Below are 57,671 nucleotides of genomic sequence, written 5' to 3' on the forward strand. Positions count from 1 at the left end.
ACTGGCCGCCATCAGCAGCCCGTCCGCGGACACCAGCACCGCGTGGGTGACACCCTGCACGTCGCGGGCGAAATTCGAGACCAGCCAGTCGAGCGAGCTGCGGCCCGCGGATCCCTGATCCAGGTTGAGCTCGGATCCCTGATCCATGTTCATCTGTCTCCTTAGATGCTGTTGCGTTCGGCCTGGCCGGCGGCGCGGCCCTCGCGGATGCCCTGTTGGTGCCTGCTGAGCTTCTCGCGGATCGCATCCGGGTCGCGCAGCCTCGGCGGCGTGTTGATCTKGTCAGCCCCSTCGACSCSGCCGGGCACCAGTCGSTGKCCGGGYYGACGYTGYGGSAGCCCCGAAGCGGTACGCGACTCGCCGCGTGGCCCGGTGGCCCGGTTSGCGGCGTCCCAGCCTACGTCCGCGGCGGACTTCCAGGCCCGGTTTCCCTCTGCCGAGATGGGGTCTGTCAGCCAATCGGAGACCATGCCCATGAAGATCGGTGTCGTCTCGGTGGAGAGCAGCGCCGGCGGCTCCTCGACCCGCGGTCGGGCCATGAAGAACGACGCCGTCTTCTCGGAGTTCAGGCGGTAGCGGTGTCGCCTCGCCCGGGCCGGGTCGTCGTTGTCCGGGCCGGTGACGGGTGACGGGCCGACGACCGGATCCGGGGTGGGGGCCGGCGTGACCGGCCCAGCCACCAGGTCGCTCCGCGGCGGCAGGCCGGGTGTGGCACCGGGGGTCCGCCGCGGCAGCGCCACCGTGGGCTCGGGGACACGCTGCAGAGGCGCCGCCGTGGGCTCGGGGGCACGCTGCGGAGGCGCCGCCGGGCGGTCGGGTGTGCGCTCCGGGGGCCCGTCCGGACGCTCGGGGGCGCCCTCGGTGAACCCGGCCGCGACGCCCGGGGTGCGCTGCGGCAGACCGGGCTGCTCGGCGGCAGGAGGCTGGGCGGCAGAAGGCTGGGCGGCAGAAGGCTGGGCGCTGGGTACCTCGGTGCCGGGCGCCAGCGTCAGTGGGCCGGGACCCACCGTGACGGATACCGGGACCACGGGCCCCGACCGCGTCTCGGGCACCTGAGACTCGGGCACCTGAGACTGAGGCGCCTGCGTCTTCGGCTGAGGCTGAGGCACCTGGGCCATGGGCGCTGCGGGCCGCGGCCGAGCAGCCGGCTCCTCTCCGTAGGCATCCACGGACGCCTGCGGCCCGGTCATCGCCAGCGCCAGCGGCGACACCATCACGGTGTGTGGGATGTGCACGCTCGTCGTGACGCCCTGGTTCCGCATCGTGTCGAAGGTCGGACGCATCCGGACGGTCAGTCCGTGCTGCGCGGCGAGCTCGCTGATCACGTACAGGCCCATGTGGCGGGCCGTCTCGGCGCTCACCTCGCCGCCGGACGCGAGCCGCTCGTTGATCTTTGCCAGCTCCGCCGGCTGGATGCCGATGCCGCGGTCGGAGATCTCGAGCAGCAGCCCGCCGTCGACGGCGCGGGCGAAGTTGAACGTCACCTTGGACTCGGGCGGGGAGGCGCGCAGCGAGTTGTCCAGCAGTTCGGCCAGCATGTGCACGATGTCCGTGGCGACGGCGCCGGCGATCGCGCCCTGCGGCGTGTTGCCGACCTCCACCCGCTGGTAGTCCTCCACCTCGGACATCGCGGCGCGCAGCACGTCGCCGACCTGGACGGGTTCGGAGTGGCCGCGGCGGGTGCGGGTACCGGAGAGGATCAGCAGGTTCTCGCCGTTTCGGCGCATGCGGGCCGCGAGGTGGTCGAGCCGGAAGAGGCTCTCGAGCCGCCGGGGATCCTTCTCCTCGAACTCGAGGTTCTCGATCAGGCCGAGCTGCTGGTCGACCAGCGACTTGCTGCGCCGGGCGAGGGTCTCGAACATGTCGCCGATCTGCAGGCGCAGCTGCGCCTGCTCCCCGGCGAGCTTGAGTGCCTGACCGTGCATGTCGTCGACGGCGCGGGCGAGCGTGCCGATCTCCTCGGTGGTGTACACCGGGATCGGCTCGAAGTCGGTGACCGCGGAGGTGTCGCCGACCTTGATCCGCTCGAGCGCGTTGGGGAGGTCCTCGTCGGCGACCTTGATCGCCCCGCGCCGGAGCCGGTTGATCGGGCGGATCAGTGACCGCGCGACAACCAGGCCCAGCAGGATCGTGGCGAGCAGCGTGGCGAGCACCACGACGGCGGCCTGTACCGCCGCGGAACGGGTCTCGCTGGCCTTCGCGGCCACCAGGTCGATGATCTTGGCGGTCGAGCTCTTGATCAGCGGGGTGTAGATCGACTGGCTGTCGAGCATCGTCTGATGCATCTCGAGCTTCGGCGGCGTACCGGCCGGCGTGTTCAGCATCAGGTCGCTGCGGGTGTTGACCGCCTGCCGCAGAGCGGCCAGGTTGGGGTCGTCCTCCGGGAAGTAGCGGGCCAGGATGTCGATCATGGCCAGCTCGGCGCCGATGCCGGCAGCCAGCTCGCCGTCGGTGATGTTCGGATCCTGATAGCGCTTGATGATCGCGAGCGTCTGGTCGAAGAGGCGGCGCTGCGCGGCCCAGGCGTCGATCAGCCGGGTTCCCTCGTTGAGGATCGTCTCGTCACCGATGGGCGCGATGGCCGCGATGACGGTCTTCGCCGCGTCCGACTGGATCGCCGCCGTCCGGGCACCGAGGTCGTCGAGCGACAGTTTCGTCATGTCGCCGCGGAGCGCCTCGGTGTCGCCGATCACCCGGTCCACGGCGGCCACCAGGTCGGGATCCATCTCGGGGTCCGCGACCGCCTCGCGCATCGCCTCGATCGTCTTGCTGACCTGCGCGGCGTCGTCGGTCGGCGACCCCTGCCGGGAGAGGTAGTTGGCGATGAGGAAGCCGGTCGCGACGTCCATGTCCAGCAGCGGCGCGACGATGGAGGTTCGCGTCGCGGCCTCGCTGAAGTGGGCGGCGGTGCTGAGCTGGTCCTGCACGCGGAGCCCACCGAGCACCATTGCCGCGGTGATCGGCAGCGCGACCACCGCGGCGACCTTCCATCGCAGACCCCAGCCCTCGAGGTTCCACGGCCTGTTGACAGGCGGCGACTGCGTCTTCATCTTCCAAACTCACTTTCCACCCAGGTCCGGCACAAGTTCCCGTACTCGTGCCGCCCCCCCGGACCACAGAACGACTGTTCGGTGGAGGGAGTCGAGGACTGACTCCTCAGCGGCTCCGGAGTCTAGAGGCTCCGAGACCCCGGCGAGTGCCTTATTGTTCTCGAGTCGTTATGACGCCGTGATCGAACGGCCCGGCGAATCCCGCAGGCGTCAGGACAATCCCGGCACAACGGTCGCAATTGCGCCATATCAGCCCCACTGGTGCCGTCGTACCCCAACAGCTTCTCCGGATTGCGCCGAGCCGGGCGCCAAAGTGATTCACTTCACACGCGCCCGGCTCGGTTCCCTGGGTCTCTCAGACGTCGAGGAAGCGGACATCCTTCGCGTTACGGGTGATGAAGCTGCGACGGGCCTCGACGTCCTCACCCATCAGGATGCTGAACAGCTCGTCGGCCGCCGCCGCGTCGTCGAGGGTCACCAGGCGCAGCACCCGCACCGACGGATCCATGGTGGTCTCCCACAGTTCCTTGGCGTTCATCTCGCCGAGACCCTTGTAGCGCTGGATGCCGTCGTCCTTGTTGATCTTCTTGCCGCTCTTGAGGCCGGCGTCGAGCAGCGCGTCGCGCTCGCGGTCCGAGTACGCGAAGTCCGGGTCCGACCGCTGCCACTTGAGCTTGTACAGCGGCGGCTGCGCGAGGTAGACGTGGCCGTGCTCGACCAGCGGACGCATGAACCGGAACAGCAGCGTCAGCAGCAGGGTGGCGATGTGCTGGCCGTCGACGTCGGCGTCGGCCATCAGCACGATCTTGTGGTACCGCAGCTTGGCGATGTCGAACTCGTCGTGGATGCCGGTACCGAACGCGGTGATGATCGACTGGACCTCGGTGTTCTTGAGGACGCGGTCGATGCGGGCCTTCTCGACGTTGATGATCTTGCCGCGCAGCGGGAGGATCGCCTGGTACATCGAGTCGCGACCGGACTTGGCCGAGCCGCCTGCGGAGTCGCCCTCCACGATGTAGATCTCGGACTTGGCCGGGTCGTTGGAGCGGCAGTCGGCAAGCTTGCCGGGCAGGCCGCCGAGGTCGGTGGCGCTCTTGCGCCGGACCAGTTCGCGCGCCTTGCGGGCGGCGACGCGGGCCTGCGCGGAGGACACCGCCTTGCCGACGATCGTCTTGGCGTCGGCCGGGTTGGACTCGAACCAGTGCCCGAGGTGCTCGTTGCACGCCTTCTGCACGAACGACTTGACCTCGGTGTTGCCGAGCTTGGTCTTGGTCTGGCCCTCGAACTGCGGCTCGCTGACCTTGACGCTGACGATGGCCGCGAGTCCTTCGCGGATGTCGTCGCCGGTGAGCTTCGGGTCCTTGTCCTTGAGCAGCTTCTTGTCCAGCGCGTACTTGTTGACGGTGGCCGTCAACGCGGCGCGGAAACCCTCTTCGTGGGTGCCGCCCTCGTGGGTGTTGATGGTGTTCGCGAAGGTGTGCACGGACTCCGAGTACCCGGAGTTCCACTGCATCGCGACCTCGAGCTCGTGGCCGGGGCCCTTGCCGGTGAAGCCCACCACCGAGTTGTGGATCGGGGTCTTGCTCTTGTTGATGTGCCGGACGTAGTCCTCGAGTCCACCGGGGTAGTGGTAGATGCGGGACTTCGTCTTCACCTTCCCCGACTTCTCCTCCTCCTCCACCTCGGCGGCCGACCTCGGCGCCTCGGCGACTTCGGCGGCCTCGTCGTCGATGACCTCTGCGCGCTCGTCGGTCAGCGTGATGGTCAGGCCCTTGTTCAGGAAGGCCATCTCCTGCAGGCGACGGGCGACGGTCTCGAAGTTGTATCGAGTCGTCTCGAAGATCTCCGGGTCCGCCCAGAAACTGACGGTGGTTCCCGTCGCCTTGGTGGCGTCACCCTTCATCAGCTCACCGGGCTTGGAATCGGTGTACGTCTGGTGCCACTCGAAGCCGTCGACGTTGATGTCCACGTCGAGGCGGGTGGACAGCGCGTTGACCACGGAGATGCCGACACCGTGCAGGCCACCGGAGACCGCGTACGAGTCCGAGTCGAACTTGCCGCCGGCATGGAGCTGGGTCAGGACGACCTCGACGGTCGGAACTCCGGACGCGTGCATCCCGACGGGAATGCCTCGACCGTCGTCGACGACCCGGATGCCGCCGTCCTCGAGCAGCGTCACCTCGACCTTGCTCGCGTGCCCGGCCATCGCCTCGTCGACCGAGTTGTCGACGACCTCCCAGATCAGGTGGTGCAGGCCGCGCTCACCGGTGGAACCGATGTACATGCCGGGGCGCTTGCGAACCGCCTCGAGTCCCTCGAGGATCGTGATGGACGATGCGTCGTAGTCTTTGCTCGGAGTGCTCTTGTCTGACTTCTGGGCAGCCACGGGCGGGGTGCTCTCCTTCTCATCTGCATGCCGAGCGCGGCCAGTGGAGCCGGCGGCCGCGAGGTACCACGCCATCTTACTTGCACGGGCATGGCCGGGAGTGCCTACGACACCCCTGACGTCCCCGTCAGCGCATTTTCGGCGACCCCGGTAGGTGCAAACCTGGGTGGGATCGGGTCAGGACGGGACCGTGTCGGCGTCCGTCACGACGTCACGGTCGAGCACGTCCTCGACGAACTCCGCGGTCAGCCGGGCCACCTCGGCGGCATGCGAGATCGGCGACCAGTGCCCGGCCGGGATCACCCGACGCCGCAGGTCGGGGGCCCACTTCTCGGTGTCCTGGTAACCCACCGGACGGACCGCGCGGTCGTTGGCGTTGAGGATCAACTGCACCGGCACGTCGGTGCGGCGCGCCCGCGGCGCACCGAGACGCGGCCTGATGTTCGCCCGGTAGAGCTTGAGGCCGTTGACCATGTCCGCGCGCAACGTCGGCGCGGTCGGGACCAGGGCGGGGTCGAGTCCGTCGAAGAACCGCAGGAACGTCGGCCACAGCCGGTCCAGACCGAGCCGGAACGGCAGCGGGCCCAGCACGGGAATCTGGAAGAGCACGGTGTACGCCGAGGCGACGGCCTGGGTGAGCCGGTCCCGGATCCGGCGGGGGCTCGGGTCGGCGAACCCCTCGCGGACCCAGGTGCCGAGGTGGTCGAGGTTCGGGCCGGAGATCGAGGTGAACGACGCGATGCGGCGGCCCGCGTCGGGCTCGCACGCCGCCTCCCAGGTCTCGACCGAACCCCAGTCGTGGGCGAGCACGTGCACCGGTTCGGTCGGGCTGACCGCGTCGATCACCGCGAACAGGTCCTGGGCGATCAACTCGAGCCGGTAGGCGGACACGGCGGCCGGCACGGTGCTGCGGCCGGCGCCGCGACTGTCGTAGCTGACCACCCGGAACTTCTCCGCCAGTCGCGGCACCACGTGTTCCCACAACTGGTGGGTGTCCGGCCAGCCGTGCACCAGCACGAGCGTGGGACCGTTCGGGTTTCCCTGCTCGAAGACGGCCAGTTCGACGTCACCGTTTCCGACGGTCGATGCGACGGCCGGACGCACCGAGTGGGATCCCTTGCTGCTGTTGCTCATTCGCTGTTCCTCACGTCTGGAGATCCAGGACGAGGCGCTCGCCGGCGGATCGGGACACACAGATCAACATCTCGTTCTCCTGCTCGGCCGCGCTCAACCGCGTCTCCCTGTGCTCGGGGGTGCCGCCGAGCACCCGCACCCGGCAGGTGCCGCAGAACCCCTGCTGACAGGAGTAGCCGACGCCGGGCAGTCGCTCCCTGATCACGTCGAGCGCGGACCGGTCCGCGGGCACCGTGAGCACCTCGCCGCTGCCCGCGAGTTCGACCTCGAAGGCGGTCCCGTCGAGCACCGGCGGCGCACCGAACCGCTCGAAGTGCAGTGCGGTCGCCGGGGTGTCGGGGAACGCGGTGCGCACCAGTTCGAGCATCGGCGTCGGACCGCAGCAGTAGACGGCGCCGCCGGCCGGCGCCCGGCCCAGCAGGTCGTGGGCGGTCGGGATCCCGAACTCGTCGTCGGGACGAACGAAAACCCTTGCCGGATCCCATGACTCGATCTCGTCGAGGAACGGCATCGACTCGCGGGAGCGCCCCGAGTACACGAACTGCCAGTCCATCCCGGCGGCCCGCGCCGCGCGCACCATCGCCAGGATCGGTGTGATCCCGATGCCGCCGGCGACGAACAGGGCCCGCCCGTGCCCGACGAACGGGAAGCCGTTGCGGGGGCCGCGGACGGTCACCGTGGTGCCGGGTCGCAGGCCGTGCATCTCGACGGACCCGCCGCCGCCGTCCGGAATCGCCCGGACCGCAATGCGGTAGTGCGAGCGGTCCGCGGGGTCCCCGCACAGCGAGTACTGACGGCGCCGCCCGGAGGGCAGGTGGAAGTCGAGGTGACAGCCCGGCTGCCAGGCCGGCAGGTGGCCGCCACCGGGGGCGGCGAAGGTGAGCGCGGCGACGTTCTCGTCGCGCGCGACGACCTCGCGCGCGGTCACCGTCAGCGTCATCGCGGAGTCCGGGTTGTGCCCGGCGTGGCCGGGGTTGTAGTCATGCCGCTCGATGAAACGAAAGTAATTGTCCACCAACACTTTCGCAAAGGACATCACGCGGTCGCGGCGAGCCCGGCCGCGCAGGTCCGGCGGCGGCGCGACGTTCTCGTCGGGCACGTTCGTCATGGTTGTCATCGGGGGCGGCGCTACCGGGTCGCGGCCTGCGCGGCCGGGGAGGCGGCGAGGTACGCGACCGCCTGGGCCGTCGAGCCCTCGTGCGAGGGGTGGTAGTTGCGGCCGAAGTAGCGGCCCATCCGCACCACCACCTCCTTGGTGCCCGGCAGCACGCCGCGCCTGCCCGCCGCCCGGAAGTCGGACCAGTGCGGCTTGCGGCGGTGCGGCGCCCAGCTCGCGAGCTCGGGATCGTTCGCCATGAGGAACCGGGTGCCGCGCACCCACAGGTAGACGATGGCGGGGGTGGCGATGAGCTGGGTGCGCAGGCGCCGGGACTCCCGCTTGTCGAAGTACCGCATCACGTCGTAGGCGACGGCGCGGTGCTCGACCTCCTCGCTGCCGTGCCAGCGCAGCAGGTCCAGCATCGTCGGGTGCGGGTTGGCCCGGTCGAGGCCCTTGGCGTTGAGCACCCAGTCGCCGAGGAACGCGGTCAGGTGCTCGATCGCGGCGATCAGCGCGAGCCGCTCGATCAGGTAGTTCTCCCTGCGCCCCGCGGTGACCGGTCGCGGCCCGAGGAGCTTGCCGAACACCCACTCCATCTGGTCGGTGAACGGCGTCGGGTCCAGGCCCCTGTCCTTGAGGTGGGCGAGCACGCCGGTGTGGGCGTGCGCGTGCATCGCCTCCTGGCCGATGAAGCCGGCGACGTCGGCGCGCAGCTCCTCGTCCTCGATCAGCGGGAGCGCCTCCTTGAACGTCTCGACGAACCAGTCCTCGCCGGCGGGCAGCAGCAGGTGCAGCACGTTGAACACGTGGGTGGCGAAGGGGTCGCCCGGGATCCAGTGCATCGGCAGGTCCGACCAGTCGAACACGACGTTCCGCGCCTGCAGCAGGAGGTGGTCGGGTTCCGCCACGGTCGGCGCGGGCGCGGTCTCGACGGACATCGGGCTCCCCTTTCGACGTCGCGCGGCGACGCCTGTGACACAGTTCACTCGTTAATTCGAGTAACTGTAACATGGGGTAATAGACAAATACAGGGGTCCCGACGGGTCCCGCCCGGTCCTATCCGTAGGTGTCCCGCGGGCCCCGGCCGCGGATGTGTCGTTCGCCCTTGCGCCAGCTGGGGGCGCTGGGCCCGGTGATCCGCAGCGTCGTCACCACGCCGTTCCCGACGGCCGCGGCGATCTTCGCCAGGATCTGCGCCTGCATCATCCGCAGCTGGGTGGCCCAGGCCGTGGACTCGGCCGAGATGCTCAGCACGCCGTCACGCAGACTCAACGGCACGGCGTGCACCGCGATGTCCTCCCCCACCACCTCCGGCCACCGGCCCAGCACCGTTCCCTCGGAGACCCTCGGCGACCAGCCCCGCTTCTTGGCTACGGAACTGGTCAGCGCGCCGAAGGCCTGCGGGTCCCGGGTGTCCGGCCCCGGGCCCGACCAGCCTCGACGGCCGGTGCGTCGGGTCCCCGGCGACGACCGGCCCTGCCCGACCGACTGCCCCTTCGCCTTCGCCGCCGCACGGGCCTCCTCCAGCGCACGGCGCGCCAGGTCGATGCCGCGGAGTTCGGGATCTTTGTCCGGGCCGCCGGCGGCCGGTGTCTCGTCGGGCATGGGTGTCCTTTCCTGCTCTGGGTCAGCCGAGGGTGGAGGTGCGGCCGTCGGGCCGCTCCACGGCCGCGACCGCGAACCGGGCCGCGTCGAGTTCGGCCGGCACGTCCTCCGCGACGGCCGCGGTGATGAGCACCTGCTCGGCGTCGGCCGCGACCGCCGCCAGGGCGCTGCGACGCTTGCGGTCCAACTCGGCGAACACGTCGTCGAGCATCAGCACCGGGTCGGTGCCGTCGGTGCGCAGCAGCGCGAAGGCCGCGAGCCGCAGCGACAGCGCGAACGACCACGACTCGCCGTGACTGGCGAAGCCCTTGGCCGGCTGGTCCCCGAGCACCAGGTCGAGGTCGTCGCGGTGCGGGCCCACCAGACACACCCCGCGATCGATCTCGCGCTGCCGGGCGACGGCGAGTTCGCTGAGGAAGCTGGCCTCGAGCACCTCGACGTCCTCGCGCACCCACTCGCGCCGCGGGTCGGCGAGCTCGGGCGGCATCGACGCGCCCAGGCTACTGCGGTAGCGGATGCTCGCCGGCCGGGACTCCGGCGCGATGTCCCGGTAGGCCTGGGTCACGTGGTCGGTGAGCTCGCCGACCAGCCGCAACCGGCCGGCCAGCAGTTCGGCACCGTGCGCGGCCAGGTGCCCATCCCAGACATCAAGTGTCGCAAGGGCACTCGCACCGTCCGTGGACCGCCCGCCGCGGCGCAGCGCCCCTCCCGCGGTCTTGAGCAGGGCCGAGCGCTGCCGCAGCACCTTCTCGTAGTCCGCCTTGACCGCGGCCATCCGCGGTATCCGCGAACACAGCAGTTCGTCGAGGAACCGGCGCCGGTCCCCCGGGTCGCCCCGCACCAGCGAGAGGTCCTCGGGGGCGAACAACACGCTGCGGAGCACGCCGAGGATCTCGCGGGGCCGACGCAGCGGCGAACCGTTCATCCGGGCCCGGTTCGCCCGGCCGTCGTTGATCTCAAGGTCGACGGCCAGTTCCCGGCCGTCGTTGACCACGACCGCACCGACCTGGGCCTGGGCCGCGCCCGCCCGGATCAGCGGCGCGTCCGTCGAGACCCGGTGCGAGGAGAGGGTCGCGAGGTAGCCGAGCGCCTCGAGCAGGTTGGTCTTGCCGTGTCCGTTCGGGCCGAGGAACAAGGTGATGCCCGGGCCGGGCTCGAGGGTGACTCCGTCCCAGGACCGGAAGTCGCGGAGCGTGAACTTGCGAACGAACACTTAGCCGGATTCCGAGACCCGTTGGACGGCGTGACCACCGAACTGGTTGCGCAGGGCCGAGACGGCCTTCATCGCCGGCGAGTCGGACTGCCGGGAGGCGAACCGGGCGAACAGTGCCGCGGAGATCACCGGCGCCGGCACGGCATGGTTGATCGCCTCCTCCACGGTCCACCGTCCTTCTCCGGAATCCTGTGTGTAGCCAGAGATTTCGGCAAACTCGGGGTCCTCGGCGAGCGCCTTGACCAACAGTTCCAACAGCCAGGACCGCACGACGGTGCCCTTGGTCCAGGCCCGCAGCACGCCATGCACGTCGGTGACGAGGTCCTCCGCCTCGAGCAGCTCGTACCCCTCGGCGTACGCCTGCATCAGCCCGTACTCGATGCCGTTGTGCACCATCTTGGCGAAGTGCCCGGCGCCGACCGGTCCGGCGTGCACGTAGCCGTCGGCCCGCTCGCCCTCCGGACGCAGCGAGTCGAAGATCGGCAGGGCGCGTGCGACGTCGGACTCGCCGCCGCCGACCATCAGCCCGTAACCGTTCTCGAGCCCCCACACGCCGCCGGAGACGCCGCAGTCGAGGAACCCGATGCCGGCCGCGCCGAGCAGGTCCGCGTGCGGCCGGTCCTCGGTGAACCGGGAGTTCCCGCCGTCGATCACCAGGTCACCGGCGTCGAGCACCTGGGCGAGTTCGGCAATGGTGTCCCGGGTGATCTGCCCGGACGGCACCATCACCCACACCACCCGGGGCGCCGTGAGGCCGGCGGCGAGGTCCGCGAGCGAGGCCACGTCGGTGACCTCCGGTCGCGGGTCGTACCCGAGCACCTCGTGGCCGTGCGCGCGGAGACGTTCGCGCATGTTGAAGCCCATCTTCCCGAGTCCGACCAGTCCCAGTTGCATCCTGTGATGTCCCTTCACTCGGATAGACGGTGCGTGACGACTCGGTGTTCCGACGGCGGTGACCGCCCGGGTGTCAGCCCGGCAGCCGGACCGGCATGAGCAGGTACGTGTAGTCGCTCTCGGGGGCGGCGAAGGCGCCGTTCTCGCCGGGCACCGGCTCCTCCTCCGGGGCGGGGCGGAGCACGGCCGGCCGGCTCGGGGTGGTGAATCCGAACGACACCCGCTCGCTGTGCAGCGAACCGAGACCGTCGATCAGGTAGCCGGGGTTGAACGCGATGGTCAGCGCCTCGCCCTGGAACTGAGCCTCGAGTGCCTCCTCGGCGCGGCCGGCGTCGTCGCCACCCGCCGCGAGCAGCAGACCGTCGGCCGAGAACTGCATCCGCACCTGCGCACCGCGCTCGGCGACCAGCGCGACACGCTTGATGGCCTCGACCAGCGGGAGCACCTCGACGGTCGCGATCGCGGTGTGCTCCGGCGGAAGCAGCTGACGGAACTTGGGGAATTCCGCGTCGAGCAGTCGGGTGGTGGTGCGACGACCCTCCCCGACGATGCCGAGCAGACCTTCCGAGCCCACCGTGGAACCGGCGCCGAATGCCAGCTGGACCGGCGAATTCGACGGCCCACCAAGGGTTTTCGCTGCCTCGGACAGGGTCTTCGCCGGGATGAGCACCGCGGCGCTGGTGTCGGCGGCGGTGGGAGTCCACTCGATCTGACGGACCGCGAGGCGGAACCGGTCGGTGGCCGCGAGGACGACATTGGTGCCCTCGATCTCGACCCGGATGCCGGTCAGCATCGGCAGCGTGTCGTCCTTGCCGGCGGCGACCGCGACCTGGCCGATGGCCTCGGAGAAGACGTCGACGGGCAGGGTTCCGGTCTGCTGCGGCAGTTCGGGAAGCTGCGGGTAGTCCTCGACCGGCATGGTGGGCAGGGAGAACTTGGCACTACCGCAGGCGATGAGCACCCGGGTGCCGTCGACGGTGACGTCCACCGGCTTGGCGGGCAGCGACCGGGTGATGTCGGCGAGGAGCTTGCCGGAGACCAGCGACTGGCCCGGACCGGAGACCTCTGCGGAGATCCTGACCTGTGCGGACGTCTCGTAGTCGAACCCGGAGATCGTCAGGCCCTGCTCGTCCGCGGAGATCAGGACGCCGCCGAGGACCGGAACGGGCGGACGGGAAGGCAGGCTGCGAGCCACCCACGCGACGGAATCCGCAAAGTCTTCCCGGGCGACCCGAAACTTCATACTCCCGAGCTCCATCGGTGGGTTGGTCCTCTCCGTAGACGTGGCCTTACGCGTCCATGCCGAATCCCAAGAATCCGGCACTGACGACAGAAGCACACCGTATGCCCTCCAGCTCGAAGTTGAAAGCTGAAACCGGCGTGAGCCGCGCTTTCGGCTCAGTGCCGGCCACGGTTGCTCACAGGACCTGTTTTCAACTGATCTCTCCGGAGATAGAACAGCAGTAGTAATAGGTCCTGTGGAATCTGTGGACAGCACGGTCAACGTGCTGGTGTATCGGCGTGGCGTGCTGTGCAGTACTCGAGGATGCACTCGAGGACAGATCGGGCGTGCTGTGGACAGAGGAAATGTTGTTCGAAACAATCCTCGAGTACTCCACAGGTACTCCTCGAGTCATCCTCGAGTCATCCTCGAGTACTCCTCGAGTCATCCTCGAGTACTCCTCGAGTCATCCTCGAGTACTCCACAGACTCATGGAGTTGCACACAGGGTTATCCACAGGTGTGACACACATAATTACCCACAGGTGTGAATAGATTCTCAGGCTGGTTCGGGCGCGTCGGGACTCACACCCGAGGAGATCGGCACGGGGACCGGACGGGGCTTGCGGCTCACGGGGCACGCCAGACGGGATGCGCGGACGGATGGGTGGGGCCGACCTGGTGATGTCTCAGGACTCGCGGACAGTGCGGTCAATGGTCGAAACCGGACCGACGGGTCGAGAGTGCGCTGCCGGGCGACGACGTCGCCGCCTCGCAGTGACCAACGCCGCTTGGTCCTTCGCTGCTCTGTCCAGGGAGATCGAATGCCCGTCGAACCGGGACCGTGCCGGTGGGCGAGACCGGCCGAGCGGCCGGATCGTCGCTCGACCCCGTCCCCGATCGTCGCGGGTGTGCCGTTCGGAGTTCACGTTGTCCTGGGACATCCACCTGTCCTGAACGCAGACATGGGGGGCGTGCGACCCCCTGTCACGCACGCCCCCCACGCCTGTACCAAGAATGAACCCCAGCGATCCGCGCGTCGTGCGTAGTGCACTACCTGTTTCTTCCGCCGGGGCCGCACAGGCGACCGGCCGACACGCTGATCCGCATGCCGGCCGGTTGATCAGCGCTTCGAGCGCTGCTTGATTCGCGCGGTGAGCTCCTGCACCTGGTCGTAGACCTTGCGTCGCTCGGTCATCTCCTTGCGGATCTTCTTGTCGGCGTACATCACAGTGGTGTGGTCGCGACCGAAGGTCTGACCGATCTTCGGCAACGAGAGATCGGTCAGTTCGCGGCAGAGGTACATCGAGATCTGTCGGGCCTGTGCGATCGGCCGGGTCTTCCCGGGGCTGCACAGCTCCTCGATGCTGGTGTTGAAGTACTCGGCGGTGACGGCCATGATCGTCGCGGCGTTGATCTCGATCGTCGCGGAGTCCGGCATCAGGTCGCGCAGCACCACCTCCGCGAGGGTCAGGTCCAGGGCCTGCCGGTTCAGCGAGGCGAACGCGGTGACCCGGATCAGTGCGCCCTCGAGCTCGCGGATGTTGCGCTCGATCCGGCTCGCGATCAGTTCGAGCACGTCATCCGGGACATCGAGCCGGTCCATCCGGGCCTTCTTGCTCAGGATGGCGATCCGGGTTTCGAGTTCGGGCGGCTGGACGTCGGTGATCAGGCCCCACTCGAAGCGGGTCCGGAGCCGTTCCTCGAGGGTCGCGAGCTGCTTCGGCGGCCGGTCGGAGGCGATGACGATCTGCTTGTTGGCATTGTGCAGGGCCTCGAAGGTGTAGAAGAACTCCTCCTGGATGGCTTCCTTGCCCTCGATGAACTGGATGTCGTCGACCAGCAGGACATCCGTCTCGCGGTAGCGGCGCTTGAAGGCGACCTTGCGGTCGTCGCGCAGGCTGTTGATGAAGTCGTTGGTGAATTCCTCGGTGGAGACGTACTTCACCCGAATTCCGGGGAACAGTCGCTGCGAGTAGTGCCCGGCCGCATGCAGCAGGTGTGTCTTGCCCAGCCCCGAGGAACCCCACACGAACAGGGGGTTGTACGCCCGTGCGGGGGCCTCCGCGATCGCGACCGCGGCGGCGTGGGCGAACCGATTCGACGAACCGATGACATAGGTGTCGAAGGTGTACTTCGCGTTGAGACTGTTGCCGCCGGATTCGGAGGGTGCCGAGACCGGCGGCTTGGTGAAGTACGACGGCCAGGACTCGTGAACGCTGGCGATCGCCTCCCGGTCCTCGTCGATCTCTTCCGGATCGGTGTCGTCGGGTTCGGGCGCCGCGGCGTCCGTGGTCTCGTCGGGGCCGGGCCGACGGCGTCGGTACGTCGGCATGCTGAGCGCGGAAGGTTCGACGGAGATCGCGGGGTAGTCGGGCCGGCTGAACAGATCGGGTTCCGATTCTGCCTCCGCGGCCTCCTCGGGCGGCGCGACCCGGACGCCGAGGCCCTCGACGCCGGAGCTGACGTACCGGTTGAGTGCCTGCATGATCGGTTCCCGCAGATCGCGCTCGATCGACTCCTGCACGAATGCCGACGGGACGGAGAGCAGGGCGAAGCCCTGAGTGAGGGTGAGCGGCCGAACCAGCGCGAGCATCGCCTTCTGGGCCCTCGACAGCGGTGTGTGGGAGTCGTCGGCCGTCAGTTCAGCGAGGACCTCCACCCAGACCTGCTCCAGGGTGTGTGCTTCCTCGTTCAACTTCAGTCCTCCCAGGTCAGTGCGGTGAGGCGGAGTCTTTCTCGACTGGAGTACCGGCAACTGGCAACGCTTCCACCTGGGGATAACTATCCCCGCTCAAGGCACCGAATATGCCACCTGGACTGTAATTCCACACAATTATCCACATCTGTGGATAAGCCACGGGGGTGTGAGCGGATCCGTCACTCGACGGCAACGCCCGGGCTCCGGCGCGGGCTTACCTGCGGAGACGAGGTCGAGGCAGGTCGGATCGGTGCCGCGCGGCCGTGTGCGACCGGGCGAGGTCGGTGTTAGTTGCCTTACATGCATCGCCGACGGGCCGACGCCATGGCACAGTCGGGGTGCAGAGGCAAGGACCCCGGGATTGCAGCGTGTCCGTGCGAATCTTGGTTTGACCTCGAGGATTGTCCTGCGTACCCTCGTACAGTCACCTGAATTCGAGGTGACGGTTTCGTGCTGGCTGCATCTCGCCGGGCGCGAGTCCGTCACGGCCTCGGCTGCGGGAGACCACCAATTTTCAGTTTGAGAGGCGTCGACTGGCGCCGATGATCTATAGGAGTTGACCGTGGCCAAGGGCAAGCGGACGTTCCAGCCGAACAACCGACGCCGCGCGCGCGTCCACGGCTTCCGTCTTCGTATGCGTACCCGTGCAGGGCGCGCCATCGTTTCTGCGCGTCGCCAAAAGGGCCGCGCTTCTCTCACCGCCTGATTCTGACTTCGGGAGCTCGGGATGCTTCCTGAGCCGCACCGGTTGCGTCGACGGTCGGACTTCGCGTCCACCGTTCGGCGTGGTCAGCGGGCTGCCCGGCGGGACGTGGTCATCCACGCCCTGGCCGGCAACCCGACTGAGGTTTTGGTGAGTGACACCGGTCCGCGTTTCGGGCTGGTGGTAAGCAAGGCTGTCGGGCCGGCGGTGATTCGACATCGAGTCGCGCGCCGGCTTCGTCATATCTGCGTGGGCCTCGTCGCGGAGGTGCCGGAGGGCACCAACGTGGTGATCCGGGCGCTGCCCGGGTCCGCGACGGCCTCATCGAAGGAGCTCGACCGGCAACTCCGGTCCGGCCTTCGCAAACTCAACCTTCTTGTCAGTGTGGGAAATTCGGTATGACCGACAGTCGAAGTACGGGCACGTCCCGGTGGACCTCGCTGCGTCGTGTCCCCGCTCGAGCTCTGATCTTCGTCATCGAGCTGTACCGCAGCTACGTCTCTCCGTTGCGGTTGCCCACCTGTCGTTTCACGCCCACCTGCAGCGAGTACGCCGTCGACGCCCTGCGCGACCGCGGCGTCGTGATCGGCCTCGGGTTGACCGTTGTGCGCCTGCTCAAGTGCGCACCCTGGCACCCTGGAGGCTGGGATCCGGTCCCGCCGCGCAGGTCCCGCCGTCCGTGCGGCCATGCTGCCGCGGATTCCGAGCCGTCCGGTAGGGATACTGGCAAGCAAACCCACCGTCTGGTGGACGCGCACGAACAGAGGAGTACCTAGAGCCGTGCTCGACGTCATTTATTATCCGGTGTCTGGGATCCTCTGGGTCTGGCACAAGATCTTCGGCGCCATCCCGTTCCTGGGGCCCAACAGCGGCATCACCTGGGCCCTGTCGGTGATGTTCCTGGTGTTCACGCTGCGTGCGATCCTGTACAAGCCGTTCGTCAAGCAGGTGCGTACCACCCGGCAGATGCAGGAACTGCAGCCTCAGATCAAGGCGCTGCAGAAGAAGTACAGCAAGGACCGCCAGCGGATGGCGCTGGAGATGCAGAAGCTCCAGAAGGAGCACGGCTTCAACCCGATCATGGGTTGCCTTCCGGTGCTGCTGCAGGCGCCCGTGTTCATCGGCCTGTTCCACGTGCTGCGGTCCTTCAACCGGACCGGCGAGGGCTTCGGCCAGCTCGGCATGTCCATCGAGGACAACGCCAACACCCCGAACTACTTCTTCAGCGCGGCCGACGTCCAGTCCTTCCTGGATGCCCGCCTGTTCGGTGCCCCGATCTCCGCGGCCATGACCACCCCGCCCGCACAGCTCGAGGCCTACGGCGTGCCGATCCCGAGCGTGTGGAGCATCGCGGCCGTCGCGGTCCCGCTGATGATCATCGCGTCCATCGCCACGCACTTCAACTCGCGCGCCTCGGTGGCCCGGCAGAGCGAGGCCGCCGCCGCGAACCCGCAGTCCGCGATCATGAACAAGCTCGCGTTGTACGTGTTCCCGCTGGGTGTGCTCGTCGGTGGCCCGTTCCTGATGATCGCCATCCTGCTGTACTGGGTGTCGAACAACATCTGGACCTATGCGCAGCAGCACCTCGTGTTCCGTCGCATCGACGCGGAGGAAGAGGAGAAGCGGCTGGCCGCCATCGAGCGCCGCTCGGACAACGCCCCCAAGCCGGGGGTGCGTCCGGACATGACGAAGAAGCGCAAGGCCGCCTCGACGTCGAGCGACTCCTCCCCCGCTGCCGAGGTCGAGGAGGGTGGCGACGAGCCGGACGTGCAGGCCAAGGCGCCGAAGCCCGGTGCCCGGCCGGCCGCGAACCGAGGAAAGACTTCCAAGCGCAACAAGCGGCGCTGACYCGAGAAAAGGGAACGACGATGGCGAATGATCCGGTAACCGCGCGCGACGGAGACGACGAGGTCGTGGCGGATGTGGCGGATGTGTCTGGTGAGACCGAGGCTGACGACTTGGATCCCGAGGACGCGCTGATCGAAGAGGGCGAGATCGCCGGCGACTACCTCGAGCAGTTGCTCGACGTGCTGGACTTCGACGGCGACATCGACCTCGATGTCGAGGGCGACCGCGCGGTCGTCAGCATCGACGGCGGCGAGGACCTGGCGAAGCTCGTCGGCCGCAAGGGCGAGGTGCTCGACGCGCTCCAGGAACTGACCCGGCTGGCGGTGCAGCAGGCGACCGGCGAGCGCAGTCGGCTGATGCTCGACGTGGCCGGCTGGCGTGCGGGTCGGCGTGCCGAGCTCACCGAGATCGGCGTGGCCGCGGCGAAGCGGGTGCTCGAGTCCGGCGAGCCGGAGTCGCTCACCCCGATGACGCCGTTCGAGCGCAAGATCGTGCACGACGCGGTCGCGAAGATCGACGGCGTCTCCAGCGAGAGCGAGGGCGCGGAGCCGTCGCGCCGCGTGGTGGTCCTGAAGGACTGACCCGAGTGCCGCACCTCCCGTGCGGAGTCGTGAGAAGGCCCCCAACCTTTCGGTTGGGGGCCTTCTCGTTTCCAGGTCCGCCCCGCCGTTCCGGCTGGGCGCCCTCGGCTCACCGGACCGGCGTGCCACCTCCCCTCCCCCGCCGTCGACCGGACCCCGTCGACCCGACCCGACCCGAGACGGGTCACCGCGCCGGTCGCCGATTGGTACACACCTCGCCGCGGCCGGCGCCGGCCATCCGGAGGGTGCAAATTGGATCGGACGCGCATCGCGCGCCACCCCGGTCGTGCCCGGTGTTCGAACCCGGCCGCCCGCGACGTGACGGTCGAACCGTGCCGGGTGTTCGAGCCCGGCCGCCCGGGACGTGACCGTCGAGCCGTGCGCCCAGATCCGACTGCCGTGTCACCGCCGCCGCGCCATGCGTCGGTTCCGGGATCCGGGCGCCGCCGGGAGGCGGACCCCGGCCGCACCGCCGGCGGGGCTCCGGACACCGATGGGCCTACTCGCTCGCGTCGGCCCCATTTCGTCACCCGTCACCGTGACGAAACTCCCGGGGGTGGCGGGGTGCATGAAATTCGCCGTCGAAATTCGGCTTTGGCGCCGAATTTGGTCCGGCTCGCCGGATTCGGCCCCCCGTCTCGCGGCTGAGCTGTTTCACGTGGAACCGGGGTGCCGCCGGTCCCGTCGGGCGGTGCCCCCGGCCCGAACGACGCGCCGGGGTGGGATCCCGCGGGGGTGGGGTCGCGCGGGGGCGAGGCGATGCCGTTCCCCCGGTTCGCGTAGGGGTGTCGCCGTCTGCCGTGCGATCCGTCCGCCCGGCGAACGTCGGCGGGGCCGCCCCGGCGTCGGCTGTCTGCCGGGTGTCGGGTTCCAGTCGGATCTCGGGATGCCGGGCTCCGCACGCCGTCCGCGGTCGTTGGGTTGGTCGCCCGCATTGCGGGCGGCAAGCGCGGTGTCCCGGATTCGTGGTGCACGGATCTGATGGCATCGGCGCCACCGGGTTGGCGGCGGCTGTTCTCCGGTGACGAGTCGGGAGGCCTGAGGGCAAGCGGATCCTCGCGCCGCCCTCCCGGAGGTGTCGCACTCGAATGCGCCTCGCCGTGCGGGGTGTTCGCGACGGCGTGCCGCGCCGCTCCGAGCATTCGAGGCCCGTGCGGTTGGTCGGAACTGCCGCTGCTGGCGCGCGCGATTCGGTCGAGGTTCGTCGGCGGGTTCGGACACCCGCGGGGTTCGGCTCTGACCGGTCGGGAGGTCGGAACCCTGATTGATGGACGGTTCTGCGGCATGTTTCACGTGAAGCACCGACTCCGGGTGCCACCAGGCAGTCGAAGCGTTCGCGACCCTCTGTCGAACCCGCCGACCACGGGAGTCGGCCGGCACCCGCATGCCAATGGATCGAGGTCGCGTCTGCTGGTGAGGCATGGTGGCTGTCGATGTGATGTTTCACGTGAATCGGCTCCGCGCGGATCGCCCCCGCCGTGTGACCGAATGCGACATTCGTTCGGTTCAGGTGAACGAATGTCGCATTCGGTCAGTCGGGTGGAGGTCTGGCGGCGGTGCGTGGGCTACGGCTGCTGACGGCCAGACGGGCAACGCCACCGGGTCGGCTTGGTCATCTTCGGTGGACCTGAGCGGAACCGATGCTGCAACGGGCCCACGCCGAGGCATGCCCGCGCACGCGATCTGAGGGACGTGCTCGGGGCGGCCCTCGACGCGGGTTCTGAGATGTTCGAACCTCCGGGTCGGCGTCCCGGACTACCCGAGTCACCCGCGGATTCGGGGCGCTGCCCGAGGCCGTGCCGTCGACCTGGCGCGGGACACCGGGCCTTCACACGGGTCTTGTTTCACGTGAAGCAGCGGTCCGGGCGCGATCGGGGAACGTCCGAGATTCCCCTGGCCCGCACCGGCGGTGACATCGCGACCGGCCGGGCCGACGACCATCGACATGGGCACTCGCCGCCCTCCCCGGTCCCGATCGTGGGACACGTCGCCTGAGGTGAGCCCGCCGGACCGGCGTGCCACTCCCCTCCCCCGCCGACGGGCACCCGCTGCCGACGGAGCTCGCCGACCGTCCCGGCACAGTCGCCGCTCCGAAGCCGGTGGATCCCTGTCGGCCAGACGAGGGCGAGGTGTCGAATCCGCGGCGGTCCGCCCTGCTGGAGTCCCATTCGAGTGATCGGGGCCCGCCCGAGGCCCGGCAGCGGCGGCGGGGCGCATGCGAGGAGTGGTCGTCGCCGGAATTGAGCCAGGCGCATCTGGTTCCCGGGCCATCCGTCCGGCACCCGCCTGCCGTCGTGGGTATCGCGTTGGGCGGGGCTGGGGGTTGGTCGCGCCCACTGGAGCAGGCCCTCCGCGGAAACCGCCCGGCACCCGTCTGGGCGTTTTCGCGGCGCCTTCCTCGGCGCGTTTTCGCGGCGCCTTCCTCGGCGGCCGTCGGGTCGTGCTCTGGTCGGCGCCGACTTCAGAAAACGCGATCGACGCGCACCGGCTCCCTGGTATCGACCGGCGCGAGGAAGCCCGGGCGCACCTGACCCAGTCCGGCGGAGCGTACGGATCCGTCGACGACGGCGACCGCTGTCGGAGCGGCCCAATCGGCACCGTGTTCCCCGCCCTTGCCGGGCGATGCTGCCGGGCCGGTTCCACGTGAAACACGCCCCGCCGGGTCGCACCCACACGCGGGTGCACCACGTGCCGCCTGGCGTCGTCACGCCTTCATCTCGCGCCGGTGGAAGCCCCTGACGCGGTGAGGCACCCATCCGTGAGGTGGGCGGCTCGGACTCGCTCAGTCCGGCCCCCGGCAGCGACGAACTGCTGGGCGGAGTCCCGCCTGCTGCTGCATCCGGCGAGCTTGCAGCGCTCGTCCACGCCGCGGCGCGCGGCAGCGGACGTCAGGTGCGGTGCCCCCACCCGCGGGTTGGTCCTCCGGCCGCGATCGGGCGACCGGTCGTCCGACCTTCGCGGCCGGCCCGGCCGCCGTGAACCGGCACGGTGGACGCTCCCGCCGACGGGGCGGCGAGGCTGTGCCATCGGCGGGACTGGATCCATCCCGCGGGCGGGTCGTCTCTCGGGCCGGCGCCCGGCCTCCGAGTCGGGTCCGTTCGCGACGACGGACGGCGCTGGATGTGTGGGGTTCGGCCCATCCCATTTCGGCGGGTGCCGCGCGGTGGCCGGGATGGGCGGACGCTCGGCGGGTGCCGCGCGTTCGCCGGGGGCGGGCGGACGTGGGTGGCTCGCGTTGTCGTGGCCGCACTGATGCTCGACCCGCGTGTGACGCCACTTTCGCTCCGGCGGCTCCGAACCCTCGCGGGCCCTCGTGCCGTGGACTTCGTGCGTGCTGTGGACCTCGTGTTCGAGAGGCGTCGCAGTCGTGCACCGCTCGGCGTGCGCTCCTCCAAAGGCCTCGGCGTCCGATGTGGGGGCTCCCGCGTGCGGCACCTCACCTGCCTCCGCCTCGATCCCGCGACGGCGCCTTGTGTGTGGGCGGCCCCCGGCCGACCGGGCCTGCCGGCGTCGGTGACTGGCTGGCGGCCGTGCGCTTGGCGGCAGCATCCCGGCCGTGCGCGCAGCACCGAGCCTGCGGCAGTGGTGGGCCGGCGGCTGTACCGACTCGGCTTTGGAAACCCGCGTGCACGCAAGGCCCACCCGCAAGGCCCCACTGGCGGAGCCGCGCCGGCGACCCGCCGCCGCACGGGTTTCCGCAACGGCGGTTGCGTGTCGACCGGGGTGCCGGCGTCGGCCCGAGGCCCGGCAACGAACCGGCGGTCGCGGCCGGTGTCCGCTCGCACGGGACGACGCCTCTGCGAGTCGGCCACCCCCTCCCCTCCCCCACCGCCCGACGCCCCCTGCTGTCCACCTCCCGGCCCCGGCCCGCGAGCCCCTCCCCCCCTGGATCGGCGCTGGCCGGGAACGCGGCGGTTCGGTCAGGTTGATCGGACCGAACCGGGCCCGGATTCATCGGGATCCGAATATTCCGCGCGTCTGGTTTGTGGAATGTATCGGCGTCACGGGAAGATGTTTCACGTGGAACACATCGAGTCCGACGACATGCCCGAGGCCGCTCAGACCGTCTTTGGGGACCGCCTCGACCTCGCGGTGAAGTACCGCGACTCGCTCGCCACGGCGGGTGTGGAGCGGGGCCTGATCGGACCGCGTGAGGTCCCCCGACTCTGGGACCGGCACCTGCTCAACTGCGCCGTGATCGGTGAGCTGATCGCCGAGGGCGAGTCCGTCGTCGACGTGGGCAGCGGGGCCGGCCTGCCCGGCATCCCGCTCGCGATCGCCCGCCCGGACCTCCGGATCACGTTGGTCGAGCCGCTGCTGCGCCGCTCGGTGTACCTGGCCGAGTTCATCGAAGAGGTCGGTCTCGATGTCCGCGTGGTCCGCGGGCGCGCGGAACAGCCCGGCGTCCTGCACGAGGCCGGTGGCGCCGACGTCGTGACCTCCCGGGCCGTCGCGCCGCTGGAGAAGCTTGCCCGCTGGTCCATCCCGCTGGTGCACGAGGGCGGCCGGATGCTGGCGATGAAGGGGTCGAGTGCGGCGGAAGAGATCTCCCGCGATCAGGCTTCCCTGACTCGCCTGGGGGCCGGCAAGTTGGAGATCGTCGAGTGCGGCGCCGCGATTCTGCCGACACCGACGATCGTGGTTCGCGCGGAACGCGTCCCCCGGCGAGGTCATCGCCGATAATGGACCCGTCGAACCGATGAATTCACGCCGTGGTGATCGAGCAAGATCTGTGAAGGAGCAACACATGTCGGGTGGACCCGCGGTTTCACGTGAAACCGGACACGACCCTTCGAAACCCACCAACGGCGATGGCGTGAATCCCTATCCGGCGTCCGCGTATTCGGGCATCTCGCTGGAGGAGACGCCGATCGGTGCGGCCGCGCAGCGGGCGAGTCAGGTCCTGCACCCGCATGGGGTGTCGATGCCCAGGCCGAACCGCCGCCGCGTCCTCACCATCGCGAACCAGAAGGGCGGCGTCGGCAAGACGACCACCGCGGTGAACCTCGCGTCCTCGCTCGCGGTTCTCGGGCTGACCGTCCTGGTGGTCGATTTGGACCCGCAGGGCAACGCCAGCACCGCGCTGGGCGTCCCCCATCACTCGGGTACCCCCTCGAGCTACGAGCTGCTCATAGGCGAAGTCACGGCCGCCGAGGCCATCCAGCAGAGCCCGCACAGCGACCGGCTGTACTGCATCCCCGCGACCATCGACCTGGCCGGCGCCGAGATCGAGCTGGTTTCCATGGTCGCCCGTGAGGGCCGGCTCAAGACCGCCCTCGCCCCCGCCGCGCTCGCCGGCATCGACGTCGACTTCATCCTCATCGACTGCCCGCCGTCGCTGGGTCTGCTCACGGTCAACGCGATGGTCGCCGCGCAGGAGGTGCTGATCCCCATCCAGTGCGAGTACTACGCACTCGAGGGCGTCGGGCAGCTGCTGCGCAACATCGAGCTGGTCCAGTCCCACCTCAACCCCGACCTGCATGTCTCGACGGTCCTGCTGACCATGTACGACGGCCGGACCAAGCTGGCCGACCAGGTCGCCGAGGAGGTGCGCAAGCACTTCGGTGACCGGGTGCTGCGCGCCGTGATCCCCCGCAGCGTGAAGGTCTCGGAGGCGCCCGGATACGGGATGACCGTCCTCGACTACGACCCGGGCTCGCGCGGTGCCATGAGTTACCTCGACGCCGGCCGCGAACTCGCAGCCCGCACCGCCACGATGAACGCGCAGGAGACGTAGTGAGCACGAGAAGCAAGGGTGGCCTGGGACGCGGCCTCGCGGCACTGATCCCGACCGGCCCCGAGGCCGGACCGCGGCTCGGCAGCGCCGCCGCCGACGTGATCATCGGCAACGCGCCCGCCCCGGCGGCCGCGGCGACCAAGACCGGCAAGGCGCCGGCACCCGCGCCGGTCGACGGTGCGGCGCCGAAGGCCCCGGCGACCAAGGCCGCCACCGCCAAGACGGCGGCGGCGAAGACCACGAAGACGGCGAAGGCCGCCGCCCCGCCGTCCGACGGGGAGTCGGCACCCGACCTCTCCCCCGTCGGCGCCATCTACCGGGAGATCCCGGCCGCGCAGATCGAGCCGAACCCGAAGCAGCCGCGCCAGGTGTTCGACGAGGAGGCGCTCGCCGAACTGGTCTTCTCGATCCGCGAGTTCGGCCTGATGCAGCCGATCGTGGTGCGCCGCGTCGCAGACGACCGCTACCAGCTGGTGATGGGTGAGCGACGGTGGCGGGCCAGCCAGCAGGCCGGGCTCGAGACCATCCCGGCGATCGTCCGCGAGACGAACGACGGCTCGATGTTGCGCGACGCACTGCTCGAGAACATCCACCGGGTGCAGCTGAACCCGCTCGAGGAGGCGGCGGCGTACCAGCAGCTGCTCGAGGAGTTCAACGTCACCCACGAGGAGCTGGCCGCCCGGATCGGGCGTTCGCGGCCCGTGGTGACCAACATGATCCGGCTCCTCCGGCTGCCGATCCCGGTGCAGCGGCGGGTCGCGGCGGGCGTGCTCTCCGCCGGCCACGCCCGGGCCCTGCTCTCGCTCGAGGCGGGCGCCGAGGCACAGGAACTGCTGGCCGCGCGGATCGTCGCCGAGGGCATGTCGGTGCGTGCCACCGAGGAGGCCGTGACGCTGGCCAACCGTGAGGATGCCGCCGCGCTCACTCCCCCGGTGAAGCGCAAGCCGATCCAGATGCCGGGCCTCCAGGACGTCGCGGACCGGCTGTCCGGGGCGTTCGACACCCGCGTCACGGTGAGCCTCGGCAAGCGCAAGGGCAAGATCGTCGTCGAGTTCGGCTCGGTGGACGACCTGCAGCGGATCGTCGAGATGATGGAACACCAGGGCGGCTCGTAGCGCCGGGTTCCCGGCACCCGACCACCCTCGGCCGATCCGTCACTGTGACACCACGACGGGTCGGCCGAGGCGTCCGCGGGGTTGGGTGATCGAATCATCTTTCCCACCAAGGTGATTCGAGGGCGGCCCGATCTGGTCCGGCCGTCGGCCCGCCGATCGCCTATTCTGGAGGAAGAATAATGTGTCCCGCGGGCGTCCGTGCCCGCTGTCGGGTGTTGGAGGCTGGTTCACCGGTGTCGATGCGCATCAGCCCGCTCACGCTCGACGGACTCGACCAGCTTCCCCGGCACTCCCGCCGTTGTGTCTTCTGGGAAATGGACCCGGCCGCGGTGCAGAGCTCCCGTAGCTTCTCGGACCCCGAGTTCGAGAAGGAAGCCTGGCTCTCGATGGTGATGCTCGAGTGGGGATCCTGCGGTCAGGTCGCCACCCTCGACGGACGGCCCGCCGGCTGCGCGCTCTACTCCCCGCCCGGCGACGTGCCACGGGCGAAGCTCTTCCCCACCTCCCCCGTCAGCGCGGACGCGGTCCTGCTGACCACGCTGCGGCTCGAACCGGCCGCGGAGCTGGACGGGGTGGGCCCGAGCCTGATGCAGGCCGTCGTGGGCGATCTGGTGCACCGCGGGGTGCGGGCGCTCGAGGCATTCGGGATCGTCCGGGACGAGGACGAGGCTCGCGTCGGCCGACGTCCGGGGCCTGACTGTGCGCCCGCCGACTGCATGATCGACGCCAGTTTCCTGATCGACATGGGCTTCGAAGTGGTTGCCGCGCACCATCGTTACCCGCGGTTGCGGCTCGAGCTCAATCGCGACCACGGCTGGAAGGCGGACGTGGAGTCGGCGCTCGAGCGGCTGCTGATGACGGCCTCGCTGACGGTCGTCGACATCGAACAAAAGTCGACGGTCGGCGCGCACTGAGACCCGCCGCCCGTCGCCGACGGGCCCGGGCTAGGCCGGGTCGGACTTCGCCAGTTCCTCGGCGAGCAGCTCCGCGAACGTGTACGTCCCGGTCGGCTGGTCGTCCTGTCCGAGCAGGTACAGCCGCTTGACCGCGATCAGGATCGCCTCGGCGATGATGTCCCGGTTTCGGGGGTTCACGAGCACATTGACGTCGGATTCGTTTGTGAGATAACCGATGTCGACCTGAACGGTCGGCATGTTGGTCAGCCGCAACAGATCCCACGACCGCCCGTGCGTGCGGCAATCCTGAAGTGGTGCGCGAGCAACGATTTCGCGCTGGATGAAGCTGGACAACACCTGCCCGATCCGCGAGGTGGCGCCGTGCGAGTTCCCGAAGTGGAAGCTGGCGACGCCATTCGCGTGGGGGCTCACGCTGCTGGCGCAGCGCAGCGAGATCATCAGGTCCGCGTCGAACGTGTTGGAGATCTCGGCCCGGGACGTGACCGACGGGTTCGCGTTGTGCGGCCGGGACAGGAACGTCTCCATGCCCGTTGCGGCCATCCGGCCCTCGAGCCGACTGGCGAGGTCCCACAGGATCTCCGCCTCGGTGATCGGGCCGTTGGGCGTCTGGAGCACCGCTCCGGTCGCCTCGCCGCCGAGGTCCGGGTCGATCACGATCCGCTTGCCGCTGAGCTGCGGGCCGGACCGACGGACCGACTCCTCCTCGGTGATCGCGTGCGGCGAGCCGCCGGTGACCCGGGTGCCGAGCAGTTCGAGCGAGCGCAGTGTCTGGGGTCCGCAGATGCCGTCGGAGGCGATGCCGATCTCACGCTGGAACGACGACAGGCCCTCGTGGGTCTTCGGCCCGAAGTGGCCGTCCGCCCGCGCCGAGTAGAAGCCGAGGTCCTGCAGCCGGTTCTGCAGCGTCGCGACGTCGTCGCCGTACAGCGGTGCGGACAGCTGGTAGATCAGGGTGCGGGCGCCGAGGCGGTACGACGCCTCCTTGAGCCCGCGGTACGTTGCCGCACCGACCACGCCGTCGACCAGGAGGCCGCGTTGCTGCTGGAACGCGCGCACGGCGCTGTCGAGGTGGTGGTCGAACACGGCGTCCGGGGCCACCCACTGGGAGCCGTTGACCGCGTCCCGGGGCGCCGTCGACATGCCGTTGTGCAGGAACCCCAGGCTGGAAAGGGTGCTGCGGACCTCGGCTACGGCGGGACCGTGATCGCCGTGACAGAGACGCTGCATACTTTCCGGTCCTCTCGTGGTCCTGGCACGTCGCGGCGGGGCGTCGCACACGCGTCGATTGTCGCAGAAACCCCCGAGGATTCGGCAATCTCGGGGGCTGCGGCGTCGGTTACAGGATGTCGGAGAGGTCCTTGAGCAGGGCAGCCTTGCCCTTGGCGCCGACAATCTGCTTCACCGGCTTGCCGCCCTGGAACAGGATCATCGTCGGGATCGACATGACCTGGAAGTCGCGGGCGGCGGCCGGGTTGGCATCGATGTCGAGCTTGGCGACGGTGAGCTTGTCGCCGTGCTCGCCGGCGATCTCCTCGAGCACCGGCGCGACCATCTTGCACGGGCCGCACCAGGTCGCCCAGAAGTCGACGAGTACGGGCTTGTCGGAGTCGAGGACGTCCTGCTTGAAGGAGTCGTCGGTGATGGTGATCGTGTTCGACATGGTTGTCTCCTCAGGTGACGGGGTGGGGTCMGCGAGGCGGGTGGTGGTCAGGCCTCGGCGCCGACGGGGCGCTCGGCCGCCGCGAGCGTGTTGGCGGTGATGTCGCCCTTCTCAGCCAGCCAGCGCTCCGCGTCGATCGCGGCGGAGCAGCCGGTGCCGGCGGCGGTGATGGCCTGCCGGTAGGTGTGGTCGACCAGGTCGCCGGCCGCGAAGACACCCTCGATGGAGGTCTGCGTGGTCGGGGACTGCACCCGCACGTAGCCCTCGTCGTCGATGTCGACCTGGCCCCTGACCAGCTCGCTGCGCGGGTCGTGGCCGATCGCGACGAACATGCCGGTGATCGGCAGGGTGGACTGCTCGCCGGTGACGGTGTCGCGCAGCACCAGGCCGGTGACGCTGGTCTCGCCCAGCACCTCGACCGGCTCGGCGTTGGTCAGGAAGCGGATCTTCTCGTTCGCCTTGGCGCGYTCGAGCATGATCCGTGAGGCGCGGAACTCCTCGCGGCGGTGCACSAGGGTGACCGAGCGGGCGAAGCGGGTGAGGAAGGTGGCCTCCTCCATYGCGGAGTCGCCGCCGCCGACCACGACGATGTCCTGRTCGCGGAAGAAGAAGCCGTCGCAGGTGGCGCAGGCRCTGACGCCGCGGCCGAGGAGCTTCTCCTCACCGGGGATGCCGAGGTAGCGGGCCGCCGCGCCCATCGCCAGGATGACGGCGTGCGCGTAGTAGGTCTCGCCGTTCGCGACGATGCGCTTGACGCCGCTGGACAGGTCGATCTCCTCGACGTCCTCGGTGCGGATCTCGGCGCCGAAGCGCTTGGCCTGCTCGCGCATCTCGTCCATGAGGTCCGGGCCCATGATGCCCTCGCGGAAGCCGGGGAAGTTCTCCACCTCGGTGGTGGTCATCAGGGCGCCGCCGAACTGGGTGCCCTCGAAGAGCAGGGGCGCCAGCTCCGCACGCGCCGCGTAGACGCCGGCGGTGTATCCGGAGGGTCCGGATCCGACGATGATGAGGTCTCGTACCGAGGTCGGGTTAGTCATGGGGCCTTCCGGGTTGTGAACGTTGCCTGGCTCAACAACAGACTAAGGGTTGATGTTCCCGGTGGCCCTGGATGTGGCGGCGAAGGTGAGGTACGGCTCGATCAGTTCCGCGGCCCGGGCCTGAACCGCGGCGGGGTCACCGCCGGCCTCGATCTGCCTGGTCGCGGCGTGCACGACGGCGTTGATGAGCTCGGCGGTGGCGGCCGGGTCGGTGGCGCCGAGTTCGGTGAGCGCCGTCACCAACGGGGTCACCAGCTTGCGGTGCAGCAGCGCGCTGGTCTCGGTCATCTTCTCGGTCGGCGCGATGGCGGCGATCGACGAAGCGATGGCGTGTTCCCCCTCGGCGACCAGGTCCAGGTTGGCGCGGACGTAGGCGAGGACCCGGCGGTCCGGTGCCCCGGCCGCGTCCATCTCCCGCTCGACCCGATCGGACCAGCGCGGGAAGGAGTCCTCGACCAGTGCGTCGAGCAGGTCCCGCCGGGACTTGAAGTACTGGTACATGCTCGACCGCGCCAGGCCCGCGCGCGCCGCGACCTCGGCGAACCCCGGGATGTCGGTGGCGCCCTCGGTGAGCACCTCGCGGGCGGCGTCGAGGAGGGCGCGCCGCTGCGCGGCGCGGTGCTGCGCCACCGTGGGCGCGCTGATCCGCGGCACCGCACCTCCCCTCGCCGGTGCGTCGGGTGGGCGACGCCTCATGTGTCGGTCCTGCGCCCGTCGGTCGTCGTGACGACGCGGGCGCAGCGGTCGAGGACATCGTAGTCGGGGGACGCCGTCACGGTGGTAACCGCCGAGCGACGGCACTGCGCCATCACACATGTCGACTCCTTGGGGAGCGGCACCGTCAGCTCCCGACGGGGATGGCAAGGGTGCCAACAGGTTGTTGGGAAAATTGCCCGGGAGGCTCGACTCAGCCGGCGTGGCCCAGTGCCGGGTCGGGGAGGGCGGCGAGGGCCTCGCGGACCACGCACCGGGTGCCGGTGTAGATGGTCGGCATGCACTTGTTGCAGTGCACGCAGTTGCCCTCGGCGGCCTCGTCGTCTCGAAACTTGTTGACCAGGTTGGGATCCCGAAGCAGCGCGCGGGCCATGCCGACGAACTCGAAGCCCTCCCCCAGCGCGGTCTCGATGGTCTCGACCCGGTTGATCCCGCCGAGCATGATCAGCGGCATCGACAGCGCCTCGCGGAACTGGCGCGCGAACGGCCGGAAGAAGGCCTCCTCGAAGGGGTAGGTGGGAAAGAGGTGCGGGCCGTAGAAACGCAGCCCCATTCCCACCAGTTTTGGTTGCGACGCAATGAATTCCGCCATCGGTACCTCGCCGCGGAAGAAGTACATGCCGTTGAGCAGGGAGCTGCCGCCGGTGAGCTGCATGGCGTCGACGTGCCCGTCGGACTCGATCAGCCTGGCGATCTGCAGGCTCTGGTCCAGCCAGAGTCCCTTGGGGACGCCGTCGGCCATGTTGAACTTGACGGTGACCGCGACGGAGTCCCCCGCCGCGGCGCGAACCCGCTCGAGCACCTCGCGCGGGAAGCGGGAGCGGGCCGCCACGCTGCCGCCGTACCGGTCGTGGCGCCTGTTCAGGTTCGGGCTCATGAAGCTGCTCAGCAGGTAGTTGTGGCCGAGGTGCACCTCGAGCGCATCGAACCCGGAGTCGACCGCGACCCGCGCCGCGTGTTCGAAGTCCGTGGCCACCTCGGCGAGCTGGTCGAGCGATGCACCGCGGACCAAACCCATTGCGGGAGGACTGATCCGGGTGGACGGCGCCAGGGTCTTGGTGCCGTTGGAGAGGGTGTTGGCGACCAGTCCGGCGTGCCCGATCTGGGCCGCGGCCAGGGCGCCCTCCGCGTGCACGGCGTCGGTGAGTCGGACGAGTCCCGGTCTGGTGGCCTCGCTCAGGACGAGGGTGTCGCGGTGCACCCGGCCCGACTCGGACACCGCGCAGTACGCGACGGTGGTCAACGCCGCGCCGCCGGCCGCCACCGCGCGGTGGAACTCGACGAGTTCGTCGGAGACGACGCCGCGCCGCATCACGCCCTCGAAGGTCGCGGCCTTGACGATGCGGTTGCGCAGGGTCAGGGGGCCGAGCCGGGCGGGCTCGAAGATCCGTCGGGCGGGGGTGGGTGCGGCGTTCATCGTGGAGGCGTCCTCGTTGCTGTCGGGCGATCATTGCGATGCCACTGGACTCGTAAACAGACACGGTATAGCCCGACGGCCCCCGATGGAAGAGAATTCGATCGATGACTGCCACCGGATCGGGCCGCCCCCGTGACCCCCGCATCGACGCCGCCGTGCTCGACGCCGCCCGCGACATGCTCGTCGAGGTGGGATACGACCAGCTCAGCCTGCGGGCGCTCGCGGCCCGGGCGGGTGTCAGCCGCGCCGCCATGGCGCGTCGGTGGGAGTCCAAGGCGCACCTGGTCCTCGACGCCGTCCTCGGCCTGGAGCCGGACCTGCGGCCGTTCGAGGGTGCGGACCGGGCCGGCTGGATCCGCTGGGTGGCGACGGGTAGTTCCGAGGTGTTCCGCAGCCCCGCCGTACGGGCGGCGGTGCCGGCGCTCCTGGCCACGCTGCGCGACCACCAAGAACTGCGCGGGGCGGTGTGGCGGAACTTCAGCGGGCCCAGCGCCGCCATGCTTCCGCCCGCGGACGGGTCCGGGGCCGAGGATCAGCTCGAGGCCGGCGCGCTGCTGGCGCTGGGCGCGGGCGCCGCGATGTTCCTGTCGCTGATCGCGCCCGAGGTGGACACCCCGCAGATGCGGGCCAAGGTGCTCGAGATCCTGCTGTTGGCGGCCGGACCGGAGTGAACTTCCGCCGAACGGGCGGTTGCCGGGGTCGGCTCTCGGCCGATGCCCCGACAGCCGCCCGTTCGGCGTTTGACGTCTAGCCGATGTCGGCGCGGGCCAGCGTCGCCGGGTCGGAGTCGGTGCACCCCGAGCCGACCACCAGCGCGGTGATCTGGGGTACCTGTGCCCCCGGGAAGAGCATCAGCAGCCCGGGGACACCCCGCAGGCGGACCGGACCGGAACCCAGCAGCGGGGTGGTCGGGTCCACGCCGTTGGCTCGCAGGCATCCGTCCCGGGCCCCCGGCGCCGACAGTGGGCCGAGGTCGGTGCGGCCGAGCAGCCCGAGAGCGACCGTGGGCTGCAGGTCGGACCCGAGGTCCACACTCGTTGCGGACGGGGTCGGCGAGTCGAGGGCGACGGCGGGCGTCGCGGGTCCGGTCTCGTCGTCGGGTTGGGTCAGTGCGAACAGGGCGCCGGCGGCGACGACCGCCACGGCGGCGGCCGCGGCGAGCAGCCGGACGGGCCGGCGTCGACGTTCGGTCCGCCCGGCCAGGGCGGAGCCGGCGGCCGGTGCCGTGGCGCCGGCGACCTCGGCGGCCAGCGCGGCCTCGATCCGGGCGACCACCTCCGGMGGCGCGGGTGGTGGCGTCGCGTCGGTGGTGCGCAGCGCGCCGAGCTGCCCGCGCACGGAGTCGAGCGCGGCGAGGACGCGCTGGGCTTCCGGGTCCTGTGCGGACGCCACGCCAAGCCGATCCGCGAACTCCGGCGGCAGCGCCCCGGCGTGCAGATCGGCGAGCAGGTCTGGGTCGAAAGGGGGGTGCAGTGCATCCTCACCCTGGGCGACCATGACACCTCCTTTTAGTTGGAACGAACCGAAACTCGAACTCGAAACTACGTGAGCGACACCGCCGACGCCCGTGCCAGTGACCCGCCGCGCCGATCGACCACCGCTACTGGGATTAGACCTCGTTGGCGTCGATCTGGTTCCGTCCGGCCTGCAAATAACTCAACTCCCGGGCGAGCCGGTGCCGGGCCCGCGCGCACCGACTCTTCACGGTGCCCTCCGGGATCCCTAGCAACGCCGCAGCCTCGGCCACCGAGTACCCCTCGAGGTCGACCGCGACCACCGCGGCCCGCTGCTCCGGAGACAGTGTGAACAGCGCATCCTCGATGGCCATGGACGTCTCGCGGTCCGTCATGGCGTCGCGTGGGTGACTGGGTTCGTGCTGGTCGTCCTCCGGCAGCGGCACCGTCGGCCGGGCCTTGTTCCGCCGGATCCGGTCCAGACAGGCGTTCACCACGATTCGGTGCAGCCAGCTGCGCACTGCGGCGTCGGCGCGGTAGGTCGCGGCCGTCCGATGCGCGTTGAGCAGCGCCTCCTGCAACGCGTCCGCGGCGTCCTCCGGCGTGTAACTCGTCCGCCGGGCCGTCTGCCACAGATGGTCGTAGTGTCTGCCGAGCAGTTCCGAAAATGCGCGTGCGTCCCCCGACGCGTGCGCTGCCAGTAGCTGGGCGTCAGACATGCCCGCTGCGGCGATCCCCCTGTTGATTCGCACGCGGAATGTTAACCGACCATCGCGTCTCGAGTCCTCAAACTCGACCACATCGACGCCGGAGGGCGTGCTGGGTGGGTCCCCGCGCTACGGCGTCTTGTTGAAGCCGACCTCGGAGATCGACGACTGGACCTTCCCGCCGTCCTCGGACAGCTTGGTCACCCACACCAGGATCCGGCCGACATTGCCGTCCGTGGTGACCGGGATGGTGGTGACGCCCTTGCCGAGCACCGCCGTGCCGATCAGCTGGGTCTGGTCCAGGGCCGAGTTGGCGCCGGGGGCCGTACGGATCTCGACGGTGGTGCCGGGGCTCGGCGAGTCGATCCACACGTCCCGCACCGCGGTGGGCTCGGCGAGGTCGACCATGAGGCCCACACCGGTCTTGAAGGACGGGAACTGCTGGAAGTAGGTGTCGGTGCTCCACTTGGTCGCCGTGTTGCCGTCGACCGCCAGCGCGGCGGTGCTCGGGTTGTCCGGCGAGCCCTGCGGCGAGTAGACGGTGGCACCGGCCGGTTCCACCGGGACCGCGGCCGCCGGCGGGGCCGCCGAGGCGGCGCTGGTGGTGTTCCCGTCGGGCTCGGCGGCGCTGGTGGTCAGGCCGATGTTCTGCTCGTTGAGGGGTTCGCTGGAACCGCCGCCCGCCAGCGCATTCGCCAGCCACCAGCCGAGGAACGCCAGCACGATCACGGTCAGGACGCCGAGGGCGGCCAGCGCCATCACCATCCGGTTGCTCTTAAGCCGTTCCGCCGCCGCCTGCTCGGGATCGCTCAGTGCGTGCCCGGACGCGCCCGAGGGGCGCTGGCCGAGCCGCAGTGCCGGCATCAGGTCCGTCTTCTGGTCGACGACGGACGCCTGGTCCAGCACGTGCTGCACGGTGGCGGCGGTGCGGATGCCGCTGCCCTGTTCGAGAGCGCGGATCGCCACCGCGGAGATCTCGAACGGCACCTCCGGGCGGATCACGCGAGGCTCGACGGGCACACCTTCGGAGCCGCGGTCCGCCGGGGGCATCCCGCCGACCGGCCCGGCGGGTGCACCCGCGGGCGCACCCGGCTCGCCGAGCGGCCAGCGCGCGGTGATCAGCGCGTACAACATGGCGCCGAGGCCGCGGACGTCGGTCGGGGCGTCCGCATCGGCGAGGGTGGCCGGGAACGCGAGGACCGCGTCGCCCGCCGCCGAGATCCGGACCCGGTCCGGGTGGTCAATCGACAATGCGCCGCCGCTGCGGTGTGCGGCCTCCGCCGCGGACGCCAGCGCGCGAATGGCGCGGGCGGCGCCGATCGGGGACGGTGTCGTCTCGGACATCTCCTTGAGGGAGCGGCCCGGGGTCCACTCGGCCACCACGATGCCGCCGGAGCTGCCGCGGACCACGTCGAGGACTCGGGCGAGGCCGGGCGAGTTGATCCGGCCCAGCCGGAGGGTGCGCGAGAGCACGGCCTGCGGGTCCTCGGCCACCTCTGCGCCGGTGCCGGCGCGCTGCTCGGCGTCGACGAAGGTCAGCGCCACCTCGCGGTCGAGCTTGATGTCGTGGGCCTGCCAGAACTTGAGGCCACGGGACCCGCCGTGCGGTGCCAGCAGCCGGTAGCGGCCACCGGCGACGGACGCGCCGGCGATCAGCTTCGGGCCGCGCGGCTGCCGGGGAGCGGTGTCCGCCGCGCCGACGCGCATCGGGGGCAGCGGCGGCGAGCCGATCGGGATGACGCCGGTGTCCACCATGAGGTCGCGCTCGGGGGCCTTGCGGACCGGGGCCGCCGGCCGGGACACCGACCGGGCCTCGCCCTTGCCCGCGTCGCCCTTGTCGGCGTCGGCACCGGTCTTGCCGGGGGCCGCGACAGCGGTCGAGGCCTCGGTGGGTTCGGTTGTGCGAGTTGTCGATCCGGGATCGGACGCGTGCGTCGTCGAACTACCGGTCTTGCCGCCGGCAACGTCTTCGTCGCTCACCCGCACTCCTTCACGCATCTGGCCGGAACCCTCCCTCGCAGTGATTGGCACCCCCGCAGGCCCTGGTCCAGGGTACGGGAGCTGCTGATCTTTCCTAAGTAGTACCTGAGTACGGCCGATCGCGGGAAGCAACACGGTGACGGCGTCGTAGTCGGGGATCGGTGTGAAGTCCTCGACGGCCACCGGTTGCGGCGACCGGCCGCGGGCCCGATTCACCAGACGGGTGACCGCCACCGTGGCGGCGACCACCTCCGGGATGCCCGCGAACCGCAGCAGGGTGAACGTCACGCCGAGCATGAGCACCGCGCAGATCCCGACCTGGACGAAGGCGCCCGGGCCGCCGAAGCGGTCGCCGAGCTCGTCCAGGCCCAGCAGCTCCTCCGCGGTGAGCATCGCGATCGACCCGGCCAGCGAGGCGACCACGACCAGGAACGCGGTCTTGCCGACGTTCGCCATCCGCAACGACCCGAGGCTCCGCCGCAGCAGGATGGCGCCGATGATCGCGCCCGCCGTGAAACCGAGACCGTTCGCGACGCCGAGCAGGCTCACCACCTGGGTGTCGTCGGAGGCCACCACCGGTGCCAGCAGCGAGAGCCCCACCTTCACGCCGGTGATGCCGAGAATGATCCAGGTGGGGGTCCAGGCCTGCTCGCGGGCGTAGAAGACCCGCAGGTGGATCAGGACCAGCGCGTACGGGATCAGTGTGAACGCGGACCAGCTGACCGCGTGCCCGAGGCGCTCGGCATCGGCCGCGCCGAAGTTGCCGTAGCCGAACAGCGCCTGGCCGACCTGCGGGCCGGCGAAGGTCAGGAACACCACCACCGGCACCAGCGAGACCATGGTCAGCCGGGTGGCGACGGACAGGTCGTCGACGACGGCCGGGGTGTCCTCCGCCGCGGCGTTGCGGCTAAGTCGCGGCATGATCGCGGTCAGGACGGTGACGCCGATGATGCCGTACGGCAGCTGCAGCAGGATCCAGGCCTGGTTGTAGATGACCGGCCCGGCCCCGTCGACGCTCGCGGCGATGCGGGTGCCGATGCTGAACCCGACCTGGCTGATCAGCACGTACAGCACGATGGCGACGCCCATGCCGGCGAACAGCCTGAGCCGGTCGTCGAGCCCCCACAGCGGCTTCAGGCTGATGCCCTGGCGTCGGATCGCGGGCACCAGGGTGGCGGCCTGGGTGACCACGCCGAGGGTGACGCCGATCCCGAGGACCAGCAGCTGCGCGGTGGTGATCTCGTCGGACCCCCGCGACATCACCCAGAACACGCCGAGCACCACCAGCACGACGCAGTTGTTGAGCACCGGCGCCCAGGCGCCCGGCTTGAACACGCCCCGGGTGTTGAGGATCGCCGTGAGCAGCGCGGACAAGCCGTAGAACAGGATGGCCGGCAGCAGCAGGTATGCGAATTGGGTGGTCAGGACCGGGTCGACCTTGCCGTCCGACGGCAGGAACAGCCGCACCAGCAGGGGTGCGCTGAGCACCGCGACCACCGCGGCCACGCCGAGCACCAGGCCGGCGATGGTGAACAGCCGGCGCACGAATGCGGCGCCCCCGTCGTCGTCCTCCTTCTCGGCGCGGACCAGCACCGGGACCACGATCGCGGACAGGACCGCGCCGAGCACCAGCTCGGAGATCATGTTCGGCAGCTGGCTGGCGACGGTGAACGCGCTGGCGGTGACGGCGCCCAGCGTGGTCAGCAGCAGCACCTGCTTGAGGAAGCCGGTGATCCGGCTGACCATCGTGGCCACCGCGATCGAGCCGGTCGCGGCCATCAGTGACGAGTTCGAGTTCCCGGACTCGTCGCCCTCGGCCGTCTCGGGCTCGGGCGGATCGACGGGCGGCGGGGTGGTGGCGTCGGCGGCGCGCGGGTCCGCCGGTCGCGGCTGGACGGGGCGGGCAGGCCGGGTGGCCGCGGTCAGATTGGGGTCGCCGGGCTGGTAGCGCTGCGGCGCGGCGCGCTGTGGCGCGGGCTGCGGGCGGTACGGCTGGTCGGACTGGTGGAGCGGCCGGTACGGCTCGTGTGACTGCTGCGACTGCTGTGGCTGTTGGGACTGCTGGGGCAGAGCAGGGCGGGGCGCGTGCTGCTGGGGGGCCTGCCGCCGGGGCTCGTCCTCGTGCCGGGGCAGTCCGGGCTGGGTCCGCTCCCAGGGGGCCGGCGGTGTGGGCACGACCTTCCCGGGTCGCTGCGCCGCAGGACCTCCGGGTCGCGCCGGCTCCGCTGCAGTGCCTCGGGGTCGCTCCGCCGGCTCCGCTGCAGTGCCTCGGGGTCGCTCCGCCGGCTCCGCTGCAGTGCCTCGGGGTCGCTCCGCCGGCTCCGCTCCCGGCGAACCCGGTGGTCGTTGCATGCTCCCCGTCATCGCGGTTCGTACCCTTCGTCTGCTCGGTCCGGCTGGCCCCGGAACCGGTGCCACAGCCGTCGTCCCGCAAGAAGCAACAGTAGTGCGCCCGCGCAGCCGGTGATCACGGCCAACGCGCGGCCGTACGCATTCGTGCGGATCGAAACGGCGGTCGGCTCGCCGAGCTCGCGGCCGTTGACGGTGGTCATGGCCACGTCCACGATCATCTTCCCGGAGCCTTCGACCTTCGCCGGCACCTGCAGCGCTCGGCTCCCGCGGGCCGGCAGCTGCTGGTCCCCGATGTCGGTGACGGTCATCTCGGGTGGCGCCGAGACGTGCAGCTGGACCGTGATCCCCACCGGCAGGTCGTTGCGGGCCACCAGCAGCAGCGGGCTCTGTTCCGATGCCAGCGTGTACGCGCCGCCCGGCGCCAGCACGGTCACCGCGCCGTAGATCCGGTCCAGGGCCTGCCGGACCTGGGCGATCCGCAGGTCGGCCGCCACCGTCGCCGAGGCGCGGTCCCGGTCCCGGCGTCCGGAGGTGCTCATCGCCCGCAGCAGGTCCTCATTCAGCGGCGCGGTGAACCGGACCGGGGTGAGGGCCGACTGCGGGTCGTTGACCAGCGTCTCGGTGACCGCCTCGATCTCGGGGGCCGACGCGGACGCGCCGTCCTGCACCGACGTCGGTGCGCCGTCGCGGACCGCCTGTTCCGGGTAGGCGAGGTCGAGCGGGGGCGTCGGCATGTTGCGGTCCAGCACATCGGCCAGCGGCCGGGAAGTGGCCAGGCCCGAGCGCAACATCGTCGAGACCGTGGACAGCATCGTGCGGGCCTCGTCGCCGTCGACGGACCACTCCTGCGGGGGCACCAGCAGCAGCGACCGCGGGTCCGGGTTGGCCATCCGGTCCTCGACGGGACGGGCCGTCAGCGACTGCCAGGTGACCGCGCCCAGCGCGTCCTGCAGCCGGGCCGTCCGGGAGTCGCCGGTCAGGTCGTACCGCGCACTCGCCGGCGTGTAGGTGGGCGTCTGGGGGGTGGCGCCGACGGCCGCGAGCGCGGTGCCCGCGGGCACGTCGAACAGCGCGGCGTACAGCGGGCCGCCGTTGTTCCCGCCGCTCAGCGGCACCTTCGCCTGGGCGCTCTTGCCCGCGACCGCGTTGGCGGCCAGCAGCACGGTCGGACCCAGGCCGTTGAGGGACGCCGCGGCCTCGGCGTCGAGCACCCCGGAGTCCGGCCAGGTCAGCCCGCGCAGCGACGTCACCCCGAGGGTGCCGTCGACGATGTCCGCCGGGGTGGCCAGCGCCCGCGCCACCAGCGTCGGGTCGCCGACGCGGTGCAGCGCCGCGAGGTCGACCTGGGCGAACGGGACGGCGGTGGTGCACATCCGCGAGGCCAGCGCCTTGAGCCGGTCCAGCCACGCGGCGGCCGCCGCCTGCCCGGTACCGCTGTGCGCGGCGCCGGTCGGGTCCGCCGGGTCGTCCACCACCAGGTAGCCGCGGGTCATGTTGCTCACCGTGATCAACAGGTCGGGGTCGACGGCCAGGCACATGCTCTGCGCCAGCTTGTGCTCCCGGTCGATGCCGTCGCCGGTGGCGAACTCGGCCGCCGCGAGCAGCTGCTCGAGCCGGCCGCCGTCCGCGAGGGAGCCGGCCAGGTCGTCGTCGACCAGCCTCACCTGCTCGTCGGTGGAGCCCGGAATTCCCGCCGCCAGCCGCGGACGGTCGGCCAACGGCCACATCAGCGTCACGGCCACCGGGTCCGCGGTCGACGGCGGCACCGGTGCGGCGTCGGGGTCCTCGGCGCTGGGGTCGCGGGGCAGGCCGAGCACCGGCAGCAGGAAACGGGCGTCGTCGAGCCGCGCCGCGCCGCCGTACTCGGGGGTGCCGTTGACGTTCACCAGCAGCGGGTAGACGCCCGGGTCGGTGATGTCGAGGGACGCCCCGGTGGCCGAGCGCAGCGGCAGGGTGAGGGTGAACGGGACCGACCTGCCGACGTCGAGCTTCTCGGCGACCGAGTCGAACGCGCCGACGGTGTCGAAGTTCTCCTGGTCGGCGGTGAGCACGGTCCGCAACTGCGCGGGCGCCGCGACCTTCGGGGCCCGTTGCAGGCGCACCYGCACGTCCTCGACCGGCCGGTCGCCGACATTGGTGACGGTGCCCCCGACCGTCACGAACGCGTCGCTGGAGGTGGTGACGGCGTTCGGCGCGACCGAGTCGACGGACAGCGAGACGAACTGCTGCTGGGTCCCGCGGGCCGCGGCGGGCGCGGTACTCGTCGCCTGCGCGCCGGTGGTCCGGGCGCCGGACGTCGGCGTGGTCGGGGTGGGGCTCCCGCTGCTGGGCGCGGCGATGCTCGGTGCGGTGAATCCGAGCGGTGCGGCGGCCAGCGCCAGTGTGGTCAGGGTCGTCGCGGTGAAACGACGCAGGGCTGTCCTCATCCGTGCTTTCCGGTCGTCTCGCGGGACCCGCCGCCGCGCACCGGACCCCGGCGTGTGGTGGTCACCTCGCGGGACCCGCGGTTGTCGTGCGGGATCGGGCCGGGCAGGGGACGCGGTGTCGGGGAGTCAGCCATCCGGTCGATCAGCGCCCCCGCGACCTCGGCAAGCCGGCGTTCGTCGGCGTACGCCAACCGCGACCCGAGTTCGAGCAGCGGCACCCACGCCACCTCCGTGACCTCGACGTCCTCGTCGCTCAGCTCGCCGCCCTGGAACCTGAGCAGGTAGTGGTGCACCGTCTTGTGCACGCGCCGGCCGTCGGTGACGAACCAGTAGTCGATGCTRCCCAGTTCGGCGAGCACCGTGCCCTGGATGCCGGTCTCCTCGGCCACCTCACGCATGGCTGTCTGCTCGGCGGTCTCCCCCGCCTCGATGTGTCCCTTCGGCAGCGACCACAGCAGCCGGCCCCGCCGGTCGGTGCGCCCGATCAGTGCCGCGCACTGCTCGTCGCGGGGGCCGTCGAGCCCGTCGACCACCAGGCCGCCGGCCGAGGTCTCACGGACGGTACGCATGCGCTGGTTCGTGCGTTCGCCGTGCGCGCTTCGTCGCCGCGGGTTGCGGCGACTGCGATTCGCACGTTCGGCAGCAGACACCCAATCAATACTAGTTGGCCCGCGGGACCTGCCCCGAATCCCACACCGCGGCGCCACCCTGCTCGCTCCGCAGGCTCCGCTGCTCCCTCACCCTGCTCGCTCCGCAGGCTCCGCGACGGCGCCACCCTGCTCGCTCCGCAGGCTCCGCTCGCGCCGGTAAGCTGCACAGTCGTGGTTTCCCCAACTCCAGACGCCGACCGACGCGCCCGACTGCTCTCGGCCGCGACCGCGACCCTGCGCGACCTCTCCGAGGTGCTGACGCCACTCGGTGCGAGGTTCGCCGCCGCGGGCCACGAGCTGTACCTGGTCGGTGGCAGCGTCCGGGACGCGGTTCTCGGCCGGCTCGGCACCGACCTGGACTTCACCACCGACGCGCGACCGGAGCAGGTGCAGGCCCTGCTCAAGGGCTGGGCCGACAACCAGTGGGACACCGGCATCGCCTTCGGCACGATCAGCGCCGCGAAGGCCGACCAGCAGATCGAGATCACCACCTTCCGCACCGACGCGTACGACGGCGTCACCCGGAACCCCGAGGTCCGCTACGGCACCAGCCTCGAGGAGGACCTGGTGCGCCGCGACTTCACCGTCAACGCGATGGCCGTGCGGCTCGGCGCGGACGGCACCCAGGAGTTCGTCGACCCGCTCGGCGGGATGGACGCCCTGCTCGCCGGCGTGCTCGACACCCCCGCCGCCCCGGAGATCTCGTTCAACGACGACCCGCTCCGGATGCTGCGCGCGGCGCGGTTCGTCTCGCAGCTCGGTTTCGCGCTGGCCCCGCGGGTCCGCGAGGCGATCGTCGCGATGGCCGACCAGATCGACCGGATCACCGCCGAACGCGTGCACGCCGAGCTCGACAAGCTGATCCTCGGCGAGTACCCGGTCGACGGCATCAACGTCATGTGCGAGACCGGCCTGGCGGCCCGCGTGCTCCCCGAGATCCCGGAGATGGAACTCGAGATCGACGAGCACCACCAGCACAAGGACGTCTACCAGCACTCCCTCACCGTGCTGCAGCAGGCGATCGACCTCGAGGACGGCGACCCGGACCTGGTGCTGCGCTGGGCGGCGATCCTGCACGACATCGGCAAGCCCGACACCAAGCGCAACGAGCCCGGCGGCGGCGTCAGCTTCCACCACCACGAGGTGGTCGGCGCCAAGATGGTCCGGCGCCGGATGAGGGCGCTGAAGTACTCCAAGCAGATGATCGACGACGTCGGCCAGCTGGTGTTCCTGCACCTGAGGTTCCACGGCTACGGCGAGGGCCAGTGGACCGACTCGGCGGTGCGCCGGTACGTCAACGACGCCGGCGACCTGCTGCCGCGGCTGCACAAGCTGGTCCGGGCCGACTGCACCACCCGCAACAAGCGGCGCGCCGCCAAACTGCAGGCCACCTACGACGACCTCGAGCAGCGGATCGCCCGGCTCGCCGAGCAGGAGGACCTGGCGCGGGTGCGCCCGGACCTCGACGGCAACGCGATCATGGAGCTGCTCGGCATCCCCGCCGGCCCCGAGGTCGGCAAGGCCTGGAACTTCCTCAAGGAGCTGCGCCTGGACCGCGGCCCGCTCAGCCGCGACGAGGCCGAGGCCGAGCTGCTGAAGTGGTGGCAGCAGCAGACGTAGGCTGGTTCCCGGGCGCCCGGTGCGCCCACCGGAGGAGTCCGCTCATGACGACGGATCTGCAGGCCTGGCAGGCGCGCGGGCGGTACCTCACCGTCGGCGCGGACCGCATCTTCGTCGTCGAGGTGGGGGCGGGCGCCGGCCCGCCGGTGGTGATCGTGCACGGGTTCCCCGGTTCGTCGCACGACTTCGCGCGGGTCGCGGAACTGCTCGGCGCCGGTCGCCGGGTGGTCCTGCTGGACCTGCTGGGCTTCGGGCTCTCCGACAAGCCCGCCGTCGCGCGCTACTCGCTCTTCGAGCAGGCGGACCTGGTCGAGACGGTGCTGGCGCGGTTGGACATCGGTCGGTGCATCCTCCTCGGCCACGACATGGGCGACACCGTCGTCGCGGAGCTGATGCACCGCCACAACCACGGCGGACTCGGGTTCGTGGTGGAGCAGGTGGTGTTGACCAACGGCTCGATCTTCATCGACCTCGCGCAGCTGACGCCCGCCCAGCGGGGGATGCTCCGGTTGCCGGGGCGGGCGCTGCCCATCTCGCCCCCGCGACGCCTGCTCGCGCGCTCCCTCGAGCGCAGCTTCTCCCCCGCTGCGCCGGCGCCGCCGGGCGCGATCGACGCGCTGGTGCAGGCGATCGAGCGCAACTCCGGCGGCCGACTGCTGCCGCGCCAGAACCGCTACCTCCTCGAGCGGCGTCAGCACCAACCGCGGTGGACCGCGGCGCTGGTGGAGTACGACGGCCCGCTGGGCCTGGTCTGGGGCGCGCTCGACCCCATTGCGACGAAGGACATGCCGGCGCACCTGCTCGACCTGCGCCCGCAGACGCGGGTGACGATGCTCCCCGACGTCGGGCACTGGCCGTCGCTGGAGGTCCCCGAGCGCCTCGCGGAACTCGTCGAGCAGCTGCTCGGCTGAGCCGAAAGACGCTGCGTCAGTTCAGCTTCGCGCGCATCAGGTAGACGTTGTAGCTGTCCCACTCCGACATCGTGAAGTACAGGTCGTGCTCGGTGGACCACGGGTGGATGAAGCCGCCGTACATCTTGGGGTAGTCCGCGGCGCGCACCATCGGCACCCCGGCGGTCCACGCGCCCTGCGGACTGTCGGCCTGCCGCAACACGATTGCGCCGGCCACGGTGTCCAGGTAGCTCATCTGCCAGAGGTCGCGCTCGGCGTCGTAGCGCACCGACAGCTCGGCCGCGGTACCGGACATCACCGGGGTCGGTGACGCCTCCCCGACGGGGCTCCAGGTGCCGTCCACCCAGTACTGGTACGCGGACTTGTTCAGCACCTGGTCCTTGGGCGCCCGGGCCAGCGCGACGGTGCCGAGCCGGCCGTTCGGGGTGCCGAACATGTACACGTGGTCGCCGGCCGGAACCATGCTGGCCACCTGGAAGTGGTTGCGCCCGAACAGGTTCTCCCAGTTGGCGTACGGGTCCTTCGTCCAGGTCTGGCCCCGGTCGTCGGAGTAGGCGATGCCGCCGCGGTTGGTGTACCACATGCCGGGGACCATGCTCCAGCGCCGCACCGACATGTAGCTCATGTACTGCCGGTCGCCGATCGCGAACCCGGACGTGGGGATGGTCGTGGTCTCCCAGTTCTTGACCTTGCGGCTGCCGAGCACCTCGACGGCGTGGCAGCGGCTGTCCTGCACCATCGAGTCGATCGTCATGCCGTCGGACAGGTCGCGGTCAGTGCTGTGGCCCAACACATTCGACCGCCAGTCGGAGCCGTTGGCGCCGGGCGGAGTCCAGCCCTTGCCGAAGGTGTCGCCGAACACCACGGACACCTCGCCGGGGCCGGACTCCCAGGTGATGCCGAGGTCGGTGCTGTTGACCTGCCAGCGCTTGTCGGTGCGGTTGATCGACCCCTGCCCGGTGAGCTGGGCGATCAGGGAGACCTCGCCGACCTCGGCCGCGGGCGCGGCCGGGGCGGCCGGGCCGGGTTCGGTGGGCGGCGACTGCGGCGTCGGTGCCGGGGGCAGGGGCTGGGCGGGGCCGGGGATCGGAATCGGGATCGGCTCGGGGTCGGGGCCGATGGAGATCCGCGGCACCTGCAGGCCCAGCGAGCCGGAACCCGACCCGGACGAGCCCGCCGAGGACCCGGACGAGCCCGAGGAACTCGACCCCGACGAGCTCGCGGAACCCGACCCGGACGACTCGGACGACTCCGACGAGCCGGCGTCCGGCTGCTCCGGTGCGGGGTCGGTGAGGTCCGGGCACGGGTCGGCACACGGGTCGGCGGGCAGCGGTGCCTGCGGCACCCGGGTGAGGTCCTGGGGCGGATCGGGGACGGGCACCGGGACGATCTCCGGCCACGGGTACTTGAGGTCCAGGCTCGGCGGCCCCGTGGTCTGCCCGCTGTCCGCGGCCGACGGGTCGAAGCCGGTCTCGCCGCAGGCGTTGGTCGGCGCCGCGGTCGGCGCGGCCGTGGCAGGCGAGCCGGTCAGCAGCGAGCCGGAGATCGCGAGGGTCAGCGCGCACAGCGGTGCACCGATACGACGGATCACAACGCCCCCAGTCCATTCCACGATCGCTCGGCGCTGCGGTACGCCGACCTCGAGGTGTCTGGAGAAAGTAGCAGAGGCCGACCGGAAGATTCGTCACCAATTCCCGGCGGTCACCCAGTTGGACCTACCGTCGCGGGCCGGTCGAACGACCGACCCGCTGGGCGGCGAGTTTCGGGCCGGCAGGCAGCGTCGGGCTCAGCTGCCAAGTCCGGTCGACAGCTTGTCGACCACGTCGAGGATGGTCTTGAACGCTCCGAGCAGATCAGACAGGTCTGACGATGACATGTATTTCTCCTTCGTGCCGAGTGGTGACTTCTTCTAGTCGTGCGGACGGTTTCTCGTGTTCTGGCAAGACGTCGACCCAAGTCGTGTCGTCGTCGACTCCGGTCGGCGCGAGGCAAAGAAGTCGGCCCAGGACTCGATGTCGGGATGGTCCTTCAACAGGGCCCTGCGCCGGCGTTCGGTCATCCCGCCCCACACCCCGAACTCGGTGCGACTGTCGAGGGCGTCGGCGCCGCACGGCGCGGCCACGGGGCAGTGGCGACAGATCGTGACCGCCTCGTGCTGGGCGGCCCCTCGCACGAACATCCGGTCCGGGTTGTCGATGCACCGTGCGAACGCTCGCCAGGTGGCGGGGATCTCGGGCGATTGTGTCGCCGTGGGGCCACCAATCTTGATGCTGCTCATAGCGCCTGTCCTTGTTCGTGCGGGAAATCCGGTGCGGTGCTGAGTGTGCGAGTCAAAATTCGCGTGACCACGACAAGGGAAGAGTAGGGCGAAGAGTTAAACGCCAGACTGCCGTCAGATTACGCATCCTGGACGATCGTCCAGGATTTGAATGAACGCATGACGCTCCATGCACGGCCTGCTTGGCGTCGTGTGGCAGCGCGACGGGCCGGCCGGGCGGCGCTCCACCTGGACGGACGGCCCGGCGCTATTGATTAAGTGACTGCTCAATGTATTATTCCTCCCGGAGGCGAGAGGAGTGCCGAAATGCGCACGGTTGACGTTGACGCCCGAGCGGCGAAGGCAACGGCGATCCTCGACGCCGCGGCACGGTGCTTCGCGGAACGTGGGTTTGCCGCCACCCGGACGGCGGACATCTGTGCGCTGGCGGGAATGAGTTCGGGCAACCTGTTCCACTACTTCCCCACCAAGCATGCTGTGCTGTTGGCTCTCGTCGAGCGTGACGGTGCCGAGACGAGCGCGTCGATGGCGGAGCTGGCCCAGGCGGACGACCCCTTCGGGGCCCTGCTCGTCCTGCTCGACGAGATCTGCCGACTCGCCGGGGATCCGGTGTATTCCGGTCTGGCGTTGGAGATCTCGGCGGTGGCGCATCGCGACGAGGAGGTCGCGGCGCGTTTCAAGGCCAATGACATCGCGTTCCGGGGTGGCCTCGCTGCGCTGGTGCGCAGGGCGGATGCCGCAGGTCAGCTGAGCACCACGTTGTCGGCGGAGCACGCGGCCACCTGGCTGGCCGCACTCGTCGACGGCATGTTCGCGCGGGTCGCGGCCGATCCCGAGTTCGACGCACCCGCACAGGCCGCTGTGCTCCGGCGCGTCGTCGCGCAGCTGCTCGGAGGCGTCGGCGCGTGAGCGACCGCACCGAAAACGTTGCAGTGTCGGGTGAGTCCGCACCGTCGCCTCGGCTCCTCAACGTGGATGCGCTTCGTGGGTTCGCCCTGTTCGGCATCCTCGCGGTCAACATCTGGGCGTTCGCGGACCCCTACTACGCATTGCCGTCGTCGAACCCGGCCTTCGACTCCGGGCTGGACCACGCGCTGCGCTTCGTGGTTGCGCTGCTGTTCGAGACGAAGTTCTACCTGCTGTTCTCGTTCCTGTTCGGGTACAGCTTCACCCTGCAGATGGCGGCCGCGGAGCGCGCCGGGGCCGCCTTCGTACCCCGGATGCTGCGGCGCCAGGGCGCGCTGCTCGTCATCGGACTGGTGCACGGCGCGGTGCTCTACTACGGGGAGATCCTCTCCACCTACGCGGTTCTGGGGCTGGCCCTGCTCGCCTGCCGGAGGATGCCCCCCGCCCGGGCGATCAAGGTCGGCATCGGTCTGGTGCTTGCGGTCGGCGTCGTCTGGATGCTGCTGGGGCTGGCGCAACTCGCCGAGGGTGACGCCGGCGGCGGCACCCCCTCGTCGGACGTGACGGCCAAGCTGGTCGGATTCGGTGGCGATGCGGCAGCGACGCTCGGGTTCCACTCCGGGCACCTTCCCTCGACGCTCGCGGCGGTAGCGGCACTGCAGGCGCCGAGTGCGATGGCGATGTTCCTGTTCGGGTTCGCCGCGGGACGGCTGCGGGTGTTCGCGGACCTGGACGGGTACCGGCCGCTGATGCGCCGAATCCTGTTGCTGGGGTTGCCGGTCGGGTTGACGGGCGCGGTCGCGTACGCGCTGGCCGCGGCCTACGCGCCGGGTGGAGGCCTCGAGACGTTCGCGTTCGGCCTCGGCCAGTTGACGGCCCCGGGGCTCACCGCGTCGTACGTCGTGGCCGCCCTCCTGCTGTTCCAGACCGTCCGGGGCGGACGGATCGAGAGGGCGCTGGCCCCGATGGGCCGGATCGCGCTGACCAACTACCTGCTCCAGTCGGTGGTGCTGGGCGTGCTGTTCACCGGCTACGGCCTCGGGCTGGTGGACCGGCTGTCGCCACCGGTGGTCCTGGCCGTTGTGCCGGCGGTCTTCCTGTGCCAGGCGGAGATGAGTCGACGGTGGCTGCGTGGGCACCGTTACGGCCCCGCGGAGTGGGTGCTGCGCGCCGCCACCCTCGCCGCGATCCCGCCCTGGCGTGCGCGGTAGCGGAACCGCAGGGCACCCTCCCGCGTCCAACACGTATGGGCTTCGTGGTGGAGTACGCGTTCGGGACCGGCGACGGCGACCCGTCCGTCTGGGAGTCGGTGGCGGACTTGGGCATCGGTGCCGACGACGCGCTCGACGCGGTTCGCCTGGACTTCGACGGCGACGGCCTGCTCGACGACGCCATGTGGGACAGCGACGGGGACGGCCGTGCCGACCGGTCTGTGCTCGACGTGGACGGCCCCGGCACCCGATACTTCACCGACCCGAGCGGCCTGGGGACCTGGGACCACGAGGTGCCCCGACCGGCCGACGAGCGGGAACCGGAACCGGCGGGGTGGTCCTGGGGCCCGGACCCGCACTCGGTGCTGGTGGACGAGGACCGTGACGGGACGCCGGAGGTGACCGTGTCGGACACCGACGGCGACGGTCGCCTCGACGCCGTCCGGCGACACCCGCCGCGGCCCGGCGACTGACCGGCGGCCGGGGCGCTACCGCCGCAGGGAGTTCGCGGCGACCGCCGCGAGGCCGAGCGCGTACACCCCGGCGCCGGCGAGCACCAGCCCCAGCGACCGGCCGTCGGGCGCGATCACCGTCGCCGCCGCGGCGATCGCGGCGATGAACGCGACGTTGAACACGGTGTCCTGCAACGCGAACACCTGTCCCCGACGGACGTCGTCGATGTCGATCTGCATGGCGGCGTCGCCGGTGAGCTTGATGGTCTGGCCGGCCAGGCCGAGCAGGAATGCGCCCGCCAACAGCATCGGCTGGGTGAGCGCGGAGATGAGGGTCAGCTGCACGACGATGGCGGCCACCAGCGCCAGCGCGACCGTGCGGGGCCGGCCGAGCCGGGGTATCAGGAACGGGGCCAGGGCCGCGGCCAGCAGCATCCCGGCCGCGGTGGCGCCGACCGCGACGCCGAAGCCGGCGAGGCCACCCGGCAGCGAGCCCTGGGCGGCGGGGTCCCGCAACACCAGCACCATCACCAGGGTGTCGATGCCGAACACGATCCGGTGTGCCCCGATGCCGCACATCGCGGTGGTGACCCCGGGCGCCCGCCACACCGCCGTCGTGCCGGTTCGCAGGCCGGCCGCGACGGCGCGCACGGCGGCCCTCCGGGTGGGTGCGGCCGTGGGTCGGTCGGCATCGCTGGGGCCGAGACCGCGCGGGGCGAACCGGGCCGCGGCGACGGCGCCCACCGCGGAGCCGACGGCCGCCACCGCGACGGCGACCCCGGAGCCGCGGTCGCCCGCCCCCACCAGGCCGATCACCGCGACAGCCGCCGCCGCGCCGGCCGCGGCGACGCCGGACCCCGCGGTGGCGAGCACGGAATTTGTTGGTACCAGCCATGACTGGCGCACGACGTGGGGCAGCGCTGCGGACACTCCCGCGCCGACGAACCGGCTGACGCCGACCGCGGCGAGGGCGAACAGCAGCAGCGGGGCCTCGGGCGCCCCGGTGAGCAGCAGGCCGGCGGTGCACAGGATCAGCACGCCGCGCAGCACGTTCGCCCACATCAGCACGGCGCGGCGGTCCCAGCGGTCCAGCAGGGCGCCGGCGAAGGGGCCGAGCAGGGAGTAGGGCAGCAGCAGGACCGCGAACCCGGCGGCGATGGCGAGGGGTTCGGTCTCGCGTTCCGGGTTGAACAGGATCGCGCCGCCGAGCGCGGYCTGGAACAGTCCGTCGCCGAACTGCCCGGCGAACCGGACGGTGGCGAGGCGGCCGAGGCCGGGCGAGCCGCGCAGCGCCGCGCGCAGGAGTCCGGCCGTCGAGTCCACCACCGCGCGACCCTATCGCGCGGCGGTCACCCGGTCCCGCGCCCGCCACCAGGCGACGGTGGCGGAGGCCGCCTCGGGCAGCGGCGTCGGCGCCAGGCCGAGCAGGCGCTCGCTGCGGGCGGAGTCCAGGACGAATGGCCGCTCGAACTGGTACAGCGTCTCGGCGAGCTCGCGGGTCTCGCCGTGTACCCGGCCGGCGGCGCGGATCAACCACGCCGGCAGCACCCCCACGCGGGGGTCGTCGACACCGGCCGCGACGGCGAAGGCATGCACCATCTCCCGCTGGGTGAGCGCGGGCCCGGTCGGCGCGTGCAGCACGGTGTTCCACCGCGCCGGATCTGCGGCGGCGGCGATCATGGCGGCCGCGAGGTCCGGCACGTAGGTGAAGGAGTGCGGGACGTCCAGCGCGGCCATGACTCGAACCGTCTTGCCCGCCAGGATCTTCGGCACCATTCGCTCCCCAGCGTGCGCCATCAGCGCGTGCGGTCCGAAGAAGTCCGAGGCGGCGACGCTCACCGTCGGGGTTGCCGAGTCCGCGCGCTGGCGCAGCAGTTCGGAGCGGACCCCGAGCTTGCCGTCGCGGGCGTTGCGTGGGGTGTCCTCGGTGATCGGCCCGTCGACTGGGCCGTAGGAGTAGAGGCTCTCGGGGAACACCGCCACCGCCCCGGCCCGGCCGGCGGCCGCCAGTACCTCGCGTTCGGTGCTCGGCAACTCGCGCCGCCAGGCCGCCGCCGAGTATGCGGAGCCGTGGGTGCAGTGGAACACCGCCGAGGCGCCGTCGAGGGCGTCGTCGAGTGCCCCGGGCCGGGAGACGTCCACCCGCATCCGCCGCACGCCGGGGTGCTCCGGCCCGGACCCGGAGCGGGTGAGCACCCGCACGGTGTGGCCCCGGTCGGCGAGTTGCTGCGCGACCGTCCACCCGACCGGGCCTGCCCCGGTCACCACCTGTACTGCCGACATCGTGATCACATCCTGTCCGTCTGGGTTCGATTGAGAGCACTGCTCTCGAATTAACAGTGCGCCCCCGGCGCCCCCTTGTCAAGAGCGGTGCTCTCTAAAGTTGACAGTGCTCACGAACGGGGTTCACCCTGGACGGCGTGACCGGTACCCCCCGCGCCCGTGCCCGCGAACAGACCCTGGCCGACATCACCCGGATCGGCCGCGAGCACCTGGCCCGCGACGGGGCGGCGGCGCTGTCGCTGCGCGCCGTGGCCCGGGACCTCGGCGTCGTCTCGTCCGCCGTGTACCGGTACGTCAAGAGTCGCGACGAGCTGCTCACCCTGCTGGTGGTCGAGGGCTACACCGAGCTGGGCGACGCCGCGGCGGCCGCGCTCGATGCCGCACCCGCGGGCAGTCCGCGCGCCCGCTTCCATGCCCTGGGTCATGCCGTCCGGGACTGGGCGTTGCGGGAGAAGGCTTGCTACGGACTGCTTTTCGGAAGCCCGGTGCCCGGCTACCGGGCGCCCGCCGAGCGCACCACGGGGCCGGGCACCCGGGTGGTCAACGCCCTGGTGAGCGTGATCGACGACGCGCACCGCGCCGGCCTGCTGCGGCCGCTGTCGGCCCCCGCCGCGGCGCCGCCGCTGCGCGAGAACCTCGTCGCGATCCGCGCCGAGCTGGGCCTCGACCTGCCCGACGAGGTGCTCCTGCGCGGGGTGCTGGTGTGGTCGTCGCTCTTCGGCGCCGTCAACTTCGAGGTCTTCGGGCAGTACGGCCCCGACACCTTCACCGACCCACGGGCGCTCTTCGATCACCACCTGTCGGTACTCGCCGAGACGGTCGGCCTGCCGGGGTGACCGTCGCGCCGCGCCGGGCTGTGTCCGGCCGGTCCGCGGTGCGATGATTGTCCGGTGGAGTACGCAGACGAGCCCGACGACCGAATGGCCTCGACTGAACCGGTCGTGCGTCCCGGCAGCCTGCTGGTCTCCGCCACCGACCTCACCGAACCGGCGTTCCGGCGCACCGTGGTCTACGTGATCGAGCACAACGACGCGGGCAGTCTCGGCGTGGTCCTCAACCGCGCCAGCGCCACCGCGGTGCACACCGTGCTGCCGCAGTGGGCCGACCTGTGCGCCCGCCCGCGGGCGCTGTTCGTCGGCGGACCCGTCAAACGTGACGCCGCCCTGTGCCTGGCCACCCTGCGCACCGGGGCCGTCATCGACGGTGTGGAGGGGCTGCGGCGGGTGCACGGCCGGGTGGTGATGGTGGACCTCGACTGCGACCCGGACCAGGTCGGCCCGCTGGTCGAGGGCGCGCGGGTGTTCGCCGGCTACTCGGGCTGGACGATGGGCCAGCTGGACGGCGAGCTCGAGCGCGCCGACTGGACCGTCCTGTCGGCGCTGCCGTCCGACGTGATCGGGCCGCCGCGCACGGACCTGTGGGCGCAGGTGCTCCGGCGTCAGCCGCTGCCGCTGGCGCTGCGCGCCACCCACCCGATCGACGTCGAGCGGAACTAGGACGTAGCCCCCGATCCCCATTTCGGCGCCCCCGGAGCCCGATCACCGTCCCGCTGCGTTGTCGTCGGCGCCGATACAGCAGCGGTATCGGCTTCTCGTCCGCACAGGAGCGGAGCCCGCGGAGCGACTCCTGCGTCTTGCCGGACGACGATTGTCTCGCCAGGTGCATCCGAGAAGGATTAGGAGAGACGCGTCCTAGCCGCCCCCGCTCGACCGACCTCGTGAAAGGCGGAACCGTCCGGTCGGCGTGAACCACCCGAGCACCGGCGGCGTGTGTACCACTGGAGGTGCCCGATGCCGCAGGACCAGGCCGAACTCATGCGCGTTCTGTACGGCGAGCACGCGGCCGCGTTGTGGCGGTACGCGATGCGGCTGACCGGCGACCGGGCCCGGGCCGAGGACGTGGTGCAGGAGACGTTGCTGCGCGCCTGGCAGCACCCGCGGGTGCTGGACCAGAGCGAGAACTCGGCGCGGGCGTGGCTGTTCACCGTGGCCCGGAACCTCGTGTTCGACCAGTACCGCAGCGCCCGCTCGAAACGCGAGTTCGGCACCGACTCGCCGCCGGAGCAGGCGAGCCCGGACGGCACCGACGCCGCGCTGGACGCCTGGCTGGTCGCGGACGCCCTCGCCGGGCTGACCCCCGAGCACCGCGGGGTGCTGGTCCGGGCCTACTACCGCGGGATGTCCACCCACCAGATCGCCGAGGAGCTGGAGATCCCCGACGGGACGGTGAAGTCGCGGATGCACTACGCGCTGAGGGCATTACGACTGATTCTTCAGGAAATGGGGGTGACGCAATGAGCATCGAACTGGACCCGTACGCCAGCTGGGACGCCGCCTACGTGCTCGGTGCGCTCACATCCGACGAGCGCCTCGAGTTCGAGCGGCACCTGACCGCCTGCGACACCTGCGCCGTGGCGGTCGCGGAGGTTGCCGGCATGCCGGGCCTGCTCGGCAAGGTGCCGGCGTCGACCGCCCTCGAGTTCGGTGACGACCCGGTCGGCGGCGGCGCCGTCGAACCCGCCGAGCCGCCCGCCGACCTGCTGCCGAGGCTGATGACCCGCGCCCGCCCGCACCGTCGTCGCCGCAGGCTGGTCCTGGTCGGCGGGGTCGCAACGGCCGCGGCGGCCGCCGCGGTCGGTGTCGCGGTGGTGCTGCCCGCCGCCTCGGAGCGGCCTGCCCCGGATGTCCCCCCCGGCCCGTCCGCCCCGGTCACGGCGCGCCCGATGGACGCGGTGACGCCGAGCCCGTTGACCGCGGAGGTCTCGCTCGTGGCCCAGGAGTGGGGCACCCGCGTCGACGTGACGTGCCGGTACCCGGCCGCCCCCGACGGCGGCTACGGCTACGGCAGCAGGGAGTACGCGCTGGTGGTCACCGACAAGACCGGTGCCGTCACCCAGCTCGCCACCTGGACCGCCGGGGCCGGTCAGACGGTGACACCGTCGGCCACCACCAGCGTCCCGATGCCGTGGATCGCCAGCATCGACATCCGTTCCGTCGCAACGGATCAGGTGCTCCTCTCGAGCACCTTCTGACGCCGCGGCCCGGAGTTGTACCGAGGAGACGGAGGTGTACCGATGAGACAGACCGACCCTCGCGACGTGCCCCCGCAGGGACGCGTCGCCGACTACCTGGTCGACGCGGTCGCGGACCTCGGGGTCCGGCACGTCTTCGGGGTGGACGGCGCGAACATCGAGGACGTCTACGACGCGCTGGGCCGCACCCGGCGTCACGTCGTCGGCATCGTCGCCAAGCACGAGTTCTCGGCGGCGACGATGGCCGACGGCTACGCGCGCGGCGGCGGCGGTCTCGGCGTGGTGATCGCCACCTCCGGCGGCGGTGCGCTGAACCTGGTGCCGGGCCTCGGTGAGGCCTTCGCGTCCCGGGTCCCGGTGCTGGCCCTCGTCGGTCAGCCGCCGACCGCGCTGGAGGGGCACGGCGGCTTCCAGGACTCGAGCGGCCGGGCGGGCTCGATCGACGCCGTCCGGTTGTTCGCGGAGGTCTCCCGGTACTGCGCCCGCGTCGAGCGGTCCGAGGACGTGGGCCTGCACCTGACGCGGGCGGTCTCCGCCGCACTGCGCGGCGGCCCGGCGGTGCTGCTGATCCCGAAGGACGTGCAGCAGGCTCACATCGCCCCCGGTGCCTGCGCCCCGATCCACCCGCGGCCCGCGGTGGCGCAGGACAAGCTCGGGATGGGCCGGCTGGTCAGGCTGCTCTCCCTTGCCCGGGACCGCGGCAAGATCCTGGTGATCGCCGGCGACGAGGTGGCCCGGGCCGACGCCCGCGGCGAACTCGCCGAACTGGTGAGCGCGCTGGACGCCTCGGTGGGGGTGACCCCCGACGCCAAGGACGTGGTGGACGCACGCAGCCACGGCTACTGCGGCGTGGCGGGCAGCATGGGCCACCCGGAGCTGGTGGACGCGCTGCGGTACGCGGACCTGTGCCTGCTGGTCGGGACCCGGATGCCGGTGTTCGCCCGGACCGGGCTCGAGAACGGGTTGCACGCCGCGCGGGTGGCCTCACTCGGCCACGCGCCGCCCTTCCTGGCGTCGTCGCACACGATCAGCCTGGACCTGCGTCACTCCCTCCGGCACCTGGTCGACGCGCTCGGCCCGGGGCGCGGCGGGGCCGACACCCAACCGCCCGCGCTCTCCAGCCTCGCGGTTCCGCCGGCGACCGGCCCCGGGCTGCGGTACCGCGACGCGGTCGCGATCGTCGCCCGGCACCTGCCGGCGGGGGCGGACGTGGTCGCCGACGCCGGGAACACCGGGGCGGCCGTGGTGCACCACCTCCCGGCGACCGTCGGCGGCCGGTTCGTGGTCGCGCTCGGCATGGGGGGGATGGGGTACGCCTTCGGCGCCGGGATCGGGTCCGCGTTCGCGCGCCGCAGGCGCACCTTCGTCATCGCCGGGGACGGCGCGTTCTACATGCACGGCATGGAGGTGCACACGGCGGTCGAGCACCAGCTGCCCGTCACCTTCGTGGTGTTCAACAACAACGCGCACGCCATGTGCGTCACCCGGGAACAGCTGCTCTACCGGGGCGACTACAGCTTCAACAGGTTTCAGCCCGCGTTCCCCGGTGCGGGCCTGGCCGCGATGTTCCCGACGCTGTTCGCCCGCGAGGCCGCCACCGCGCCGGAACTCGGTCGCGCCCTCGCCGACGCCGCGCACATCCCGGGTCCGGCGTTCGTCTCCGTCACCTGTGACCCCGACGAGGTGCCCCCGTTCCTGCCCTTCCTGTCCGACGCCACCGCCAGCAGGGGAGAACGCCCGTGACCGCAGCGCTCGACGACATTGCCCCGGAGGCGATCCCGCAGGTCCATCGCATCGAGTCCACCGACATCGAGACGGCCGAGCCGATGGTCGCGGAGATGCTGCACTCGGTGTACCCGCACGAGCAGGTCTACGGCGAGTACTGCACGCTCCACGGCTACGTCGACTGTCCGCCGCGGCAGCTGTACGACTACCTCGCGCACATCCGTTCCCTGGAGGAGTGGACCTACAGCCTGCGCGGTCTCACCGTGACCGACACGCCCGGACTGTGGCAGGGGTACGACCGGCTCGGCGCGGACACCGAGGTATACGCCAGGGTCGAGGCGAACCCCGACGCGATGACCGTGGACTACCACTGCGCATGGGACCAGGGCGCGCACCTGTGGATGATCTACCTGATGCGGGTGGTCGACGCGCAGGCGGTGCTCGACAGGCCGGGATCGGTTGTGCTGTGGACCAATTGCCGCCACCCGTTCTACGACCGCAACCCGTTTCCCGCCGCCGCCCCGGCCGCCCGCGACGGATGGGTGGGCGACTACTGGGACATCTTCTACCCGGGGCACCTGCTCGAGATGCACAACCTCAAGGCCATTGCCGAGTACCGGCACTCCCACGGGCTCCCGGTGACGCCGGAATGGGTGCGGGGAGCGTGACCGCCGTGACCGCCACCCCGCCTCCCCCGGTGAGCCTCGTCGACGTCGCCAGCTACCTGCCCGTCGCGCGCGTCCCCGCCGAGTACTTCCTGGAGTTCGCCAAGAACCGGCGGGCGCCGAAGGGGCCGATGTTCCGGGCGCCGCGGTACCGGCACCACGTCGCCGACGGCGAGCGCGCGGCGGACATGGTGCTGCGGGCCGCCGAGCCGCTGATCGACCGGCACGGGGCCGCCGCGATCGCCGACGTCGACGTGCTGATCACGCACACCCAACTCCCCGACCTGCCGGTGCTCGGCTGCGCGGGCGAGGTGGCACACCGCCTCGGCGCGCACCCGGAATGGGTGATCGACCTGCACAACAGCGGCTGCGCGTCGTTCATCTACATGATGAAGATCGCCCGCCAGATCCTGCAGTCCGGCGGCGGCCGGACCGCGCTGATCGCCGCCACCCAGAACAGCGCCGGGCAGGTGTTCACCCAGACCGAGGTGCGCGGGCTGGCGCAGGCGCCGGTACCCGGGGACGGCTGCGGCGTGGGGCTGCTGGCCGTGGCGGACGAGGCGCCGGTGCTCGGGGTCGAATGCCGGTCCTACGGAGAGTTCCACGGCGACATGACCGGCGAGGTGGACCCGCCGCGGAAGTACTGGGAGCCGGGCCCGGGGCAGTTCCGGATCGCCTTCAGCGACAGCAAGATCGCGAAGGTGTTCGCCCGCGGCAACCGGCTGGTGCCCGAGGTCTCGCGCGCCCTGTGCGACCGCCTCGGCATCGACCCGCGGACCGTCGACACCTTCGTCACCAACCAGCCGAACCGGCTGTTCCTGCGCAATTGGCGTGAGGCACTGGAACTTTCGGCCGACCACCATCCCGACACCTTCGACGAGTGCGGCAACCTGTTCGGGGCCGGCATCCCGGTCACCCTGGACACCGCGAACCGGGCCGGCCGCATCCCCAACGGTTCGCTGGTGCTGATGTCCGCGTTCGCGCACGCCGGCGACTTCGCCGGGTCCGCGGCCGTCCGGTGGGGCGCGGCACCGGACGGCCGCGCCCCGTCGGACGGCTGAGGAGGGTTCCGGGACGAGGGCTAGCCGGCGGAACCGGACCCGGCGCCGGCCGGTGCGTCCGCGCAGGTGTCCAGCACGCGGGAGATGGCGTCCTTCTCGGCCTGGGTGACCCAGAGCCGGTAGGCCGCCTTCACCTCCACCTGCTTGGCCACGTAGGTGCAGCGGTAGGCCTTGTTGGGCGGCAGCCAGGACGCGGCGTCGCTGTCGGACTTCTGCTGGTTCGCCGGCCCGTCGGAGGCGAGCAGGTTGCGGGGGTCGTTGGCGAAGTCCTTGCGGGTCTGCGGATCGAGCTGCTGCGCGCCCTTCTGCCAGGAGTCGGACAGCGCCACCACGTGGTCGATCTGCACGGCGCTCGAGGTGTCCTGGCCGCGGACGAAGTCGATGGTCTTGCCGGTGTAGGGGTCGGCCAGGGTGCCGGTGGCCACGACGCAGTCCCGCGTCCCCGGCTTGTAGGTCTCGTTGGTCAGGTCGCGTTCGAGGATGTCGTTGCGGGTGTCGCAGCCGTTGTGCCCGCCGTCCACGCGGACGTCGTCGGTCCACGACGGCCCGAACTCGTCACGGCTGTAGCCGGTCTTGGGGGCGCGGCCCTTGACCGGCAGGGTGTCGAGCGTGGAGCGCACGGCGCTGGCGCCGGGGAAGGAGCCGTCCTCGGTCGGTGCGGCCTCGGCCGGGAGGGTGCTGCAGCCGGTCGCCACCAGGACGGCCGCACACACGGCGACCAGGGTGCTGCGGCGGCCGGTGACGGTACGAAAACTCAACAGGGGTGCTCCTTTTCACGGATCGGACCACCCGATTATGGCCATCCGGGCGCCGGGGGGACGAATCCCCTGGTGCCCGATCCGCTTCCGTGACGAGGCCCCCGGTCGTAACAGGCTCCCAGTCGTGACCAGGACCTCAGTCGGGGCCAGTCCTCAGGGGCCGGCGACC

General features: G+C 70.9%; 49 protein-coding genes (1 of these 49 running past the window's edge). 22 read left to right on the forward strand and 27 right to left on the reverse strand.

Annotation, left to right across the window (positions count from 1 at the left end; genetic code table 11):
* The 11 genes from AC1DU4_RS10410 to dnaA form a co-directional block, all read right to left on the reverse strand.
* On the reverse strand, positions 1-147 hold a 147-nt coding region (locus tag AC1DU4_RS10410; protein ID WP_477839642.1), incomplete at its 3' end, for a roadblock/LC7 domain-containing protein.
* A gap of 14 nt (positions 148-161) precedes the next feature.
* Positions 162-3,050 (reverse strand): sensor histidine kinase, encoded by a 2,889-nt coding sequence (locus tag AC1DU4_RS10415; RefSeq protein WP_477839545.1) that lies wholly within the window; start codon positions 3,048-3,050, stop codon positions 162-164.
* A gap of 355 nt (positions 3,051-3,405) precedes the next feature.
* Positions 3,406-5,436: a DNA topoisomerase (ATP-hydrolyzing) subunit B gene (gyrB, locus tag AC1DU4_RS10420; RefSeq protein WP_477839547.1), complete on the reverse strand. Its 2,031-nt coding sequence runs from the start codon at positions 5,434-5,436 to the stop codon at positions 3,406-3,408.
* A 177-nt stretch (positions 5,437-5,613) separates the two neighbouring features.
* Positions 5,614-6,570, reverse strand: a complete 957-nt coding sequence (locus AC1DU4_RS10425; protein ID WP_477839549.1) for an alpha/beta fold hydrolase — start codon at positions 6,568-6,570, stop codon at positions 5,614-5,616.
* Positions 6,571-6,580: 10 nt separating this feature from the next.
* Positions 6,581-7,687, reverse strand: a complete 1,107-nt coding sequence (locus AC1DU4_RS10430; protein WP_477839551.1) for a PDR/VanB family oxidoreductase — start codon at positions 7,685-7,687, stop codon at positions 6,581-6,583.
* Between the two features lie 11 nt (positions 7,688-7,698).
* Positions 7,699-8,607 (reverse strand): metal-dependent hydrolase, encoded by a 909-nt coding sequence (locus AC1DU4_RS10435; RefSeq protein ID WP_477839552.1) that lies wholly within the window; start codon positions 8,605-8,607, stop codon positions 7,699-7,701.
* A gap of 118 nt (positions 8,608-8,725) precedes the next feature.
* Positions 8,726-9,274, reverse strand: a complete 549-nt coding sequence (locus AC1DU4_RS10440; protein WP_477839554.1) for a DUF721 family protein — start codon at positions 9,272-9,274, stop codon at positions 8,726-8,728.
* A 22-nt stretch (positions 9,275-9,296) separates the two neighbouring features.
* Positions 9,297-10,487 carry a DNA replication/repair protein RecF gene (recF, locus tag AC1DU4_RS10445; protein ID WP_072846532.1) on the reverse strand — a complete coding sequence of 397 codons (1,191 nt, stop codon included), beginning with the start codon at positions 10,485-10,487 and terminating at the stop codon, positions 9,297-9,299.
* Positions 10,488-11,399, reverse strand: coding sequence for a phosphogluconate dehydrogenase (NAD(+)-dependent, decarboxylating) (gene gnd / locus AC1DU4_RS10450; protein WP_477839557.1), 912 nt, complete (start codon positions 11,397-11,399; stop codon positions 10,488-10,490).
* 55 nt (positions 11,400-11,454) lie between these two features.
* A complete protein-coding gene (gene dnaN, locus AC1DU4_RS10455; protein ID WP_072846530.1) occupies positions 11,455-12,639 on the reverse strand; it encodes a DNA polymerase III subunit beta in 1,185 nt (394 codons plus the stop codon).
* Between the two features lie 1,086 nt (positions 12,640-13,725).
* Entirely contained in the window at positions 13,726-15,300 is a 1,575-nt protein-coding gene (gene dnaA, locus AC1DU4_RS10460) for a chromosomal replication initiator protein DnaA (protein WP_477839559.1), read from the reverse strand.
* A 565-nt stretch (positions 15,301-15,865) separates the two neighbouring features.
* Between dnaA and rpmH the strand changes: the two genes are divergently transcribed.
* From rpmH to AC1DU4_RS10505, 9 genes are all read left to right on the forward strand, one after another.
* On the forward strand, positions 15,866-16,009 hold the full coding sequence (gene rpmH, locus AC1DU4_RS10465; protein WP_072754329.1) for a 50S ribosomal protein L34: 144 nt from the start codon (positions 15,866-15,868) through the stop codon (positions 16,007-16,009).
* 21 nt (positions 16,010-16,030) lie between these two features.
* The gene (gene rnpA / locus AC1DU4_RS10470) at positions 16,031-16,408 is read left to right on the forward strand and encodes a ribonuclease P protein component (RefSeq protein WP_477839562.1); all 378 of its coding nucleotides are present in this window, start codon (positions 16,031-16,033) and stop codon (positions 16,406-16,408) included.
* A complete protein-coding gene (gene yidD, locus AC1DU4_RS10475; RefSeq protein ID WP_477839564.1) occupies positions 16,405-16,782 on the forward strand; it encodes a membrane protein insertion efficiency factor YidD in 378 nt (125 codons plus the stop codon). Before rnpA ends, yidD begins: the two co-directional genes overlap by 4 nt.
* Before the next feature lie 4 nt (positions 16,783-16,786).
* Entirely contained in the window at positions 16,787-17,854 is a 1,068-nt protein-coding gene (gene yidC, locus AC1DU4_RS10480; protein WP_477839566.1) for a membrane protein insertase YidC, read from the forward strand.
* A 20-nt stretch (positions 17,855-17,874) separates the two neighbouring features.
* Positions 17,875-18,435: a Jag family protein gene (locus tag AC1DU4_RS10485; RefSeq protein ID WP_072846525.1), complete on the forward strand. Its 561-nt coding sequence runs from the start codon at positions 17,875-17,877 to the stop codon at positions 18,433-18,435.
* Between the two features lie 4,011 nt (positions 18,436-22,446).
* Positions 22,447-23,118 carry a 16S rRNA (guanine(527)-N(7))-methyltransferase RsmG gene (gene rsmG / locus AC1DU4_RS10490; RefSeq protein WP_072846544.1) on the forward strand — a complete coding sequence of 224 codons (672 nt, stop codon included), beginning with the start codon at positions 22,447-22,449 and terminating at the stop codon, positions 23,116-23,118.
* Between the two features lie 64 nt (positions 23,119-23,182).
* Positions 23,183-24,172 (forward strand): ParA family protein, encoded by a 990-nt coding sequence (locus tag AC1DU4_RS10495; protein ID WP_477839568.1) that lies wholly within the window; start codon positions 23,183-23,185, stop codon positions 24,170-24,172.
* Positions 24,172-25,287, forward strand: coding sequence for a ParB/RepB/Spo0J family partition protein (locus AC1DU4_RS10500; RefSeq protein WP_477839570.1), 1,116 nt, complete (start codon positions 24,172-24,174; stop codon positions 25,285-25,287). The genes AC1DU4_RS10495 and AC1DU4_RS10500 overlap by 1 nt, the downstream gene beginning before the upstream one ends.
* Before the next feature lie 233 nt (positions 25,288-25,520).
* Positions 25,521-26,201, forward strand: a complete 681-nt coding sequence (locus AC1DU4_RS10505) for a GNAT family N-acetyltransferase (RefSeq protein WP_477839572.1) — start codon at positions 25,521-25,523, stop codon at positions 26,199-26,201.
* A 30-nt stretch (positions 26,202-26,231) separates the two neighbouring features.
* Here AC1DU4_RS10505 and AC1DU4_RS10510 read toward each other — a convergent pair whose 3' ends face one another.
* The 5 genes from AC1DU4_RS10510 to AC1DU4_RS10530 all read right to left on the reverse strand — a co-directional run bounded on the left by AC1DU4_RS10510 (position 26,232) and on the right by AC1DU4_RS10530 (position 31,032).
* Positions 26,232-27,431: an N-acetylmuramoyl-L-alanine amidase gene (locus tag AC1DU4_RS10510; RefSeq protein ID WP_477839574.1), complete on the reverse strand. Its 1,200-nt coding sequence runs from the start codon at positions 27,429-27,431 to the stop codon at positions 26,232-26,234.
* A gap of 109 nt (positions 27,432-27,540) precedes the next feature.
* Positions 27,541-27,864, reverse strand: coding sequence for a thioredoxin (gene trxA, locus AC1DU4_RS10515; protein ID WP_072846520.1), 324 nt, complete (start codon positions 27,862-27,864; stop codon positions 27,541-27,543).
* Between the two features lie 47 nt (positions 27,865-27,911).
* Positions 27,912-28,901 (reverse strand): thioredoxin-disulfide reductase, encoded by a 990-nt coding sequence (trxB, locus tag AC1DU4_RS10520; RefSeq protein WP_477839576.1) that lies wholly within the window; start codon positions 28,899-28,901, stop codon positions 27,912-27,914.
* 42 nt (positions 28,902-28,943) lie between these two features.
* Positions 28,944-29,555, reverse strand: a complete 612-nt coding sequence (locus tag AC1DU4_RS10525; protein ID WP_477839644.1) for a TetR/AcrR family transcriptional regulator — start codon at positions 29,553-29,555, stop codon at positions 28,944-28,946.
* A 253-nt stretch (positions 29,556-29,808) separates the two neighbouring features.
* Positions 29,809-31,032 carry an oxidoreductase gene (locus AC1DU4_RS10530; protein ID WP_477839578.1) on the reverse strand — a complete coding sequence of 408 codons (1,224 nt, stop codon included), beginning with the start codon at positions 31,030-31,032 and terminating at the stop codon, positions 29,809-29,811.
* Between the two features lie 104 nt (positions 31,033-31,136).
* Between AC1DU4_RS10530 and AC1DU4_RS10535 the strand changes: the two genes are divergently transcribed.
* Entirely contained in the window at positions 31,137-31,703 is a 567-nt protein-coding gene (locus AC1DU4_RS10535; RefSeq protein WP_072846516.1) for a helix-turn-helix domain-containing protein, read from the forward strand.
* 76 nt (positions 31,704-31,779) lie between these two features.
* Here the strand turns inward: AC1DU4_RS10535 and AC1DU4_RS10540 are convergent, their stop codons facing one another.
* The 5 genes from AC1DU4_RS10540 to AC1DU4_RS10560 form a co-directional block, all read right to left on the reverse strand.
* Positions 31,780-32,529 (reverse strand): hypothetical protein, encoded by a 750-nt coding sequence (locus tag AC1DU4_RS10540; RefSeq protein WP_477839581.1) that lies wholly within the window; start codon positions 32,527-32,529, stop codon positions 31,780-31,782.
* Between the two features lie 112 nt (positions 32,530-32,641).
* Positions 32,642-33,238 carry an RNA polymerase sigma factor SigM gene (gene sigM / locus AC1DU4_RS10545; RefSeq protein WP_477839582.1) on the reverse strand — a complete coding sequence of 199 codons (597 nt, stop codon included), beginning with the start codon at positions 33,236-33,238 and terminating at the stop codon, positions 32,642-32,644.
* An 84-nt stretch (positions 33,239-33,322) separates the two neighbouring features.
* Positions 33,323-37,348 carry a murein biosynthesis integral membrane protein MurJ gene (gene murJ / locus AC1DU4_RS10550; protein WP_477839584.1) on the reverse strand — a complete coding sequence of 1,342 codons (4,026 nt, stop codon included), beginning with the start codon at positions 37,346-37,348 and terminating at the stop codon, positions 33,323-33,325.
* A 185-nt stretch (positions 37,349-37,533) separates the two neighbouring features.
* On the reverse strand, positions 37,534-39,951 hold the full coding sequence (locus AC1DU4_RS10555) for a glycoprotein (protein ID WP_477839586.1): 2,418 nt from the start codon (positions 39,949-39,951) through the stop codon (positions 37,534-37,536).
* Complete coding sequence (locus AC1DU4_RS10560) at positions 39,948-40,658, reverse strand: NUDIX hydrolase (RefSeq protein ID WP_245709546.1); 711 nt, start codon at positions 40,656-40,658, stop codon at positions 39,948-39,950. Before AC1DU4_RS10560 ends, AC1DU4_RS10555 begins: the two co-directional genes overlap by 4 nt.
* Positions 40,659-40,772: 114 nt before the next feature.
* On the opposite strand from AC1DU4_RS10560, the gene AC1DU4_RS10565 reads away from it, so the two are divergent.
* Together AC1DU4_RS10565 and AC1DU4_RS10570 are read left to right on the forward strand one after the other, a co-directional pair.
* The gene (locus AC1DU4_RS10565; protein ID WP_072846513.1) at positions 40,773-42,221 is read left to right on the forward strand and encodes a CCA tRNA nucleotidyltransferase; all 1,449 of its coding nucleotides are present in this window, start codon (positions 40,773-40,775) and stop codon (positions 42,219-42,221) included.
* Between the two features lie 44 nt (positions 42,222-42,265).
* The gene (locus tag AC1DU4_RS10570) at positions 42,266-43,132 is read left to right on the forward strand and encodes an alpha/beta fold hydrolase (protein WP_477839589.1); all 867 of its coding nucleotides are present in this window, start codon (positions 42,266-42,268) and stop codon (positions 43,130-43,132) included.
* Positions 43,133-43,148: 16 nt separating this feature from the next.
* On the opposite strand, the gene AC1DU4_RS10575 is transcribed toward AC1DU4_RS10570, so the two are convergent.
* Together AC1DU4_RS10575 and AC1DU4_RS10580 are read right to left on the reverse strand one after the other, a co-directional pair.
* Positions 43,149-44,723: a DUF4185 domain-containing protein gene (locus AC1DU4_RS10575; RefSeq protein ID WP_477839591.1), complete on the reverse strand. Its 1,575-nt coding sequence runs from the start codon at positions 44,721-44,723 to the stop codon at positions 43,149-43,151.
* A gap of 318 nt (positions 44,724-45,041) precedes the next feature.
* Positions 45,042-45,410: a WhiB family transcriptional regulator gene (locus tag AC1DU4_RS10580; RefSeq protein WP_477839593.1), complete on the reverse strand. Its 369-nt coding sequence runs from the start codon at positions 45,408-45,410 to the stop codon at positions 45,042-45,044.
* A gap of 306 nt (positions 45,411-45,716) precedes the next feature.
* Here AC1DU4_RS10580 and AC1DU4_RS10585 point away from each other — a divergent pair, with 306 nt between their 5' ends.
* From AC1DU4_RS10585 to AC1DU4_RS10595, 3 genes are all read left to right on the forward strand, one after another.
* Positions 45,717-46,319 carry a TetR/AcrR family transcriptional regulator gene (locus AC1DU4_RS10585; protein WP_477839595.1) on the forward strand — a complete coding sequence of 201 codons (603 nt, stop codon included), beginning with the start codon at positions 45,717-45,719 and terminating at the stop codon, positions 46,317-46,319.
* Positions 46,320-46,381: 62 nt separating this feature from the next.
* Entirely contained in the window at positions 46,382-47,527 is a 1,146-nt protein-coding gene (locus AC1DU4_RS10590) for a DUF418 domain-containing protein (protein ID WP_477839596.1), read from the forward strand.
* 35 nt (positions 47,528-47,562) lie between these two features.
* The gene (locus tag AC1DU4_RS10595) at positions 47,563-48,000 is read left to right on the forward strand and encodes a hypothetical protein (protein WP_477839598.1); all 438 of its coding nucleotides are present in this window, start codon (positions 47,563-47,565) and stop codon (positions 47,998-48,000) included.
* A gap of 15 nt (positions 48,001-48,015) precedes the next feature.
* On the opposite strand, the gene AC1DU4_RS10600 is transcribed toward AC1DU4_RS10595, so the two are convergent.
* Positions 48,016-49,305 (reverse strand): MFS transporter, encoded by a 1,290-nt coding sequence (locus AC1DU4_RS10600; RefSeq protein WP_477839600.1) that lies wholly within the window; start codon positions 49,303-49,305, stop codon positions 48,016-48,018.
* A 9-nt stretch (positions 49,306-49,314) separates the two neighbouring features.
* Entirely contained in the window at positions 49,315-50,262 is a 948-nt protein-coding gene (locus tag AC1DU4_RS10605; protein WP_477839602.1) for an NAD-dependent epimerase/dehydratase family protein, read from the reverse strand.
* 137 nt (positions 50,263-50,399) lie between these two features.
* Between AC1DU4_RS10605 and AC1DU4_RS10610 the strand changes: the two genes are divergently transcribed.
* The 7 genes from AC1DU4_RS10610 to AC1DU4_RS10640 all read left to right on the forward strand — a co-directional run bounded on the left by AC1DU4_RS10610 (position 50,400) and on the right by AC1DU4_RS10640 (position 56,744).
* Positions 50,400-51,098: a TetR/AcrR family transcriptional regulator gene (locus AC1DU4_RS10610; RefSeq protein ID WP_477839604.1), complete on the forward strand. Its 699-nt coding sequence runs from the start codon at positions 50,400-50,402 to the stop codon at positions 51,096-51,098.
* A gap of 54 nt (positions 51,099-51,152) precedes the next feature.
* Positions 51,153-51,758 (forward strand): YqgE/AlgH family protein, encoded by a 606-nt coding sequence (locus AC1DU4_RS10615; RefSeq protein ID WP_477839606.1) that lies wholly within the window; start codon positions 51,153-51,155, stop codon positions 51,756-51,758.
* 294 nt (positions 51,759-52,052) lie between these two features.
* On the forward strand, positions 52,053-52,559 hold the full coding sequence (locus tag AC1DU4_RS10620; protein WP_072846505.1) for a sigma-70 family RNA polymerase sigma factor: 507 nt from the start codon (positions 52,053-52,055) through the stop codon (positions 52,557-52,559).
* On the forward strand, positions 52,556-53,293 hold the full coding sequence (locus AC1DU4_RS10625; RefSeq protein ID WP_477839608.1) for an anti-sigma factor family protein: 738 nt from the start codon (positions 52,556-52,558) through the stop codon (positions 53,291-53,293). Before AC1DU4_RS10620 ends, AC1DU4_RS10625 begins: the two co-directional genes overlap by 4 nt.
* 42 nt (positions 53,294-53,335) lie before the next feature.
* Complete coding sequence (locus AC1DU4_RS10630) at positions 53,336-55,036, forward strand: thiamine pyrophosphate-binding protein (RefSeq protein ID WP_477839610.1); 1,701 nt, start codon at positions 53,336-53,338, stop codon at positions 55,034-55,036.
* Positions 55,033-55,686 carry an SRPBCC family protein gene (locus tag AC1DU4_RS10635; RefSeq protein WP_072846502.1) on the forward strand — a complete coding sequence of 218 codons (654 nt, stop codon included), beginning with the start codon at positions 55,033-55,035 and terminating at the stop codon, positions 55,684-55,686. Before AC1DU4_RS10630 ends, AC1DU4_RS10635 begins: the two co-directional genes overlap by 4 nt.
* Complete coding sequence (locus AC1DU4_RS10640; protein WP_477839613.1) at positions 55,683-56,744, forward strand: 3-oxoacyl-ACP synthase III family protein; 1,062 nt, start codon at positions 55,683-55,685, stop codon at positions 56,742-56,744. The genes AC1DU4_RS10635 and AC1DU4_RS10640 overlap by 4 nt, the downstream gene beginning before the upstream one ends.
* A 20-nt stretch (positions 56,745-56,764) precedes the next feature.
* On the opposite strand, the gene AC1DU4_RS10645 is transcribed toward AC1DU4_RS10640, so the two are convergent.
* Together AC1DU4_RS10645 and AC1DU4_RS10650 are read right to left on the reverse strand one after the other, a co-directional pair.
* Positions 56,765-57,502 (reverse strand): HNH endonuclease family protein, encoded by a 738-nt coding sequence (locus AC1DU4_RS10645; protein ID WP_477839615.1) that lies wholly within the window; start codon positions 57,500-57,502, stop codon positions 56,765-56,767.
* A 153-nt stretch (positions 57,503-57,655) separates the two neighbouring features.
* Positions 57,656-57,671 carry the end of a bile acid:sodium symporter family protein gene (locus AC1DU4_RS10650; protein WP_477839617.1) on the reverse strand. 983 nt of this gene lie beyond the right edge of the window, so 16 of the gene's 999 nt are visible here — the last part of the coding sequence; the start codon falls outside the window, past its right edge; it ends in the stop codon at positions 57,656-57,658.

This window comes from Rhodococcus sp. P4_F5 (genome assembly GCF_056401315.1).

Coding starts and splice junctions, on each gene's coding strand:
- AC1DU4_RS10425 (WP_477839549.1), bottom strand. CDS start 6,570: ATGAGCAACAGCAGCAAGGGATCCCACTCGGTGCGTCCGGCCGTCGCA.
- AC1DU4_RS10430 (WP_477839551.1), bottom strand. CDS start 7,687: ATGACAACCATGACGAACGTGCCCGACGAGAACGTCGCGCCGCCGCCG.
- AC1DU4_RS10435 (WP_477839552.1), bottom strand. CDS start 8,607: ATGTCCGTCGAGACCGCGCCCGCGCCGACCGTGGCGGAACCCGACCAC.
- AC1DU4_RS10440 (WP_477839554.1), bottom strand. CDS start 9,274: ATGCCCGACGAGACACCGGCCGCCGGCGGCCCGGACAAAGATCCCGAA.
- dnaN (WP_072846530.1), bottom strand. CDS start 12,639: ATGGAGCTCGGGAGTATGAAGTTTCGGGTCGCCCGGGAAGACTTTGCG.
- rnpA (WP_477839562.1), top strand. CDS start 16,031: ATGCTTCCTGAGCCGCACCGGTTGCGTCGACGGTCGGACTTCGCGTCC.
- yidD (WP_477839564.1), top strand. CDS start 16,405: ATGACCGACAGTCGAAGTACGGGCACGTCCCGGTGGACCTCGCTGCGT.
- AC1DU4_RS10485 (WP_072846525.1), top strand. CDS start 17,875: ATGGCGAATGATCCGGTAACCGCGCGCGACGGAGACGACGAGGTCGTG.
- rsmG (WP_072846544.1), top strand. CDS start 22,447: ATGTTTCACGTGGAACACATCGAGTCCGACGACATGCCCGAGGCCGCT.
- AC1DU4_RS10495 (WP_477839568.1), top strand. CDS start 23,183: ATGTCGGGTGGACCCGCGGTTTCACGTGAAACCGGACACGACCCTTCG.
- AC1DU4_RS10510 (WP_477839574.1), bottom strand. CDS start 27,431: ATGCAGCGTCTCTGTCACGGCGATCACGGTCCCGCCGTAGCCGAGGTC.
- trxA (WP_072846520.1), bottom strand. CDS start 27,864: ATGTCGAACACGATCACCATCACCGACGACTCCTTCAAGCAGGACGTC.
- AC1DU4_RS10530 (WP_477839578.1), bottom strand. CDS start 31,032: ATGAACGCCGCACCCACCCCCGCCCGACGGATCTTCGAGCCCGCCCGG.
- AC1DU4_RS10535 (WP_072846516.1), top strand. CDS start 31,137: ATGACTGCCACCGGATCGGGCCGCCCCCGTGACCCCCGCATCGACGCC.
- AC1DU4_RS10570 (WP_477839589.1), top strand. CDS start 42,266: ATGACGACGGATCTGCAGGCCTGGCAGGCGCGCGGGCGGTACCTCACC.
- AC1DU4_RS10580 (WP_477839593.1), bottom strand. CDS start 45,410: ATGAGCAGCATCAAGATTGGTGGCCCCACGGCGACACAATCGCCCGAG.
- AC1DU4_RS10585 (WP_477839595.1), top strand. CDS start 45,717: ATGCGCACGGTTGACGTTGACGCCCGAGCGGCGAAGGCAACGGCGATC.
- AC1DU4_RS10595 (WP_477839598.1), top strand. CDS start 47,563: ATGGGCTTCGTGGTGGAGTACGCGTTCGGGACCGGCGACGGCGACCCG.
- AC1DU4_RS10605 (WP_477839602.1), bottom strand. CDS start 50,262: ATGTCGGCAGTACAGGTGGTGACCGGGGCAGGCCCGGTCGGGTGGACG.
- AC1DU4_RS10620 (WP_072846505.1), top strand. CDS start 52,053: ATGCCGCAGGACCAGGCCGAACTCATGCGCGTTCTGTACGGCGAGCAC.
- AC1DU4_RS10625 (WP_477839608.1), top strand. CDS start 52,556: ATGAGCATCGAACTGGACCCGTACGCCAGCTGGGACGCCGCCTACGTG.
- AC1DU4_RS10630 (WP_477839610.1), top strand. CDS start 53,336: ATGAGACAGACCGACCCTCGCGACGTGCCCCCGCAGGGACGCGTCGCC.